General features: G+C 55.1%; 56 protein-coding genes, 1 tRNA gene and 3 pseudogenes (2 of these 60 only partly in view). 32 read left to right on the top strand and 28 right to left on the bottom strand.

All coding sequences use genetic code 11. The features are described 5' to 3' along the window. Positions 1–767: the 5' portion of a polysaccharide deacetylase family protein gene (locus C1J03_RS15385; RefSeq protein ID WP_302661626.1), read on the bottom strand. The gene continues 40 nt to the left of window position 1, outside the view; only the first 767 of its 807 coding nucleotides appear in the window; it begins with the start codon at positions 765–767; the stop codon falls past the left edge of the window. A 352-nt stretch (positions 768–1,119) separates the two neighbouring features. Between C1J03_RS15385 and C1J03_RS15380 the strand changes: the two genes are divergently transcribed. Further along, on the top strand, positions 1,120–2,580 hold the full coding sequence (locus C1J03_RS15380; protein ID WP_162798554.1) for an oligosaccharide flippase family protein: 1,461 nt from the start codon (positions 1,120–1,122) through the stop codon (positions 2,578–2,580). 161 nt (positions 2,581–2,741) lie between these two features. Next, positions 2,742–3,032: pseudogene (locus C1J03_RS15375) on the top strand (transposase); the annotation flags it as partial. Between the two features lie 131 nt (positions 3,033–3,163). Here the strand turns inward: C1J03_RS15375 and C1J03_RS15370 are convergent. Both C1J03_RS15370 and C1J03_RS15365 read right to left on the bottom strand, forming a co-directional pair. Continuing rightward, entirely contained in the window at positions 3,164–6,982 is a 3,819-nt protein-coding gene (locus tag C1J03_RS15370; RefSeq protein ID WP_114887391.1) for an efflux RND transporter permease subunit, read from the bottom strand. Beyond that, positions 6,979–8,235 (bottom strand): efflux RND transporter periplasmic adaptor subunit, encoded by a 1,257-nt coding sequence (locus tag C1J03_RS15365; protein WP_114887390.1) that lies wholly within the window; start codon positions 8,233–8,235, stop codon positions 6,979–6,981. Before C1J03_RS15365 ends, C1J03_RS15370 begins: the two co-directional genes overlap by 4 nt. 229 nt (positions 8,236–8,464) lie before the next feature. Here C1J03_RS15365 and C1J03_RS15360 point away from each other — a divergent pair, with 229 nt between their 5' ends. The 3 genes from C1J03_RS15360 (at position 8,465) to der (ending at position 12,116) form a co-directional block, all read left to right on the top strand. After that, a complete protein-coding gene (locus C1J03_RS15360; protein ID WP_114887389.1) occupies positions 8,465–9,154 on the top strand; it encodes a hypothetical protein in 690 nt (229 codons plus the stop codon). 68 nt (positions 9,155–9,222) lie between these two features. After that, on the top strand, positions 9,223–10,584 hold the full coding sequence (locus C1J03_RS15355; protein WP_114887388.1) for a PQQ-like beta-propeller repeat protein: 1,362 nt from the start codon (positions 9,223–9,225) through the stop codon (positions 10,582–10,584). A gap of 50 nt (positions 10,585–10,634) precedes the next feature. Next, the gene (der, locus tag C1J03_RS15350) at positions 10,635–12,116 is read left to right on the top strand and encodes a ribosome biogenesis GTPase Der (RefSeq protein WP_114887387.1); all 1,482 of its coding nucleotides are present in this window, start codon (positions 10,635–10,637) and stop codon (positions 12,114–12,116) included. On the opposite strand, the gene C1J03_RS15345 is transcribed toward der, so the two are convergent. Then, on the bottom strand, positions 12,113–12,811 hold the full coding sequence (locus C1J03_RS15345) for a tryptophan-rich sensory protein (protein ID WP_114887386.1): 699 nt from the start codon (positions 12,809–12,811) through the stop codon (positions 12,113–12,115). The genes der and C1J03_RS15345 overlap by 4 nt on opposite strands. A 93-nt stretch (positions 12,812–12,904) precedes the next feature. Between C1J03_RS15345 and C1J03_RS15340 the strand changes: the two genes are divergently transcribed. Beyond that, positions 12,905–14,029, top strand: a complete 1,125-nt coding sequence (locus tag C1J03_RS15340) for a DUF2235 domain-containing protein (protein ID WP_114887385.1) — start codon at positions 12,905–12,907, stop codon at positions 14,027–14,029. Here the strand turns inward: C1J03_RS15340 and serS are convergent. Together serS and C1J03_RS15330 are read right to left on the bottom strand one after the other, a co-directional pair. Further along, the gene (gene serS, locus C1J03_RS15335) at positions 14,026–15,318 is read right to left on the bottom strand and encodes a serine--tRNA ligase (protein ID WP_114887384.1); all 1,293 of its coding nucleotides are present in this window, start codon (positions 15,316–15,318) and stop codon (positions 14,026–14,028) included. The two genes, C1J03_RS15340 and serS, sit on opposite strands and share 4 nt — an antisense overlap. Before the next feature lie 84 nt (positions 15,319–15,402). Then, positions 15,403–16,053 carry a trypsin-like serine peptidase gene (locus tag C1J03_RS15330; RefSeq protein WP_162798553.1) on the bottom strand — a complete coding sequence of 217 codons (651 nt, stop codon included), beginning with the start codon at positions 16,051–16,053 and terminating at the stop codon, positions 15,403–15,405. A 274-nt stretch (positions 16,054–16,327) separates the two neighbouring features. Here C1J03_RS15330 and yajC point away from each other — a divergent pair, with 274 nt between their 5' ends. From yajC to C1J03_RS15280, 10 genes are read left to right on the top strand one after another with little or no spacing between them, the layout of a single operon-like run. Further along, positions 16,328–16,606: a preprotein translocase subunit YajC gene (yajC, locus tag C1J03_RS15325; RefSeq protein WP_114887382.1), complete on the top strand. Its 279-nt coding sequence runs from the start codon at positions 16,328–16,330 to the stop codon at positions 16,604–16,606. A gap of 32 nt (positions 16,607–16,638) precedes the next feature. Further along, on the top strand, positions 16,639–18,288 hold the full coding sequence (secD, locus tag C1J03_RS15320; RefSeq protein WP_114887381.1) for a protein translocase subunit SecD: 1,650 nt from the start codon (positions 16,639–16,641) through the stop codon (positions 18,286–18,288). A 1-nt stretch (position 18,289) separates the two neighbouring features. Then, entirely contained in the window at positions 18,290–19,258 is a 969-nt protein-coding gene (gene secF, locus C1J03_RS15315; protein WP_114887380.1) for a protein translocase subunit SecF, read from the top strand. Next, on the top strand, positions 19,251–20,006 hold the full coding sequence (locus C1J03_RS15310; protein WP_114887379.1) for a sulfite exporter TauE/SafE family protein: 756 nt from the start codon (positions 19,251–19,253) through the stop codon (positions 20,004–20,006). The genes secF and C1J03_RS15310 overlap by 8 nt, the downstream gene beginning before the upstream one ends. A 4-nt stretch (positions 20,007–20,010) precedes the next feature. Then, complete coding sequence (locus C1J03_RS15305; protein ID WP_114887378.1) at positions 20,011–20,364, top strand: Mth938-like domain-containing protein; 354 nt, start codon at positions 20,011–20,013, stop codon at positions 20,362–20,364. Positions 20,365–20,375: 11 nt separating this feature from the next. After that, positions 20,376–20,987, top strand: coding sequence for a heme ABC exporter ATP-binding protein CcmA (ccmA, locus tag C1J03_RS15300; protein WP_441351143.1), 612 nt, complete (start codon positions 20,376–20,378; stop codon positions 20,985–20,987). After that, positions 20,984–21,640: a heme exporter protein CcmB gene (gene ccmB / locus C1J03_RS15295; protein WP_114887376.1), complete on the top strand. Its 657-nt coding sequence runs from the start codon at positions 20,984–20,986 to the stop codon at positions 21,638–21,640. The genes ccmA and ccmB overlap by 4 nt, the downstream gene beginning before the upstream one ends. A 42-nt stretch (positions 21,641–21,682) precedes the next feature. After that, positions 21,683–22,417 carry a heme ABC transporter permease gene (locus tag C1J03_RS15290; protein WP_114887375.1) on the top strand — a complete coding sequence of 245 codons (735 nt, stop codon included), beginning with the start codon at positions 21,683–21,685 and terminating at the stop codon, positions 22,415–22,417. Beyond that, positions 22,417–22,578, top strand: coding sequence for a heme exporter protein CcmD (gene ccmD, locus C1J03_RS15285; protein ID WP_114887374.1), 162 nt, complete (start codon positions 22,417–22,419; stop codon positions 22,576–22,578). Before C1J03_RS15290 ends, ccmD begins: the two co-directional genes overlap by 1 nt. Next, the gene (locus tag C1J03_RS15280) at positions 22,565–23,104 is read left to right on the top strand and encodes a DsbE family thiol:disulfide interchange protein (RefSeq protein ID WP_114887373.1); all 540 of its coding nucleotides are present in this window, start codon (positions 22,565–22,567) and stop codon (positions 23,102–23,104) included. Before ccmD ends, C1J03_RS15280 begins: the two co-directional genes overlap by 14 nt. A gap of 122 nt (positions 23,105–23,226) precedes the next feature. On the opposite strand, the gene C1J03_RS25980 is transcribed toward C1J03_RS15280, so the two are convergent. The 3 genes from C1J03_RS25980 to acnA all read right to left on the bottom strand — a co-directional run bounded on the left by C1J03_RS25980 (position 23,227) and on the right by acnA (position 27,066). Next, complete coding sequence (locus tag C1J03_RS25980) at positions 23,227–23,355, bottom strand: hypothetical protein (RefSeq protein ID WP_302661603.1); 129 nt, start codon at positions 23,353–23,355, stop codon at positions 23,227–23,229. Between the two features lie 231 nt (positions 23,356–23,586). Continuing rightward, positions 23,587–24,264, bottom strand: a complete 678-nt coding sequence (locus tag C1J03_RS15275) for an SDR family NAD(P)-dependent oxidoreductase (RefSeq protein ID WP_114887372.1) — start codon at positions 24,262–24,264, stop codon at positions 23,587–23,589. A 99-nt stretch (positions 24,265–24,363) separates the two neighbouring features. Further along, the gene (acnA, locus tag C1J03_RS15270) at positions 24,364–27,066 is read right to left on the bottom strand and encodes an aconitate hydratase AcnA (protein ID WP_114887371.1); all 2,703 of its coding nucleotides are present in this window, start codon (positions 27,064–27,066) and stop codon (positions 24,364–24,366) included. Between the two features lie 227 nt (positions 27,067–27,293). Between acnA and C1J03_RS15265 the strand changes: the two genes are divergently transcribed. Continuing rightward, on the top strand, positions 27,294–27,992 hold the full coding sequence (locus tag C1J03_RS15265) for a DUF1223 domain-containing protein (protein ID WP_114887370.1): 699 nt from the start codon (positions 27,294–27,296) through the stop codon (positions 27,990–27,992). Between the two features lie 546 nt (positions 27,993–28,538). Here the strand turns inward: C1J03_RS15265 and C1J03_RS15260 are convergent. From C1J03_RS15260 to C1J03_RS15240, 5 genes are all read right to left on the bottom strand, one after another. Next, complete coding sequence (locus C1J03_RS15260) at positions 28,539–29,615, bottom strand: flagellar motor switch protein FliG (protein WP_114887369.1); 1,077 nt, start codon at positions 29,613–29,615, stop codon at positions 28,539–28,541. A gap of 138 nt (positions 29,616–29,753) precedes the next feature. Further along, the gene (locus C1J03_RS15255; protein WP_114887368.1) at positions 29,754–30,272 is read right to left on the bottom strand and encodes a tetratricopeptide repeat protein; all 519 of its coding nucleotides are present in this window, start codon (positions 30,270–30,272) and stop codon (positions 29,754–29,756) included. A gap of 106 nt (positions 30,273–30,378) precedes the next feature. After that, positions 30,379–30,540: an adenylosuccinate lyase gene (locus C1J03_RS15250; RefSeq protein WP_254694061.1), complete on the bottom strand. Its 162-nt coding sequence runs from the start codon at positions 30,538–30,540 to the stop codon at positions 30,379–30,381. A 146-nt stretch (positions 30,541–30,686) separates the two neighbouring features. Continuing rightward, positions 30,687–31,991, bottom strand: coding sequence for an adenylosuccinate lyase (gene purB / locus C1J03_RS15245; protein WP_114887366.1), 1,305 nt, complete (start codon positions 31,989–31,991; stop codon positions 30,687–30,689). A 153-nt stretch (positions 31,992–32,144) separates the two neighbouring features. After that, positions 32,145–33,359 carry a bifunctional alpha/beta hydrolase/OsmC family protein gene (locus C1J03_RS15240; RefSeq protein WP_114887365.1) on the bottom strand — a complete coding sequence of 405 codons (1,215 nt, stop codon included), beginning with the start codon at positions 33,357–33,359 and terminating at the stop codon, positions 32,145–32,147. 171 nt (positions 33,360–33,530) lie between these two features. Between C1J03_RS15240 and C1J03_RS15235 the strand changes: the two genes are divergently transcribed. Beyond that, on the top strand, positions 33,531–34,685 hold the full coding sequence (locus C1J03_RS15235) for a trans-sulfuration enzyme family protein (RefSeq protein WP_114887364.1): 1,155 nt from the start codon (positions 33,531–33,533) through the stop codon (positions 34,683–34,685). Between the two features lie 189 nt (positions 34,686–34,874). Here the strand turns inward: C1J03_RS15235 and C1J03_RS25775 are convergent, their stop codons facing one another. The 5 genes from C1J03_RS25775 to dddP all read right to left on the bottom strand — a co-directional run bounded on the left by C1J03_RS25775 (position 34,875) and on the right by dddP (position 39,479). Beyond that, positions 34,875–35,633, bottom strand: a complete 759-nt coding sequence (locus C1J03_RS25775; RefSeq protein ID WP_254694060.1) for an HAD-IC family P-type ATPase — start codon at positions 35,631–35,633, stop codon at positions 34,875–34,877. Further along, complete coding sequence (locus C1J03_RS25770; RefSeq protein WP_254694059.1) at positions 35,630–36,112, bottom strand: P-type ATPase; 483 nt, start codon at positions 36,110–36,112, stop codon at positions 35,630–35,632. Before C1J03_RS25770 ends, C1J03_RS25775 begins: the two co-directional genes overlap by 4 nt. Next, complete coding sequence (locus tag C1J03_RS25765; RefSeq protein ID WP_254694297.1) at positions 36,007–36,612, bottom strand: hypothetical protein; 606 nt, start codon at positions 36,610–36,612, stop codon at positions 36,007–36,009. Before C1J03_RS25765 ends, C1J03_RS25770 begins: the two co-directional genes overlap by 106 nt. 349 nt (positions 36,613–36,961) lie before the next feature. Then, positions 36,962–37,633 (bottom strand): VPLPA-CTERM sorting domain-containing protein, encoded by a 672-nt coding sequence (locus C1J03_RS15225; RefSeq protein ID WP_114887363.1) that lies wholly within the window; start codon positions 37,631–37,633, stop codon positions 36,962–36,964. 505 nt (positions 37,634–38,138) lie between these two features. Further along, positions 38,139–39,479, bottom strand: a complete 1,341-nt coding sequence (gene dddP, locus C1J03_RS15220; protein ID WP_114887362.1) for a dimethylsulfonioproprionate lyase DddP — start codon at positions 39,477–39,479, stop codon at positions 38,139–38,141. Positions 39,480–39,593: 114 nt separating this feature from the next. Between dddP and C1J03_RS15215 the strand changes: the two genes are divergently transcribed. Beyond that, positions 39,594–40,313 carry a heme-dependent oxidative N-demethylase family protein gene (locus C1J03_RS15215; protein WP_114887361.1) on the top strand — a complete coding sequence of 240 codons (720 nt, stop codon included), beginning with the start codon at positions 39,594–39,596 and terminating at the stop codon, positions 40,311–40,313. Position 40,314: 1 nt separating this feature from the next. On the opposite strand, the gene C1J03_RS15210 is transcribed toward C1J03_RS15215, so the two are convergent. The 4 genes from C1J03_RS15210 to C1J03_RS15195 form a co-directional block, all read right to left on the bottom strand. Beyond that, entirely contained in the window at positions 40,315–41,118 is an 804-nt protein-coding gene (locus C1J03_RS15210) for a lytic murein transglycosylase (RefSeq protein ID WP_114887360.1), read from the bottom strand. A gap of 183 nt (positions 41,119–41,301) precedes the next feature. Further along, positions 41,302–42,708, bottom strand: coding sequence for a type I glutamate--ammonia ligase (gene glnA / locus C1J03_RS15205; RefSeq protein ID WP_114887359.1), 1,407 nt, complete (start codon positions 42,706–42,708; stop codon positions 41,302–41,304). A gap of 34 nt (positions 42,709–42,742) precedes the next feature. Next, positions 42,743–43,081: a P-II family nitrogen regulator gene (locus C1J03_RS15200; RefSeq protein ID WP_114887358.1), complete on the bottom strand. Its 339-nt coding sequence runs from the start codon at positions 43,079–43,081 to the stop codon at positions 42,743–42,745. Between the two features lie 456 nt (positions 43,082–43,537). Continuing rightward, a complete protein-coding gene (locus tag C1J03_RS15195; protein WP_114887357.1) occupies positions 43,538–44,059 on the bottom strand; it encodes a Hint domain-containing protein in 522 nt (173 codons plus the stop codon). A 184-nt stretch (positions 44,060–44,243) separates the two neighbouring features. Between C1J03_RS15195 and C1J03_RS15190 the strand changes: the two genes are divergently transcribed. The 5 genes from C1J03_RS15190 to C1J03_RS15170 all read left to right on the top strand — a co-directional run bounded on the left by C1J03_RS15190 (position 44,244) and on the right by C1J03_RS15170 (position 47,923). Further along, positions 44,244–44,327: transfer RNA gene (locus C1J03_RS15190), tRNA-Leu, on the top strand. Next, the gene (locus C1J03_RS26100) at positions 44,293–44,637 is read left to right on the top strand and encodes a DUF6538 domain-containing protein (protein WP_368073901.1); all 345 of its coding nucleotides are present in this window, start codon (positions 44,293–44,295) and stop codon (positions 44,635–44,637) included. Before C1J03_RS15190 ends, C1J03_RS26100 begins: the two co-directional genes overlap by 35 nt. A 90-nt stretch (positions 44,638–44,727) precedes the next feature. Then, a complete protein-coding gene (locus C1J03_RS15180; RefSeq protein WP_114887356.1) occupies positions 44,728–45,975 on the top strand; it encodes an IS256 family transposase in 1,248 nt (415 codons plus the stop codon). Positions 45,976–46,156: 181 nt separating this feature from the next. Next, positions 46,157–47,380: an integrase gene (locus C1J03_RS15175; protein WP_114887355.1), complete on the top strand. Its 1,224-nt coding sequence runs from the start codon at positions 46,157–46,159 to the stop codon at positions 47,378–47,380. Between the two features lie 183 nt (positions 47,381–47,563). Beyond that, on the top strand, positions 47,564–47,923 hold the full coding sequence (locus tag C1J03_RS15170) for a hypothetical protein (protein WP_114887354.1): 360 nt from the start codon (positions 47,564–47,566) through the stop codon (positions 47,921–47,923). A 106-nt stretch (positions 47,924–48,029) separates the two neighbouring features. Here C1J03_RS15170 and C1J03_RS15165 read toward each other — a convergent pair. Both C1J03_RS15165 and C1J03_RS15160 read right to left on the bottom strand, forming a co-directional pair. Then, positions 48,030–48,233: pseudogene (locus C1J03_RS15165) on the bottom strand (hypothetical protein); the annotation flags it as partial. A gap of 275 nt (positions 48,234–48,508) precedes the next feature. Further along, a complete protein-coding gene (locus tag C1J03_RS15160; RefSeq protein ID WP_114887352.1) occupies positions 48,509–49,756 on the bottom strand; it encodes an IS256 family transposase in 1,248 nt (415 codons plus the stop codon). 115 nt (positions 49,757–49,871) lie between these two features. Between C1J03_RS15160 and C1J03_RS15155 the strand changes: the two are divergent. Then, positions 49,872–50,171, top strand: a pseudogene (locus tag C1J03_RS15155) (STAS/SEC14 domain-containing protein); the annotation flags it as partial. A gap of 156 nt (positions 50,172–50,327) precedes the next feature. Here C1J03_RS15155 and C1J03_RS15150 read toward each other — a convergent pair. The 3 genes from C1J03_RS15150 to C1J03_RS15140 all read right to left on the bottom strand — a co-directional run bounded on the left by C1J03_RS15150 (position 50,328) and on the right by C1J03_RS15140 (position 52,197). Next, on the bottom strand, positions 50,328–51,383 hold the full coding sequence (locus C1J03_RS15150; protein ID WP_114887350.1) for a YeeE/YedE family protein: 1,056 nt from the start codon (positions 51,381–51,383) through the stop codon (positions 50,328–50,330). Positions 51,384–51,428: 45 nt separating this feature from the next. Further along, a complete protein-coding gene (locus C1J03_RS15145) occupies positions 51,429–51,764 on the bottom strand; it encodes an ArsR/SmtB family transcription factor (RefSeq protein WP_114887349.1) in 336 nt (111 codons plus the stop codon). A 61-nt stretch (positions 51,765–51,825) separates the two neighbouring features. Then, the gene (locus C1J03_RS15140; RefSeq protein WP_114887348.1) at positions 51,826–52,197 is read right to left on the bottom strand and encodes a hypothetical protein; all 372 of its coding nucleotides are present in this window, start codon (positions 52,195–52,197) and stop codon (positions 51,826–51,828) included. Positions 52,198–52,267: 70 nt separating this feature from the next. On the opposite strand from C1J03_RS15140, the gene C1J03_RS15135 reads away from it, so the two are divergent. The 7 genes from C1J03_RS15135 to soxB form a co-directional block, all read left to right on the top strand. Then, a complete protein-coding gene (locus tag C1J03_RS15135; RefSeq protein ID WP_114887347.1) occupies positions 52,268–53,008 on the top strand; it encodes a cytochrome c biogenesis CcdA family protein in 741 nt (246 codons plus the stop codon). Between the two features lie 16 nt (positions 53,009–53,024). Further along, positions 53,025–53,588: a thioredoxin family protein gene (locus C1J03_RS15130; RefSeq protein WP_114887346.1), complete on the top strand. Its 564-nt coding sequence runs from the start codon at positions 53,025–53,027 to the stop codon at positions 53,586–53,588. A 118-nt stretch (positions 53,589–53,706) separates the two neighbouring features. Further along, entirely contained in the window at positions 53,707–54,180 is a 474-nt protein-coding gene (soxX, locus tag C1J03_RS15125) for a sulfur oxidation c-type cytochrome SoxX (RefSeq protein ID WP_114887345.1), read from the top strand. A gap of 32 nt (positions 54,181–54,212) precedes the next feature. Beyond that, complete coding sequence (gene soxY, locus C1J03_RS15120; protein ID WP_114887344.1) at positions 54,213–54,629, top strand: thiosulfate oxidation carrier protein SoxY; 417 nt, start codon at positions 54,213–54,215, stop codon at positions 54,627–54,629. A gap of 21 nt (positions 54,630–54,650) precedes the next feature. Then, positions 54,651–54,980 carry a thiosulfate oxidation carrier complex protein SoxZ gene (soxZ, locus tag C1J03_RS15115; RefSeq protein ID WP_114887343.1) on the top strand — a complete coding sequence of 110 codons (330 nt, stop codon included), beginning with the start codon at positions 54,651–54,653 and terminating at the stop codon, positions 54,978–54,980. 24 nt (positions 54,981–55,004) lie between these two features. Beyond that, positions 55,005–55,850, top strand: coding sequence for a sulfur oxidation c-type cytochrome SoxA (gene soxA, locus C1J03_RS15110; protein WP_114887342.1), 846 nt, complete (start codon positions 55,005–55,007; stop codon positions 55,848–55,850). Between the two features lie 94 nt (positions 55,851–55,944). After that, on the top strand, positions 55,945–56,259 hold the 5' portion of the coding sequence (gene soxB / locus C1J03_RS15105) for a thiosulfohydrolase SoxB (RefSeq protein ID WP_114887341.1). It continues 1,389 nt past the right edge of the window; only the first 315 of its 1,704 coding nucleotides appear in the window; the start codon lies at positions 55,945–55,947; its stop codon lies beyond the right edge, outside the window.

Here is a 56,259-nt window from a genome sequence, read left to right as displayed (position 1 = left end):
TTTGTAGCAAACCCAGCTATTGAGCTCTCGCCGCCGACATTCCATCTTGAGAGCCTGTATGAATCACTGGCCATCTTGTTTTGCGCCTGAACAGTAGTGACAGCATAATCAACGTTTGTTTCACGGAGAAAACCGACGGCCCTATCATCAAAATCATCGGGCCCTCCATTGGGATAGGCAAACAGCCGGCAGGGAACTCCAGTTAATTCTTCGACGCTTTTGATTGAGTTCTGAATTTCACTTTTCAAGCGTCGGTCAGAAACTTTTGAAAGAATAGGATGTGTCATACTATGAGCACCAAAGTCTATCAGCCCCCCCGCTACAGAGGCGCGAATCGTGCTCGCGTCCATTACCGCGAAGTCATGATCTGCACTGAATTTCGGATTGATGCAGGTTCCACAAGCCCGCTCGATCTCTTCAACGGCGGCCTGTGGATCATCACCAGAATCCGCCTTTACTAAAGTCTGCAGTTTGCGGGAAGCATGAATACGCTCCTTGACGTTACCCATTTTCATTGTATGCCCGCGAAAATCTATGTGTGAGCGTTCGGAGTTCGCAATTGCTGCAAGAATTCGATTTGGCCAAAGCGCTGTCTTAAGTCCCACCAGTTCCGAAACCAAAAAAATAGTGGCTGGAAAACCATAGCGTTCCAAAATCGGCAGCGCATTTGTGATATTGTTCATGTAGCCATCATCGAATGTTATCGCAATGGTTCGGCGTGTAAGTTGGCCCGAAACGAGCCTATCGGCTGCATCGGCTAGAGGCATCACATCACAGCCAATTCGGTGCAGGAACTCCATTTGTCTTTCAAATTTTCGCGCAGTCAGAAAACACCAGTCTTTCAGTAGAGGAGCGCAACTAACCACAGCATGATAAGTCACTATTTCAAGACTTCCTTTAGTACGCTTTGTGCTGTTATTTGTACTCCTACGTCGAGCTTGTGTCTTCAACGGCCTTGTCCTCTCTTGTTTTTGGGTCTTCATTATACGAAAAAATAGGTCAGATCGTTGATACAATGATAAGGAATATGAAAAAATAGGTCAGATCGTTGATACAATGATAAGGATCAACAGGTTCACTATTACTATCTGAAATAAATATCGTGCAAAAGGATCTGAAGTGACGAACGAAGTTAAGTCAATAGAAAAACGCATGATAAAAGGCCTATCTGTTACACTTTCTAGCTATTTGCTTACTCGTATAGTTAACCTTGTGACCACAATAGGTCTGGCCCGTTTTTTGATACCTGACCAAATGGGCTTTATTGCAGTATGCTTTCTGCTCATATATATTATTGATATTGTGAGGGATTTTGGACTTCGTGATGCCGTTATCTACGATCCGAAGGGCCAGCGCGGCGTTCAGTCGACTGCGTCATTGATGCTTATTGGTTTGGGATTAGTACAAGCTGCCGCTGTGTTCCTGATAGCGCCTTTCATTGTAACTGATCCCAATTCTGCAGTTTTGCGGGAAATGGTCATGTGGCTGGCGCTGTACTTCCCTTTGAATTCCTTGGCTGCGATTCACGAAGCTGTGTTGCACCGCGCGCTTCGCTTTGGTCGCGTGGCCGTTGCGGAAATTAGCGGGGTCGTCGTCAGGGCATGCATAACCTTTGCTCTGTTATTCAACGATTATGGGCCGATGAGCATGGTCTACGGATTGTTGGCTGGAGTTTTCTGCCGGACAATAGTCTATTGGTACCAGCCGGAGAGCTGGCGGCCTGAAAAGCCAGTGCTGACACTTGCGACGTTTTCTTTCCTTCTTGGTTATGGCAAGCATATTTTTTTTACTGGAGCGTTGTATGCCGCTCGGACACGCGCTGATCAGGTTCTGATTTCGGCCTTGATTGGAGAGGCTGCATTGGCGGCATATTTCTTGGCGTCCCGAATACCTGAAATTGTAGTCTCGGGCGTGAACACGTCTATCACTCGTGTTGTTTTCCCTGGTTTTGTCAGCTCCAGGGGCTCCAAAAAGGCGCTCCGGTCTCTCTACATCAGAACTTTGAACGGGTGCATGGTTGGTCTTGCTCCATTATCGATCGGGCTTGCATCAATCTCGACGTTCGTTGTTCCGTTGGTTTTCGGGGAGGCCTACAGCGACGCTTCTCCGGTTCTTGCGTTGCTGGCACTATCTGGTATCCCAGTTGCCATAGGGTGGAGCGCCGGCGACCTATTTAAGGCAACTGGGCGACCTCAACTCCTTACGGTTCTGGCTGTTTTGGAGGTCTTTTGTTTCCTCCCTTCTGCCTGGGCTGTCGCCAAGATTACTGGTGACCTCGTTGCCATGGCAGCTACGGTTCTCGTGTGTGAGTGTTTAGTTTCTGCAGTGCGCATTGTAATGGTTTGGAAATACTATGAAATACATCCTTGGGAAATGTTGCGCGCGACACTCCTACCAATCGTTTATGCTGCGGTGATGGGCGCTGGTGTCTTATTGACACAATCCATGCTCTCCAATCACAGCAATTTCAGTATTGTAGCGGTATCAATAATCGTGGGCATTTCAATTTACGTGGCTTTGATCGCACTTTTTGATCGAAAAACCATGCTTTGGGTTCTAGAGGCTGCCCAAAATAAATGACTTCTTCAGAAATAACGGCGTAAATCCGTTTCTCTCAACTCGCTAGAAGCTGTATTTCTCAGCGCATTGGGAAGATACGATCAAGTAGGCTCTTGACCGGCTTTGTTGCACATATCCTCGGATGGGATTCACTGATGAGTCCAGGGTGATAGCTGGAAGGCATGAGCAGTTGGCCCCCAACCAAATTTAAGACCACGAATTGGTCATCGTACAATGACAGCTTGAGGCAGCGTGGATCGTTGTCGACCTAGTTGGTCCTGAGATGGTTTGGATGCCTCTGTCGAGCGGTAAGCTCGGGCGGCAACGGCAATTCAGTGACGCAGCCATTCACACTTGTCTCACGCTGAAGGTCTTGTTTGGCATGCCGCTTGCGCAGACGAACTGTGTTCGTCCAGAGCCTGCTACGGTTTGTCGGGTTGGACTGGGCCACCTCAGCACATTATCGCCGCCAGTGAACACTGAGCGTGAGCCTGCCCTATCGCGGCGACATAGGGCATCCTTTGTTTCAAATGTTATGAAGGAAACGTAGCGTAGCCCGGCTGAAAGGCGAACCCTTGAAAAGCCAGACTGCCGCAAGGGCGCGCTATTCCGCTGGTGTGGCATAGGGCACATCATCATCATCCCAGATGATTTCTTCGGTGCCCATGCGTTTTGCATCGCGTTGAAGGGCCCAGTCGCGCGCGGCGCGGCTGGCACGACCCATCGACATCTTGGCAAGAAGACGTGCGATCCAACGGATATAGGTGGTGGCCCAAACCCGGATGGCCAACATCGAAGGTGTGACCATCAAAGTCAGTACAGTCGCAATGCCTAGGCCAAAAACCACGGCTGTTGCCAATTGCTTCCACCACAGCGCTGTGGGGCTGTCGACGGTATAGCCGCCGTCGGCAAAGTTGATCGACAGGCCGAACATCATTGGAGCCAGCCCCGCCATGGTGGTGATTGTCGTCAGCAGCACAGGGCGGATGCGCGCCTGCGCCGTGCGGATGATCGCTTCAATCCGCGGCATGTATTGGCTGAACTCTTGATAGGTATCGATCAAGATAATGTTGTTGTTCACCACAATCCCCGCAAGCGCCACGATGCCTGTCCCGGTCATAATGATCGAGAACGTCTGATCCATCACGATCATCCCGATCAGCACGCCTGTGGTTGACAACACCACGGCCAGCAGCACCAGCGCCGCGTTATAAAAGCTGTTGAACTGGGCCAGCAGGATGATGAACATCAATCCCAATGCGGCGGTAAAGGCGGAACTCAGGAAGGCCGCACTTTCTGCCTGATCTTCTTGGTCGCCGGTCCACTCATAGGAAATATCGTCGGGCAGGGGGCGCGTTTCGAGCCACTTGGTGATCTCGGCGATCCGCTCATTGGGATTTATGGGCGACATCCGAAATTCACCACTCTCAAAACCTTCGATCAAATCAATGTCGGGAGCTGCAGGCGTACGGTCCGTGATCTTGAAAGGTTCGCCATCAACATCGCGCAGATCGCCATCAGAACCAGCTGGGCGTAGGGTGGCGAGAGTAATTTCAACATCAGCACCGTCTTGCCGCTCCACACGAACCAGCTTCATCATACCCGGTGCCACGTCAGCCTTAACATCAAGATAACGCTGTTGATTAACACGGCTGATCTCGGCCAGTTTGGGAACCGGCGTGCGGCTGATAAAGTTCGACAGCGGTACCAAGCCTTCGCGTGTGCGAACCTTGAGCGTATCAAGCGTGCTGAGGACGCGGTCCTGAGCAGGCAGGCGCACGCGGATATCGATTTCCTCGTCCGAGCTGTCGACGCGCATGGTATCCAAGAGCAACCCGCGTGTGACAAGCTGTACCATGGCTCCAACGATGGCCACATCTGCACCATATTGACCGGCTTTTTCGACATCGACGTCGATTTGCCAGTCAATGCCGGGCAGGGGCCGGGTATCTTCGATCAGCGTAAGGCCGGGGACGTCTTCGAAATGCGCCCGAGCCAGAGCGGCAGAGGTAACCAGATCATCAAAACTGGCCCCCTCAAGGCGCAGATGCACAGGTTTGCCAGACGCAGGGCCACGGGCTTGCGCCAGGATTTCGATTTTGATGCCGGGGATATCCTGGAGCTGTTCAGTCAGTTCCGAAATCACAAGGTCACCGTCCAGATCGGGACGCAAAGCGCGGTCTTCCCACGGGATCGTTTCTAGTTGAATTTGGCCAATCAGGTCCTTTGGCGCTTCTGCACCGCCGGTATTGCTGTCGAGCCCGCCTTCACCCGCAAAGGCAAACGCAGTGGCGACACCGGGGTGTTCCATCACAATCGCTTCGGCTTGTTGCAGCAGATCGTCTTTTTCATTCAAGCTAAGGTTGCCGCGCGCAAGCACATAGACAATTGCCTGCTCGGGTTCTGATTCGACAAAGAACTCAACGCCTTTGGAGTTGTTTCCAAACCAAATGAACACCGTGCCAACAAAGACAAAGACAAAGCCAACCATCGCCAAAGGCATAACCGGATTGCCGGTAATCGCGGCGATCACGTGGCCAAAGAACGACCGGCGATACCCTGCGTTAATGCGGTCAGGTTCGCGGCGAAAGAGCTTGGAGGCGAGCCAGCGGCCAAAACGTCCCGCCCGCGTCAGGAGCGAAAAGACCGCCAGCAAGAACAACATGAAACCGCCCAAGGCCAACGTCAGCGCGGCCGCGCCAATCAAAACAAAGCCAAACACCTTGGCGAATGTGGGGATGACAGAGGTCAGCAACGCAAATCCGTCCATCTGTGCAAACTGCGCGCCCATCCAGCCAAAAAGCTTGCCGGGTTCGGTCGCGGAGGGTGGCGACATCAACGCCATGGCCGGGAAGACCATCGCGAAAGCAGCCGGGAACAGCAACAAATGCAGATACCAACGCAGGGCCGCGATGCGTTCCATATTGTCGGCCATCCAACGTTCCAAACGGCCCGTCACACCACCCATCACGGGCAGATAGATCAACGCCACAACAAGCGATGCCGAGAGCACGAAGATTAACGTTACCGGCAGCATGCCCATGAATTCACCCGGCACGCCTGGCCAAAACAGCATCGGAAGAAACGCGCAAAGCGTCGTCGCGGTTGAACTGATAATGGGCCAGAACATCCGCTTGGCCGCATCCGTATAGGCCTGCATTGGGCCCACGCCTTGTTGTTGGCGCGCATCGGCATATTCGACGACCACAATGGCACCGTCCACCAACATCCCGACGGATAAAATCAGCCCAAACATCACGATGTTAGAGATTGAGATACCCATGAGGGCGAGGAATGCAAAACAGAGCAAGAAAGATGTCGGAATCGCAAAACCGACCAATAGGGCAGCGCGGATACCAAGGGCGGCTAGCGCCACGAGCATCACCAGTGCCACGGCGGTAAAGACCGAACCCAACAATTGCTGCACCATGCTGTCAACTTGGCGGCTTTGGTCATTTGACGTGCCGACCTTAACGGCCGCACGCAGGCCTTCGGGCCAATCAGCGCTTTTCTCTGCGACGACCCGTTTCACAAGGGCCGAGGTGTCGATCAGGTTGAAACCCTTACGTTTGACCACCTGCAGCGCAACCGTATTGTCGCCGTTAAAGCGCGCCGTACCTAGGCGGTCTTCGAACGTGAGATTGATTACAGCCAAGTCACCCAGCGTCACAACCCGGTCACCGTTGGTTTTAACGGGCAGGTTATAAACATCGCGCGGCTCGTCAAAGGACGACGGGATTTTGACCGCAAAGCTGCCGTTATCACTGTCGATTTCGCCCGCAGCAATGAGTTGGTTGTTGTTTTGAACCGTGTCGATCAACTCCCCTGCGGTAACGTCATAGGCCTCAAGTTTTAAGGGATCGATCAGCACTTCGAGCATCTCGTCGCGGTTGCCCGCAATCCCTGCCTCCAGCACAGCATCTAGCCCTTCCAAATCATCCTGCAGGGCACGGGCATAGCGCGCCATCGTCCGCTCCGGCACCGGGCCGGTGAGGTTCACAATGATGATGGGAAATTCAGAAAAGTTGATTTCGTTGATCGAATAGGTTTCGGCCCCTTCAGGGAACTTGGCTTCCGCAGTGCCCATCGCGTCGCGCACATCTGCTAAGATTTTGGTCTTGTTCCAGCCGAATTCGAATTCCAGCGCCACACCAGCATAGTTCTCGGCCGCTGTGCTCGACATTTTCTTGAGCCCGTCCAGATCCGACAGTTCGGTTTCCATCGGCTTGACCAGCAAGGTTTCGCTGTCCGCCGCGGAAATACCGGGGAAGGGGACCGACACAAAGAGTGCAGGGATTTCAATGTCAGGTTCGCCCTCTTTGGGCAGCGTGGTGTAGGCATAAGCGCCCACCACGAGGCTTAGCAGAATAAACGCCAGAACCATCCGTGCACGGCCAGCGGCCCAGTCGACGATCCCGCTCACTGGCTGACCTCCTGCCATGTCGGCGCGACTGTAACGCCCGCCACGACATATTCCTGACCAACCACAATGACATCCGCAGTTTCAGGTAGGCCGGTGACCCAGATGCCTTCGGCGACGTCGCGCATAATGGTGACGGGGGCAAAGCTGACCATGGCCGCGTCATCGACAAGACGCACACCAAGAGTGCCGTTGTCATCAAGCGTGAGGGCGGACTGCGGGATCAGATGCGCCGCGGAACCTGGGGCCGAGATCAGAATTTCCGCCGTCTGGCCGTCCCGAATATGCAGATCTGTGTTCGGTACGTTGATTTCGGTGCGGAATGTGCGGGTGGTCGGATCGGACGACCGGCTCAAAAATGTGACAGTGCCGTAGACAACTTCGCCGCCTGCCGCCAACCGCGCCTCAGCAGCAGCCCCAACAAACACGCGATTTACCTCGGTCTCAGGCACAAACCCAACAAGTTTCACCGGATCAAGTTGAATGATTGTCCCGCAAAGCGCGCCGGGCTGGAGCAAGCTACCTAGCTCGGCTGTGTCACTTTCCAGCAGGCCGCCAAAGGGGGCCTCAATGGTCAGACGGTCAATTTCGGCCTCAGCCACGGCAACTGCGGCCGTTGCGGCTTGGATACCAGAACGCGCAGCGCGCAGGCCAGATTCCGCCGAAACGATGCCAGATCGTGCTCCAGCCACAGCAGCATCTGCACCAGCAAGCCGAGCGGTCGAGCCAAACCCGCCTTCCTTAAGTTTTGCCGAAGCGTTTTGATTGATCAGTGCTTCGTCCAGACGGGCAATCGCTTCTTGGACACGGGCTTCTGCCTCGGGCACGCGCGATTCCGCTTCAGAAAGCCGGGCGCGTGTCTCTTCTAGTGCCGCTCCACGGGTACCAACGTCCAGAACGCACATCTCTTGGCCTTCTTCGACCCGTGAACCTTTGCGCAGTGGCTCTGATATAACCACAGCAGTGGTTTCCGCCTGTACATCAACCTGACGCGCTGCCGCAGTCTGGCCGCGCAGCACCACGGCGCTGCCTATATCCTTTGCAATAACGCGTTTCACGACCACTTTGACCCGAGTCTTGCCCTCGGCGTCCGCCGCGGCTCGGGTGGCTTTAACACTTTCTTGATCTGGATCTGGCGTAAGCGTTGCATCCGCAGGGGCCATACCAAAGGTTTGCTTCAGCCAGGGCCGCTCAGCGATAGCAAGGTAGAGAAGCCCACCGACTAAGAGAGCTGCAAGAATCGGGAAAAAGCGCATGGTCGGCCTCGTCTTTAATAGAACGGAACAGGCCTTTTGGGCGCAGTCACCGAAAGCTATGTGAATTAATATGCTCTATGTAGTATATGATAACTAAACTGACCAGTTCAGAATTCAAGTTTTTTGCTGGGTCTTTTGCGTGTCCTCAAAGCTTCGGCACCGTAGGTCTTGGCTTGGGGGTGGTCCCGCGATATGAGGGCGCAATGAATACCCTTGAGGGCTGGGCAAAATGAGCGACACCGATAGTTTTATTGACGAAGTAACCGACGAGCTGCGGCGTGAAAAGCTGTTTGCGACCATGCGCCGTTACGGTGTTTGGGCAGCGCTTGTGATTGTGCTGATCATTGGTGGCGCAGGTTTTCTTGAATATCAAAAAGCAAGCGCGCGCGCCGAAGCACAAGCCTTTGGTGATCGTGTTTTGGCCGCGGTGACGGACGCTGACGCAGGCACCCGCGCAGAGGTTCTTGGAGCGATTACGCCCAAAGATCCCAGTGCCGCCACTGTGATTGAGCTGTTGACCGCTACTGCCGAGTTGGCCGGTGATGACCGCACAGCTGCGATCGCAAGCCTAGATGCGGCCGCTGTGAACCCTGACACACCAGAAATTTACCGCCTGATTGCGCGCTTTAAGGCGCTGACGTTGCAAACCGACACCTTGCCTGCCGCAGATCGCAAATTGGGCTTTGAAGCACTGGCTCAACCCGGTGCTCCGCTTCGCTTGCTTGCCCAAGAACAGTTGGCGCTGATTGCCATCCAAGAGGGCGACACGCAGGCGGCAATTACGGGCTATCAAGCGCTGCTAAGCGACGCCGAAGTCACAGCAGACTTGCAACAACGCGCGCTTCAAGTGATTGTGGCGCTGGGTGGGGAGCCTGAAATGGGCAATGGGCCTGATCTAACTGGGGCTACTGGCAACTAGGCCTTCAGCTTTTCTCGACCCAAGGGCGCGGACCTCAACCCGTAGAAAAAGACCAGAGTGAGCAGGCAATGACGGATAGCACAACCAAGAATGCAATCGCCGGTCGCGGCTGGATCGTGGGCGTATTGGGCGCAGCTTTGTTGCTGAGCGCCTGCCAGGAAGCCGATACAGTTCTGCCGGGCCAACGCGAAACGGTTCGGTCAGTCCTGCAAAATCCTGGTGAATTGGATTTGGGCACCGTCGCCTTTTCAGGGAACACATCGCGGGCGATTTCATTGCCGGGCCAAGTGAACAACAGCAATTGGACCCATACAACAGGCACGCCAGCGAACCGCATCAGCAACGCCACATTGCGCGGTAATCCGCAGTTGGTCTGGTCCGCCAATATCGGCGAGGGTGACAGCCGCAAGCAGCGCATCACCGCCACGCCGGTCGTATCCGCTGGCCGCATTATTACACTTGATGCTGATGCGCTTGTGACAGCAACCGCGACATCCGGAGCCACGCTATGGACACGGAATTTGCGCCCACAGACCGATCAAGCAGGTGATGCAACGGGCGGCGGGCTGGCTGTTGACGGCGACACCATTTACGTCTCGATCGGGTATGGTGTTTTGGCCGCTCTTGATGCGACCAACGGTGCTGTGCGCTGGACCCAGAAGCTTGATGCGTCTGGTGCAGGCACGCCAACTGTGTCTGGTGACCTTGTTTATTTGACGGCCGGTGATGATACCGGATGGGCCGTGCGCAAATCCGACGGCCGTGTCGAATGGCAGATCGGTGCCACCTCTGACGGCAATAACGTGTTAGGCGCGCCAGCCCCCGCCATCAGCAAAGACCTTGCAATCTTTGCGTTTGGTTCTGGCGAAGTACAGGCGGTGTTCCGCCGCGGCGGGCTGAACCGCTGGGATGCCTCGGTGCTTGGCAAACGCCCGGGCCGTGCAATTTCAAACGTTTCAGATGTGACCGCGGCACCCGTGATTTCAGGTGACAAAGTTTACGTTGGCAACCAATCTGGCCGCATCGTCGCGATGGAGCTGGGCAGTGGTGCCCGTGTCTGGACCGCGCGCGACGGGGCGATTGGCCCGGTTTGGCCGGCAGGGGATTCGGTCTTTGCGGTCACGGACTTAAATGAGCTTGTGCGCCTGGACGCATCTGATGGTGCAAAAATTTGGGGCGTTGAGTTGCCGAACTTCGTCAAGGCAAAGCCAAAACGTCAAAGCCGCATCTTTGCGCATTACGGACCAATTATTGCGGGTAGTCGCTTGATAATAGCGTCTAATGATGGCCTGTTGCGCAGTTATGACCCTGCTAATGGCGCGCTTCTTGGCACCTCCGCGATCCCCGATGGGGCGACCACAGCGCCGGTTGTCGCGGGCGGAACTCTTTATGTTGTATCGAGCGGCGGGCAACTCCACGCTTTCCGTTAAGCCAAAGATGCGTTAAGGCGCGTGTCTGATCTGCACCCCGGAGCGTTTTGATGTCTTTCACCCTCGCCATCGTGGGCCGTCCCAATGTGGGCAAATCCACGCTGTTCAACCGTCTTGTCGGAAAACGACTGGCGCTGGTCGATGACCAGCCCGGCGTCACACGTGATTTGCGTGAAGGGGCCGCCCGTCTGGCCGACTTGCGCTTTACTGTAATTGATACTGCTGGGCTTGAGGACGTCACCGACGACAGCCTGCAGGGTCGGATGCGCCGGCTAACAGAACGCGCCGTGGATATGGCCGACATTTGTCTGTTCATGATCGATGCGCGCGTTGGCGTGACGCAAACTGATCTGATCTTTGCTGACATCTTGCGCAAACGTTCGGCCAACGTGATTCTGGCGGCCAATAAGGCTGAAGGTAATGCGGCTGAAGCAGGGGTGGTCGAAGCCTATTCCCTGGGATTGGGCGATCCTGTGCGCCTATCGGCTGAACATGGTGAGGGGATGGCGGATCTGTACACAGTGCTGATGCCGCTCGCTGACCGCTTTGCCGAGCGCGAAGATACTGACACACCCGAAACGGATATTGATGTCTCTGACGCCGACGGCGACGAACTGGATGTCGTGCCCGTGCCGACAGATGCCAAGCCGCTGCAAGTGGCTGTTGTGGGCCGTCCGAACGCTGGCAAATCCACGCTGATCAATCAGATCTTGGGTGAAGACCGGTTGCTGACTGGACCTGAGGCCGGGATCACCCGCGACGCGATTTCCCTGCGTACCCTATGGGCAGGCGCGGACGGCGTCGGCGTGCCAATGCGTATCTTTGATACCGCAGGCATGCGCAAAAAGGCCAAAGTTCAGGAAAAACTGGAAAAGCTCAGCGTCAGTGACGGGCTGCGGGCCGTGAAATTTGCCGAAGTGGTTGTTGTGCTGCTGGATGCAGAGATCCCATTCGAACAGCAAGATTTGCGAATCGCGGACCTCGCCGAGCGCGAAGGCCGCGCCGTGGTTGTCGCCGTCAATAAATGGGACGTCGAAGAAGACCGTCAGGGCAAGCTAAAAGACCTGCGCGAGAGCTTTGAGCGTCTCTTACCTCAATTGCGCGGTGCACCGTTGGTCACTGTGTCGGCCAAAACGGGCCGGGGCATGGACCGTTTGCAGGCCGCAATCATGCAAGCCTACGATGTCTGGAACCGCCGGATCACCACGGCACAGCTTAACCGCTGGCTGGCTGGCATGATGGAGGCGCATCCGCCCCCCGCGCCACAGGGCAAACGCATCAAGCTACGCTACATGACCCAAGCCAAGACACGGCCGCCTGGTTTTGTGGTGATGTGTAGCCACCCAGACAAGGTACCTGCGAGCTACAGCCGTTATCTTGTTAACGGTTTGCGCGTCGACTTTGATATGCCGGGCACGCCCATCCGCTTGTGGATGCGCGGTCAATCTGCGGATAACCCCTACAAGGGCCGCAAAAAGGCTCCGCCGTCAAAGCTGCGCAAACATACCAACAGCAGCAGACGTCAACCTTAACGCGCTTTCCACGTCGGGATCAGCAACGCCAATGCGCCCCCGGCGGCAAGGGCAGCGACGGTCATGTTGCCGCCGATATTTTGCACGACCACCGCCACCAAGGCCCAGATCACCGCGATGCCGTAGCTCGGCGCGCGGCGCAGCGTGGATTGCACACCAGAGGCGAGGATCAGCGCGAGTAAAACTGCGCCCACCGCCGCCGTGTCTTGATCCACCCAGCCGTAGCCAGCGGCCAAAAGCCCAAGAGATACGCAAGAGGCAGCTGACAGCCACCCCGCATAAAGACCAAGGGGCAGGGCGGCGAACCAGCGGTCGTCGGTGGGGCTGCGAAACAACGCCCAAAGTGCGGTGAACAGCATCAGCCAGATCAGCACGCTGGCCCAAATGGGGCTAAGGAGCGCCACGGCAAGCCACGTCGTACCCATGGCGAGAGACACGCACAGCGGCGGGCGCATGTCATGCCAACCGCCATCTTCGCGCCGTTTCCAAAGCCCGAACCCCATGCCGAGAATAAGCCAAAGATAGATCACACCCCAGATCGCAAACGCATAGCCCTCAGGCTGCACTGGCGGGTTGTTCTGGGGCACTGGGAATTGTTCGGGGTCAAACCCACCGAAGTCCGGCACCAGCAGGGGAGAAGCGGCGAAACAGATCGTCAACACAAGGGTGACAACAGCAATCGTGGAACGGGACATCGTGAATACCTCTGAGAAATTTACTTTTCGCGCAATACGGGTATGCTGACAGCATTGAAGGATCTTCATTTAGCACAATAAGGAGGCCCGCCAATGGCCCGAATCGCGATTTTCTGCGATGGGACGTGGAACAGCCCAAATACTGACCCGCCAACCCATGTTCACGCTTTGCACGCGCTTGCGGCGAACAATGATGAGCAGGCCGCACGCTATATTCTAGGGGTGGGCGCAAAAGAGCGTGACGGCAGTTGGACTGCGCATCTGCGGCATAAATTCGGCGGCGGTATTTTTGGCCACGGCCTGAATGACAATATCAAATCGGCCTACAAAGCACTGGCGGAGCGCTACAAGCCCGGCGACAAAATCTATATTTTCGGATTTTCACGCGGGGCCTACACAGCGCGGTCGTTGGTCGGCATGCTGCGAAAATGCGGGATCGTTGAAAACCCAACGCCTGAGCGACTAGAGCAAGCCTATGCGCTTTACCGTTTGCCGGGGGAGGGCAACCACCCCGATGCGCTCAGAATCCTTGGGCACCGGCGTGCCTTGTCTCCGCACATGGCGACGTCGCAAGATGATCTTAACTGGCGCATGTCACATCCCGTTGAAGGCCAACCAGATCAGATGCAGATCCTCAAAATCGCGTATCTGGGCGTTTGGGATACGGTTGGGTCGCTGGGGATCCCCGCGCCGATCTTTGGTCCTGCCGCCAAGCTGTGGAACCGCAAATATAGTTTTCATGACACCCAGCTGACCAGCATGGTTAAATCCGCGCGCCACGCGCTCGCGCTGGATGAACGGCGGGTGTTTTACAAGCCCAGCATTTGGGACAACATTGATCAAACCGTTGAAAACGAGGGTCTTAACAAAGGCGACCGGACTCCATTGCGCCCGTATCAGGAGGTCTGGTTCACGGGGAGCCACTCAATCGTTGGGGGCTCTTCCAACAGCCGCGCGCTGTCTGAGGTCACCCGCGAGTGGGTAGCTGATGGGGCGCGTTTGGCTGGCCTTGATGTTGCGGCGGGTCCGGTAGACCCGGGCGCGCGCGACATACTTGAGCGGCCAACGTTCATCTACCGCGTCGCGGGCAATTGGCTCAAATGGCGCCCCGGTCCAGGCCACCCGATTGAACTGCATGAAACAGTAAGCAAACGCGTCAAGGATCAGCCGGGATACCGCCCGAAATCCTTGCGCAAACTGTTGCCAGAGCTGTTTTAGCGCAAAGCGCCATCCGCACCGATGGTCGTCTTGCCCTTCAGATAGGGCTCTAGTACTTTTGGCAGGTGTACAGACCCATCCGCTTGCTGGCCATTTTCCAGCACCGCAATCAGGCAGCGCCCAACGGCAAGGCCCGAGCCATTCAGCGTGTGAACGAACTGCGGCTTGCCACCGTCTGCTGGCTTAAAGCGGGCATTCATTCGCCGCGCCTGAAAGTCACCCGTGGTTGAGACTGACGAAATCTCGCGGTAGGCGTTTTGCCCAGGCACCCATGCTTCAATGTCAAAAGTCCGCCGCGCGCCAAACCCCATGTCCCCGGTACACAGGTTTACGGTGCGGTACGGAATTTCGAGCCGCTCCAGTAGGTTTTCGGCGCAGCGCAGCATCCGCTTTTGCTCGGCATCACTCTCAGCTGGGAGGGTCACGCTGACCATTTCGACTTTCTCAAATTGGTGCTGGCGCAACATGCCGGACGTATCGCGACCAGCACTGCCTGCCTCAGAGCGAAAACAAAGCGTGTGCGATGTATAACGGCGCGGCAGCTCGCTTTCTTCAATGACAGCATCCGCAGCAATATAAGTCAGCGGCACTTCAGAGGTTGGCACCAACCACATGCCTTCTTCGGTGCGGTAGCTGTCTTCTCCGAATTTCGGCAGTTTATCAGTGCCGTACATCGCCTCATCTCGCACCAAAACCGGAGGATTGACCTCTGTCAGGCCGTTTTCATCAACGTGGGTATCGATCATGAACTGAGCCAATGCCCGGTGAACACGTGCAACGGCCCCCGACAGCAAAACAAACCGGCTGCCAGAGATTTTGGCTGCAGTCTCAAAATCCATAGAGGAGGTAACTCCCTCGATTTCGAAATGCTCTTTTGGCTTGAAATCGAACTCGGGCAATGTGCCCCAGCGGCTCACCTCGACATTATCGTCTTCATCGGCTCCGTCTGGCGCATCGTTTGCGGGCAAGTTTGGAATGCGCGCCAGCATATCGGTCAGTTGTGCATCAAGCTCTTTGGCTTCGGCCTGCATCTGCGCAACTTCAGTCTTTTTCTCCGAAACCAACGCGCGCAGGCGTTCAAATTCGGCGTCATCCCCTTTGGCCTTGGCGGCACCTACCTGCTTTGAGGCAGTATTCTGATCGGCTTGCGCACCTTCGGCAGCTTGAATCTTCGCACGGCGTGCGCTGTCCAGCGCCAACACGTCCGCAGACAAGGGCGCGTCCCCACGCCGCGCGAGGGCCGCGTCAAAATCTTGTGGGGTGTCACGAATGGCGCGAATGTCATGCATGGAGCTGTCTCCTGAGGGGTAGGTTTCTGGCGCTGCTTATGTCCGATCTTGCGCGCGGTGTGTAGTCGAGAATTTGAGCAAACCTCACTGCGTGGCCAACTGATCGCGAACCCATTGATTGATCGGGGCAATCAGCGCGGTCTCATGTCCGATGCGGGCAGTGGTCACGCCGATGATTTGCCACTCAGTCCCAACCCGAGCCATCACAGGCGAGCCCGAATTGCCAGCAACCACCGGGCAATCCAACAAAAACTCCGATTGCGCGGTATCGCGCTTGGCGCAATCAAACCGTCCATTCAGCGTGCCGGGCTGCATTCGGTGGTAGCCAAGAAGCGCGAAAGGTCCACTAGGATCGTCTGCAGAGCTCAGCGCAATTGGTGTGGCGACGTCCTTAGGCACACTCTGGTCTAAAAAAATCAGCGCCATGTCGATGCTGTAGCGAAAGATGCCGCTTGCGAATGAATAGGGTGGGTAAACCTCGATTTGGCGCGACCGGTAAATCTTGTGAGTGGGCTGGCCCGGCCAGCCGATCACAAAAGCGCGCGCCGAATTGGACCCTGATACACCGCCCACACAATGCGCTGCGGTCAGCACAACATCCGCTGCAATCAGTGCACCAGTGCAATTGGCAACGCTTTCAGTTCCGTCCGCATTGACCGCGCCGATCGCCACCCAATCCGCGCGCAGTGCCTCAGGCAAGGCCGGCAACGGCTCTGCCGACAGCGGAGCAGACACGCCGGCGCACAGCAAACTCCATAAGAAAAGGCGGGTGAGATGGACGAGAATGTGATGTCTCCGATACAATAAAACAAGCGGCCTGAGGCATGCCACACCGCAATAGTGACTGGTCTTGTGCGGCGCGCCAAGAGGGCCGCAAAATCCATTTGAGCTAGACACCAAAATCCCCGCATTCGTGACCTTGCAAACCCCGGACTTGCCGCATAGGTTCTGCCGCAATTCGCGGGGCGTAAAAACGCGTTCGCAGTCCAACACCAAAAGGATATTCCGCATGCAAGGCATCCAACAATTCGTGCCTCTGATCCTGATTTTCGGGATCATGTACTTTCTGCTCATCCGTCCACAGCAGAAGAAGCTCAAGAGCCACCAAGCGATGGTCAAGGCACTGCGCCGTGGTGATCAAGTCGTGACCCAAGGCGGTGTCATCGGCAAAGTCGTTAAGGTCAAAGACGATGGCGAACTTGAAGTTGAGATTGCCGATGGCGTTAAAATTCGCGTGATCCAATCGACGATCGCAACTGTGATGTCAAAGACCGAACCGGCCAAGTAATCCGGCCCTTAGCCCACTGAAAAGGCGGCGACATGCTTCAGATTGATCTGTGGAAACGGGTGCTGATTTTACTCACCTGTGCGGTAGGTATTTTCCTTGCCTTACCGAACGCATTCTACGGCCCCGTAGAGCAGCACAACGATGCACTCAAAACGATTGAGGTGGCGGGCTCTACGCCGGAATTGGAAGCGCAAAAGGCGCTGTGGCCTGAGTTTTTGCCGTCCGGGTTGGTTAATCTGGGCCTAGATTTGCGCGGCGGAGCGCATCTGTTGGCTGAGGTTGAGCTGGCGGATGTTTACGCGACCCGTATGGAAGCGATGTGGCCAGAGGTACGCGACTCCTTGCGTGGTTTGACCCCTGTGCGCCGCCAGCAAAGCCCTGATGGTGAATTGCGTGTGCGCTTGACTGACGCCGACAAGATGGCAGACGCCTTGCAAATTGTGCGCGGGCTGGCAACGCCAGTTGTATCCCTGACAGGCGTCGGGTCGAACGACATCGACGTATCGGGCGATAGCGGCATCATTACTGTGAATTTCTCGGACGCAGAGAAATCCGCGACTGATGAGCGTACAATGCAGCAGTCGCTGGAGATTATTCGCCGCCGCATCGATGAAGTCGGCACCCGCGAGCCTACGATCCAGCGCCAGGGAACAGACCGCATCTTGATCCAAGTACCCGGCATCGGGTCGGCGTCTGAGCTTAAGCAAATTATCGGAACAACCGCACAGCTGACATTCAGCCCGGTCGTTCGGCGCACAACCGATGCCAGCGAAGCCCCCGGTATCGGCAACGCGCTGGTGCCCTCGCTCAACGAAGAGGGCCTTTATTACGTCATCGAAAGCGCGGCTGTTGTTTCAGGCGAAGAACTCGTTGATGCGCAACCTGCCTTTGACCAAAATGGCGCACCAGCAGTGAATTTCCGGTTTAACACATCCGGGGCGCGTAAATTTGGCGACTACACAGCTGAAAATATCGGCGCGCCGTTTGCCATCGTGCTTGATGATGAAGTTGTGAGCGCTCCGACCATTCAAAGTCACATCCCAGGCGGTTCGGGCATTATCACCGGTAACTTCACGGTTGAGGAATCCACAACGCTCGCCGTTTTGCTGCGGGCAGGGGCCCTTCCTGCGGAGTTGGTCTTTGTCGAGGAACGCACAATTGGTCCAGAGCTGGGTCAAGACAGCATTGATGCTGGTAAAATCGCCACGCTGGTCGCTTTTGCGGCGGTGCTGTTTTTTATGTTCGCGACCTACGGGTTGTTTGGGTTTTTCGCCGACATTGCATTGATCGTGAACATTGCGTTGATCTTTGGTCTGCTGAGTTTGATCGGGGCTACGCTGACGCTACCGGGCATCGCAGGCATTGTTTTGACTGTTGGTATGGCCGTTGATGCCAACGTGCTGATTTTTGAGCGTATCCGCGAGGAACTCAAAAGCGCCAAAGGACCGGCCCGTGCGATTTCGCTGGGCTATGAAAAGGCGCTTAGCGCAATTTTGGACGCCAACGTCACTACGTTCATCATTGCTGTGATCCTCTTCATGCTGGGTTCCGGCCCGGTGCGTGGTTTTGCAATCACATTGGGGCTTGGCATCCTGACATCGGTATTCACCGCCTATTTCGTAACCCGGTTGATGGTCGTTATCTGGTTCGAACGCCGCCGCCCGAAAACAATCGAGGTCTGATATGCGCTTAAGATTGGTTCCCAACGAGACGAATATCGATTTCTTTCGCCACTCAAAGCTGACCTTTGGGATATCGTGCATTGCCATGGTGTTATCTTTGGTGGCCTGGGCAACGTTTGGTCTGAATTTCGGCATCGACTTTCGCGGCGGCACAACGCTGCGCACCGAAAGCACACAGGCGGTCGATGTGGCCAGCTACCGTGGCGCGCTTGAGCCGCTGGGCTTAGGTGATATTACGATATCAGAGGTTTTTGACCTCACTTCCTCCTCAGAAGAGCACGTCGCGATGATCCGTATTCAGGCGCAGGACGGGGAAGAAGCCGCGTCGCCAGAAACCATCGAGAAGCTGGAAACCGCGCTACGCTCCGTCGCACCTGAGATCAAGTTCACATCTGTCGAATCCGTCGGCCCAAAAGTATCCGGCGAGTTGATCCAAACCGCTGTCATCGCCGTGGCCGCGTCTTTGGGCGCGATTTTGATCTATATTTGGCTACGGTTTGAATGGCAGTTCTCTGTTGGGGCTGTCGCTGCTCTTTTTCATGACGTCATTCTGACGATCGGGGTTTTTGCGGTTCTACAGATCCGTTTTGACCTGACAGTGATTGCGGCGATCCTGACCATCATTGGCTATTCGATCAACGATACTGTGGTGATCTTTGACCGCCTTCGAGAAAACCTGCGGAAATACAAACAACGGCCTTTGGTCGAAGTGATGAACATCAGTGTGAACGAAACGCTTAGCCGGACGTTGATGACATCTGGTACGACACTTTTGGCGCTGATCGCCCTTCTGGTATTGGGTGGTGACGTGATCCGGGGCTTTGTCTTTGCGATCACCTGGGGTGTTGTCGTTGGTACTTATTCCTCGGTCTATGTGGCGAAAACCGTAGTTCTGTGGCTCGGCGTAAAGCGCGATTGGTCCAAGCCGGACGCCAACGCTGGAAACCAATACGCAAACATCGATGCCTGACCTGCTGGCCCAGGCCTTCGCGACCGAAGGGCTGAGTTGGCTGGTACTTGCTGTAGTGGTTGCAGGGCTTGTGCGCGGGTTCGTGGGTTTTGGTTCAGCCATGATCATCATGCCTGTCGCCAGCTCGGTCCTTTCCCCGGTTGAGGCCGTGATTTTCCTGATTGCAGCCGAAACTCTCGGCCCATTGCCGAACTTGCCAGCTGCATGGCGTGAAGGGGAACCCCGCGATGTTGGCCGGTTGATGATCGGTGCTGCGATTGCTCTCCCTGTTGGCCTGTGGTGCCTCAATATGGTTTCGCCCATTGTATTTGGATGGCTGATTTCAAGCATGGTTTTGGTTCTACTGTCACTGCTCCTGACCGGGTGGCGGTTCCGCGGTACTTTGACCCACGCGATGACCATAGCTACCGGCGCAGTCGGTGGTTTCATGACGGGGTTCGCAGGTATTCCCGGCCCCCCGGTCATTATGCTCTACATGGCCAGTACGTTGCCTATCGCTACGATCCGCGCCAATTTCTTACTTTATCTGCTGGCAATTGACATGCTGCTGTTTCCCTTGATGTGGGCAACAGGGCTGATGATTTGGAAAATGGCATTCCTTGGTTTGCTGGTCGGCATTCCCAATGTTATGGCGAACATGATTGGTGCGCGGCTATTTGACCCCAAGGCTGAACGGCTCTTTCGAACAGTGGCCTATGTCGTGATTGGCACATCGGCTATTCTGGGCCTACCGCTGTGGAAAGGATGATGCGATGCGCCTGAACGAGATTGTGTTTACCGATGCAAAACCTGTCGATGGCTATGGCCCCGGGTTTTTCCGGATTGGCGGGCAAGTCTTGCAGGGTGCTGTGATCGCCGGGCCGCAAGGCACCCAAACGTGGGCGGGATTAGAGGATGCTGAGACCTTGTTGGGGCTGGCTGGAAAAGTTGATGTGATCTTTTTGGGCACCGGCGCCGAGGTTGCGCATTTGCCTGATGATTTGCGCACAGCAATTGATGAAGCGGGCCTTGGTGTTGAGACGATGTCTTCGCCCGCGGCATGCCGAACGTACAACGTATTGCTGAGCGAAGGCCGCCGCATTGCGCTGGCCGTGCTGCCGGTTTGAACGCCGCACCTTTGATCCTTGATGATGTCGCCGTTGCGCGGGGCGGCCTGCCGGTTTTGAGCAGGCTTGATTACACCCTTTTACCCGGTCAGGCGCTTGTTTTGCGCGGCGCAAACGGTGCGGGCAAAACGACGTTGCTGCGCACCATCGCGGGGTTACAGCCGGCGTTGTCGGGTCAAATCACAGGAACAGAAGACAGCGTCGCCTATGCAGGGCACGCCGATGGTCTCAAAGCGATGCTGACTGTGGCGGAGAACCTTGCGTTTTGGGCGCAGGTTTACGGACAGCGCGATATTGCGCCTGCGCTCAAGGTCTACGGGCTGGAGGCGCTAAAGGACCGCCTAGCCGGAACGCTTTCAGCAGGTCAAAAACGCCGTGCAGGATTGGCGCGGATGGTGGTAGCTGCGCGCCCCTTGTGGTTGTTGGATGAGCCGACCGTTTCATTGGACACAGATGCTGTAGGGATGTTTGCAAGCGCGGTTCAAACCCATTTGGGGCAGGGGGGTATGGCGGTGATCGCCACGCATATCGAACTTGGGATCGATGCGCAGACGCTGGACCTCACGCCATTTCGCGCGACCCCCGGAACACGTGCCGGTGCCAGCGACGAGGCGTTCTTGTGATTGCGTTGTTGATCCGCGATCTGCGCCTTGGACTGAGAGCCGGAGGTGGTTTTGGCCTTGGCCTCGCGTTTTTCTTGATTGTGACGGTGCTGGTTCCTTTCGGTGTTGGCCCGGAATCGCAACTGTTGTCGCGTATTGCGCCGGGTATCTTGTGGCTGGGCGCGCTGCTTGCTTGTCTGCTCTCTCTTGACCGCTTGCTGGCGTTGGATTTTGAGGATGGCAGCCTTGATGTCTTGGCGACGTCTCCATTGCCGCTTGAAGGCGCGATTGCGATCAAAGCGCTGGCGCATTGGATCACTACAGGTTTGCCGCTTGTTGTTGTTGCACCGCTTCTTGGCGTGCTCCTTAATATGCCGACGCCGGGATACATGGGCCTCGTGATCTCCTTGGCTCTGGGAACGCCTGCGCTGTCGATGATCGGCGCTTTTGGTGCAGCCCTTACCGTGGGTATCAAACGTGGGGGGCTGTTGTTGTCTCTTCTGGTGCTGCCGCTCTACGTGCCAACGCTGATTTTTGGAGCAGAAGCCGCGCGCCGGGCGGCCTTATCTCTGGATCCAACAACCCCGCTTTTGCTGCTTGCGGGGGTCAGTCTTGGTTGTGCCGCGCTGCTGCCTTTTGCCGCTGCCGCCGCACTTCGCATGAACTTACGGTGATTTCCCATTGAGCCCCCGCAAGCAGAGGATTAGATAACTTTCATGTCACTGTGGCGCTACGCAAACCCGGTCAAGTTCCTGAGCCTGAGCGCTCGCATTCAGCCGGCCCTCTGGGCACTGGCGGCCCTTTGCGTGGGCGGTGGGCTGATCTGGGGTTTCTTCGGCACGCCTGAGGATGCGCGGCAAGGCTCGACCGTCAAGATCATCTACTTGCACGTCCCTGCAGCCCTTATGGCTATCAACGCGTGGTTCATGATGTTGGTCGCCTCGCTGATCTGGCTTATTCGTCGGCACCACGTCAGCGCCCTGGCCGCCAAGGCCGCAGCACCTGTGGGCATTGTCATGACAGTGATAGCGCTCATAACGGGCGCAATCTGGGGGCAGCCAATGTGGGGGACATGGTGGGAATGGGATCCACGCCTGACCTCGTTCTTGATCTTATTCCTGTTCTACCTTGGCTACATTGCCCTGTGGGAGGCAGTCGAAGACCCTGACACTGCGGCAGATTTGACATCCGTTCTTTGCCTTGTCGGCTCGGTGTTTGCAGTATTGTCACGCTATGCGGTGAAATTCTGGAACCAAGGGCTGCACCAAGGCACCTCGGTGCCGATCGCGACGGGCGGGCGCACCGTGGCGGATGTGTTCTTCTATCCTCTGGCACTCAGCATGGTTGGGTTCGGGTTGTTGTTTGTGGCCCTCGTGCTGTACCGCACGGGAACCGAAATTCGCCTGCGCCGCGCGCGCGCGTTGCTGGCCCGTCAGGAGTATGGTGTGTGATGCCGGAGTTGGGAAAATACGCGACCGAAGTGGTGTCTGCCTATGCAGTGTCGCTGCTCTTGTTGGCAGGTTTTCTGGCCATCACGCTCATCCGGGGCCGCCGTGCACGTGCGGCTCTTGCGCAAATTGAGACGGAGGCAAAACGTCATGCCAAAGCTTAACCCCCTAATGATTGCTCCACCGTTGATTTTTGCAGGGTTTGTGGCCTTGGCCGCCGTGGGCATGTATCGCGACGATCCCGATGCGCTGCCGTCAACTTTGATCGGTCAGCAAAGCCCAGGCGTGCCGGAGAAGTCCTTACCGGGGTTTGATCCAGCCACACCAGAGATGCTTGCCTCAGGTCAGGTCACAATTGTTAACTTCTGGGCCAGCTGGTGCCCGCCTTGCCGCGCAGAACACCCCAAGCTGCTTGAAATGCAGGCGCGCGGGATACCGGTGGTTGGGATCAATTTCAAAGATGCTGAAGGCACGGCGACCAAATATCTGACGGATGATGGCAACCCCTTTATCGGCGTTGGTTTTGATCCGCGAGGCCGCACTGCAATCGATTGGGGCGTTACTGCCCCGCCCGAGACTTTCATCCTTAGTGGGGATGGGACGGTTTTGTTTCGCTATGCGGGGCCGTTAATTGGCAGTGATTATGAACAGCGATTTGTACCTGCTCTGCGGGCCGCACGGGGCCAGTAAGCACGGGGCCAAAAGCGTGTTGAAACGTTTCAAGTCCGCAGGAAAGCACGTGTGTGAGACAGGCTCACCACCAAACTGAGGGAATGGTGATGAACCTTGCTTTCCTGCAAACATGGAACGTTTCAGTTCGCGCAGGTGTCCGACACGGTGCAGTCCACAACTTGGGCTTTGGCTGGGTTCGCGATGTCACTGGCACCGATCACAGCAAGCAAGATCAGGGCAATGGCTTGGATGGCAGTCAGAAGTTTCATGGCGTGCCCTCTGGGAAAAAGAATACTCGTTACAAGTACGTTCATGCCCTCAAAATGGATCAAATTTTAGGGGAAAGACCGGGCCGCCACGTCACGATTGCGAAACAAAGAATTAGTTCAAGGTCGGACTAGCGTGAGGATGATCGAACGATGAACAATCGGAGAGCGCCTGCCGCAGTTTAATTTTCTGGCAGGCAAGAACAGATAGACGTAATCGGCCGCCGCTGGCAGTCAAAGCCTATAGCCGCCAGATACGGTGATCGTTTCACCGGTGATCCAAGCGGCCCCGTCTGATGCGAGAAAACGCACAACCTTTGCGATGTCCTCAGGTTGCCCACTTCGGCCAAGCGCTGTCATCTCGACAAATGCCTCAACCAGCGCTGCAGGGCGCGGGGATTCGCGGCGTTCAATTGCGCCTGGGGCAACACCGTTCACTCGAATACCGCGCGGTCCAAGTTCTTTGGCCATCGCGCGGGTCCATGTATCAAGAGCGGCCTTGCTGGCAGAATAAAGCGCCGCTCCTTTTGCCGGGAAGGTCGCGTTCACAGATGAGATGTTGATCACGCTGGCACCTGCCGTCAGATGCGGCAAAGCAGCATCCAGCAGGGCTTTTGGCGCGCCGAGATTGACGGCGTAGATCAACGATGCATCACCGTCGTCCATTTCGATTACGCCTGCGTTGTTGACGATCACATCAAGCCGCCCGAATTTTTTGATGACGGCATCGATGATCCGCTCAGCATTGGCAGGATCAGACAGGTCCGCTTGAACCGAGAGAGCAGCAGGGGTGTCACTTGGCGGGGGTGTGCTGTGATAGGTGATGGCGACCGTGTGATCGGCGGCCAGATCCGCAGCAATCGCACGGCCAATGCCGCGTGCAGCACCGGTGATCAGGGCAATGAGGGGCATGAACGTGCGCTCCGGCAAAAGGAAAACTCCGGTCAGCCTAACGAAAAAGCCCCCCGCCGCAATGCGCAACGAGGGGCTTTGAAGTCATGCAGATAGCGTTTATTCCGCGGCGATGGCGCTGTCTTTGGCCAGATCGCGCAGCACGTAATGCAGCACACCGCCGTGTTCGATGTACTCGATCTCGATTGCGGTATCGATGCGGCACTTCAAGGTGATCTCCTTGACCGCGCCATCCGCCATCGTGATCGTGCAAGGCACTTCTTCCAAGGGCTTGATCGTGTCGAGCCCAGAGATAGAGACAGTTTCTTCGCCTGTCAGGCCCAGCGACTTGCGGGTGTCGCCGTTGGTGAACTCAAACGGGATCACGCCCATGCCGACGAGGTTGGAACGGTGAATGCGCTCAAAGCTTTCGGCGATCACTGCCTTGACGCCCAAAAGTGCTGTGCCTTTGGCCGCCCAGTCGCGCGAAGACCCGGCACCGTACTGTTCGCCACCAAAGATCACCAGCGGTGTGCCGGCTTCTTGGTACGCCATGGCCGCGTCAAAGATCGACGTTTGCCCGCCATTCGGACCGTTAGTATAGCCGCCCTCAACCCCATCCAACATCTCGTTTTTGATGCGGATGTTGGCGAATGTACCGCGCATCATGACCTCGTGGTTGCCACGACGCGAGCCGTAAGAGTTGAACTCCCGCACGGGCACTTGACGCTCAACAAGGTACTGCCCCGCAGGGGTACTTTCCTTGAAAGATCCCGCAGGCGAGATGTGGTCAGTCGTGATCATGTCACCCAAAAGAGCGAGCACCTTTGCATCTTCGATATTCGAAATCACACCCGGCTCAGGCGACATGCCTTGGAAATAGGGTGGGTTTTGAACATAGGTAGACGTCGGTGGCCAGTCGTAGGTTTGGCTGTCAGTGATTTCGACGCCTTGCCATTTTTCGTCGCCCTTAAAGACGTCAGCATATTTGGTCTGGAACGCCTCACGGGTGACGGTCAGCTCAACCAACTCAGCGACTTCTTGTGTCGTGGGCCAGATATCCTTGAGATACACATCTTCACCGTCTGGTGTTTGGGCAATCGGGTCTGTGGCCAGATTGATATCCATCGTACCAGCCAAGGCATACGCGACCACCAGCGGGGGTGACGCCAGATAGTTGGCACGCACGTCAGGCGATATCCGCCCCTCAAAGTTGCGGTTGCCCGACAGAACTGAAGTTGCAACCAGATCGCCTTCGGCAATCGCGCTGCTGATTTCAGGCTGAAGCGGTCCGGAGTTGCCGATACATGTCGTGCAACCATAACCGACAAGGTTAAACCCAAGCTTGTCGAAATCTTCCTGCAGACCCGCAGCCTCAAGATACGCACTCACAACCTGCGAGCCGGGTGCCAGTGATGTCTTGACCCAAGGTTTTCGGTCAAGGCCCAACGCGGCCGCTTTGCGCGCGACAAGCCCTGCGCCGATCATGACGTAAGGGTTTGAAGTATTGGTGCACGAAGTGATCGATGCAATGACAACCTTGCCGGATTCGAGCGTATAATCCTCTCCTTCAACCACAACTTCCTTGCCCATCGGGCGCTTGAAGGTGTTGGCCATCTCGGAGGCAAACGCCTCTTTGGCTCCGGTCAGTGCCACGTAGTCTTGTGGGCGCTTTGGACCAGAGATCGCTGGCACGATGGTGCCCATATCAAGGCTCAATGTGTCGGTATAGATCGGTGCATAATCCGCATCACGCCACATGCCATTTTCTTTGGCATAGGCTTCAACCAGTGCAATCCGGTCCTCATCGCGGCCCGTTGTGCGCAAGTAACGAAGCGTCTCGCCATCGATTGGGAAGAACCCGCAAGTCGCGCCATATTCCGGTGCCATGTTTGCGATTGTCGCACGGTCCGCCAAAGGCAGATGGTCCAATCCTTCGCCGTAGAATTCAACGAATTTGCTTACTACGCCTTTGGTGCGCAGCATTTCAACAACCTTCAGAACCAGATCGGTCCCGGTGGTGCCTTCCATCATACGGCCCGTCAGCTCAAAACCGACAACTTCGGGGATCAGCATCGAAATTGGCTGGCCCAGCATCGCGGCTTCGGCCTCAATCCCGCCAACACCCCAGCCCAACACGGCCATGCCGTTGACCATAGTAGTGTGGCTGTCGGTGCCGACAAGCGTATCAGGATAAGCAACCTCATGCCCGTGCTGGTCCTTGTCGGTCCAAACGGTTTGCGAGAGGTATTCAAGGTTCACCTGATGGCAAATACCGGTGCCGGGGGGCACAACGCGGAAGTTGTTAAACGCCTTCTGACCCCATTTAAGGAAAGTATACCGCTCCATGTTGCGTTCATATTCGCGGTCAACGTTCATCTGGAACGCCCGCGGGTTGCCGAATTCGTCAATCATCACCGAGTGGTCGATAACCAAATCAACGGGGTTCAGCGGGTTAATCTTCTCGGCGTCGCCACCCAAGGCGACCAGCCCGTCGCGCATTGCAGCCAGATCAACAACAGCCGGTACGCCGGTAAAATCCTGCATCAGCACGCGGGCAGGGCGGTATGCGATCTCGCGAGGGTTCTTGCCACCTTTGGCACCCCATTCAGCAAACGCCTTGATGTCGTCAACGGTGACGGTCTTACCGTCCTCAAAACGCAGCATGTTTTCCAGCACCACTTTCAATGCGGCGGGGAGTTTCGAGAAATCCCCAAGACCGGCTTCTTGAGCGGCGGGGATGGAGTAATAAGCGATGGACTGTGTGCCCGCGCTCAGTGTTTTGCGCGTTTTGGCCGTGTCTTGACCGACGATGATTGTCATGAAGATGTTCCCTTGCATGTAAGTGTTGAGGCAGAGATTGGAGCCTAAATGCCCCATGAACGCTGAGTTTTCAACCGCATTCGGGGCCTCTTTGTTAGTTTTGTATACCATTGTGTACCGAAAATGCCAAAAACCCTTAGAAGTTGGGTCTCAAGAAACCTTGATTGGCTATTACAGACCACTGCGGCTAGATCATTGGTAAGCTGAATTGCTACAACTGGAATCACATGTCCCGCCATTTTATCGCCGCTGCCGCCTTCGTTTCATTCCTCACGACGCCGCTTTTTGCAGAGCAGCGCCCAGTCGTGGTCGAACTTTATACCTCTCAAGGGTGCAGCAGTTGCCCACCGGCGGATGAAATCCTGAGCGCGCTCAAGGATCGAGACGACGTCATCGCCATCGCGTTGCATGTGGATTATTGGGACTACATCGGTTGGAAAGACCCTTTCGGTCATCCTGCCCACGCCGAACGCCAGCGCGCTTTTGCGACGACAGCAGGGCGGCGTACGATCTATACACCTGAAATGGTAGTGAACGGCCAAACGGATATCGTTGGGGCAAAGCCCATGGCGCTTTCAAAGGCTATTGCGGAGCACGCAGCAAAGCCTCAGACGATCGCATTAGATGTAGTGCGCGATGGTGAAACCCTGCGCATCAATGCCCTGTCAAAGGTTGATGGCGGCGGCCCGGTCGAAGTGCATCTGCTGCGTATTACACCCGAACAAACAACTGAGATCACGCGCGGCGAAAACCGCGGGAAGTCCATCGCATACACCCATATCGCCCATGATTGGCAGATCATCGGTAGTTGGGACGGCAAATCCGAATTTGAGATGTCAGTGCCGGTTTCGGGAGATGATCCTGCCGTAGTGATCCTGCAAAGTCCGAATGCAGGACCGATCATGGCTGCAGCGCAGGTCGACTGACGGCTAGTTTGAATTGCAGGCCCTATCAAGGCTTTGTGCGGTCCTGCTAACCAGAGCTCTCTGTCAGGAATCTGTTTTTGAAGCCGTCCGAGATTCCGTTTTGCCGTAGAGCGTTCAACGCCGCACTCTACGGATGGGCTGCGGCATCCAGATGCCGTTCGAGGCCATATCCGCCATTCATTGCGAGGGTCGTGTCGCGCACGGGCTAATCCGTTATGCATAATCCAAGGCTTTGGACCGCCAATGACGGCGGATCGAAACCACTGTCCAAGTCCGAGTTGCCCCGCGCGCTGAGGCTGTCGTTAAGTGTTTGCGTCGAGGGTGGGCGGCTACTTGGGCACTGGTGCTTCGAAAACGCACTCAAACGATGGATAGCCAGCCTGTCGAAGAACTTTGAGCGGGATCAGCACTCGGTCAGGCTGCTCGCCAACCGGGGGTGGCACTCAAAGCAGCTTTGCAAGAAGGATGGGTGGGTAGCGCCAACCTTTATACAAGCGGGGAGCAGAAAAAATAGGCCAATGTACACGGCCAAAGTCTGCCGCCAGATCATTCATCCGTTTCCTCTTCCTCCTCTTCGATCACCAGCAGCAAATCACCACTTTGTTCCATTCTGCGAATAGCAGCGATGATGGCTCCCATTGCCTCTTCGACGTCTGCTGGCTTGACCTTACCGGCTTCTTCGACGTCTTCACGCAGCTGATCGGCCATACGGCCTGACATATTTTCGAGGATGTAATCGCGCGCAGTGGCAAAACCAGCAGCCTCCGCCCCGGCGATCGCGAGAAGAAGTTGAGCGGGGTCGACCTCGCGCAGGATCCGCGGGATGTCTCTGGGTGCAATGCGCTGCGGGATGTTGGCAAAGGTAAAGATCGCTTTGCGCACGGCATTGGCAAAAATCTGATCGGTGTCATCAAGCCCTGTCAGCACATCATCGCGCGTCAATGTGTTGGAGGAATTGAGGATCGCGCCAACCCGCTCGACCGGGTTGGTATCAAAGGCGCGTAGGGGTTCTGAATCCAACTGTGTTGCCAATGATAACCCAATCCTGTCCACAGCGTCTGGCGTTACGGCGTTGGTAAGCGACACTGCATAGGTTACCTGACGGGCTTTCGGTCCGGGCAGGCGGCTAAGCAGTTCAGCGGCTAGCGACACATCCAGTTTTGAGAGCATCACAGCGCCAATTTCGACACTCTCGTTTTCTAGTACCGGCAGCAGCTTTTCTGGACTAAGTCCGCGCAACCTTGTCCATGGATCACCAGTGGATTTGACGCCTGCTTCCTTGCGCAAACGCGCTGCCGTATGGCGGCTGATTTTGCCGTCTAGCGCGTCCAAGGCTCCCGCAATCCCACCTGGGAAAGACAGGCCAATACGTTCAAGTTCGTCCGTGAATTCGTCGATAACTGCAGCAAGTGTGTCCCGGTCAACGGTGCGCATCGATCCCATCTGAGTGGTCAAGCGCGCTTGGAATTCGTCCGGTAGTTCCTCAAGCGGAATATCAGCCCCTTCGTTGATGAGCAGACGCACGACAATTGCAGCTTTTGCCTTGCGGCTAAGGCCCATTAGCGCGTTTGAAGCGGTGCCGGGTATTGCCGGTAAGCCTCGAACCGGGGTCATATCATTCATTAATCACCATCCCATCAACCATGGCTAAAACTTGGCATGGAAAAGTGAAAAATTACTGAAACTGCGATCATTATTAGAGATAATGCAAAACGGGCCCCGCATTCATTGCGAGACCCGTTCCATTAGATCGAATTAAGATCAGTAGTTGTATGTACGCCCGGAAGAGATGGCCGTGCGCAGGGACGCTTCAGCCCAGCTGCCGCTGCCACCGTGATCACGGATGGCGCGCAATTGTGCGAACGCAGCCGTGATATCGCCGTCATCGACAAATCCTTGGCCCATGTAAGAACGCGCCAAAATGTTACCGGGGTTTACCGCCAACGCACGTCCGTAGAAATCCATTGCCGCATCGCGGTTGCCCATCTTGCGGTTGGTAAAACCAAGGTAGGTCAAGGTGCGGTCGTCATTTTGTGGCATCGTGGCCAGAACAATCTGCGCGTTTTCGTATTGGCCATCATAGGCCAGCGATCGCACTGTCTGGTAGCGGCTGTCCGTATCGAGCCGGTGATTATTCGCGTCCACGCAAGTTTTGGTCTTTTTGTCGTAAACCTGTCCATTTTCGCATTTTGGTTTGGAGGGTGAGGAAGATTCTTCTCCGGCAGCAAATAGGCCGGTGGGCAAGGCGAGGGTTAGGGCAGCTGCAATAACAAGGCGCATAAAGGGTCTCCGGTAAATTAATTACGATGTATGTCTCAAATTAGCAGCCGCTCCCCCCGAGTAAAGGGGAAGGCCTACAAGCTTCGATCACATTTTTGAGGGTGCTTTAGGTCGTTCCATCCACAACGCAGCTGCCGGTAGCGGCGTCATAGATGGTTCCAATGGCACAAGAGACGGCTTGTTTGTCATGGCTGCATCCAGCCGCAAGGGCGATGCTTGGCAACAACGCGAGGGTTGCCGTGGCAAGTGCAATTCCAAGTTTCATCATCTTACTCCTTTGGTCCGCAGATCAAACAAGAGTAGCGCGAATTGCCAAAATCACAAAGCGCGAGGTGCTAGATCACGATAAGCCGCGTAAAATCGCCGGTTTTGGGTGAGCTTCCCGGCAAAGCAGCGCTCCGCCGGGAAAGTTCATCAATCGCCGAACACGCGGGCGAAAATCGTATCAACATGTTTTGTATGGTAGCCGAGGTCGAATTTCTCTTCGATCTGTTCGGCACTCAGGGCGGCCAGCACTTCGTCATCCGCCAAAAGTTCGGTTTTGAAATCCTTACCTTCTTCCCAGACCTTCATCGCGTTGCGCTGAACCAGCTTATAGCTGTCTTCACGGCTGACACCGGCCTGTGTGAGTGCCAGCAAGACCCGCTGCGACATCACGAGGCCGCTGAACTTGTTCATATTGGCCAGCATGTTGTCAGGATAGATCAGCATTTTGTCGATCACGCCGGTCAAACGGTGCAGCGCAAAATCAAGGGTAATCGTAGTGTCAGGACCAATCGCGCGCTCAACCGAGGAATGCGAAATATCGCGTTCATGCCACATCGTGACATTTTCCATCGCTGGGATCACAGCCATTCGGATCGTACGAGCCAGACCGGTGAGGTTCTCGGTCAAAACCGGGTTTTTCTTATGCGGCATCGCAGAGGAGCCTTTTTGACCGGCCGAGAAGAACTCTGCGCCTTCCAATACTTCGGTGCGCTGCATGTGGCGTACTTCGGTGGCAACATTTTCGATGGAGCTGGCAATCACCCCAAGGGTCGCAAAGAAGGCTGCGTGGCGGTCGCGCGGGATCACTTGGGTGCTGATTGGTTCGGGCGACAGACCCAGCTTGGCACAAACGTGTTCTTCGACAGCAGGATCAATATTTGCAAATGTGCCTACTGCCCCTGAGATCGCACCGGTGGCAATTTCTTCACGCGCTGTCTTGAGGCGGCGCAGGTTGCGGTCCATTTCCGCGTAAAAACGCGCGAAAGTCAGACCCATTGTTGTAGGTTCCGCGTGGATGCCGTGGCTGCGGCCCACACGAAGGGTATCTTTATGCTCCATCGCGCGGCGCTTGAGGGCCGCCAGCAGCAGATCCAAATCAGCAATCAACAAATCAGCGGCGCGGGTCAGTTGGACGTTAAAGCAGGTGTCCAGCACGTCTGATGATGTCATGCCCTGATGCACAAAGCGTGCCTCGTCGCTGCCGACATGTTCGGCCAGATGTGTCAGAAACGCAATGACGTCATGTTTGGTCACTGCTTCGATCTCGTCGATGCGGGCCACATCGAATTCGACGTCTTTGGCTTTCCACACCGCATCAGCGTTTTCGCGTGGGATTACACCCAGATCGGCCATGGCGTCGCAGGCGTGTGCCTCGATCTCGTACCAGATGCGAAACTTTGTCTGGGGGGACCAAATCGCAACCATATCAGGACGGGAATAGCGAGGGATCATGGGCATGCACCTTTTTGTGACTGTTATCGGAGGTCACGGGCGCAATAGACCGCTGGGTGGTGAAGGACAAGTCGCGAGCCTGCTTGATGGGGCATTTTACGCCGTTCCCAGCGTGGCGTGCGGCCAGAGCGCGCCTAGACGCTCTGCCGAAAATCAGGGGGCGAGTTCTGTGACAACCTCAGAAGCGCGCTCTAATGTGCGGTGAACTGGACAGCGGTCTGCGATTTCCAACAGCCGAGCGCGTTGCTCGTCCGTGAGGGCACCCGACAGGCTGATCCGACGTTTCCACGTGTCGATTTTATCGCCGGAGCCGGTTTCCGCATCCTGTGCATGGACCTTGTTGTGGCTGACATCCACGCTGACATGTTCCAACGGCCAACCTTTGCGGCGGGCGTACATACGGATGGTCATCGACGTACACGCCCCAAGCCCCGCAGAGAGAAACCCATAAGGCGACATGCCACGATTGGTCCCACCATAGGCCAGCGGTTCATCGGCCAACCCGTGGTGCAGCGGCCCTGAGGTGACATCCTGGAGGAAACCCGCACTATCCGCTTCAGATACCCGCACAATGCCCTCAGGGGCACCGGGGGGCGGTGCAGGCGGCTTAAGCGGTACATAGCGCCCCGCCCAGGTGGCAATCACGTCAGCGGCGTATTCAGCATCCTCAGCGCGCGAAATCAGATGATCGGCATTGTCGAGGGTAACAAAGCTCTTGGGGTGCTTGGCCGCGAGAAAAATCTCGCTGGCGTTTTCAACGCCGACGATGCTGTCGTTGGGGGCATGCAAGACCAGAAGCGCCGCGTCGAGTGATGCAATAGCAGGGGCCAACGCCCCGGTCGAAACATCTTCGATGAACGCTTTGCCGATCTTGAAAGGCCGCCCACCAAGCGATACCTCGGCGACGCCTTTTTCCTTAATCTCCGGCAATGCGTCCGCAAAGTTATGGGTCACATGCCCAGGATCAAACGGCGCGCCCAATGTGGCCACCGCACGAATGCCAGGCAATTGTCCCGACGCCTTAAGCACCGCAGCCCCACCAAGGCTGTGGCCAATAAGCAAACTAGGCGCAAAACCACGCCCGCTTAGATAGGTGCAGGCCGCAATCAGATCACTGACGTTCGAGGTGAATGAGGTATTTGCAAATTCACCTTCGGAATGCCCAAGCCCGGTAAAGTCAAACCGCAGCACCGCAATGCCCATACCCGCAAGACGGGCTGCAATACGGCGTGCAGCTGGGATGTCCTTGCCACAGGTAAAGCAATGCGCAAACAGCGCTGTAGCCAGATGGGGTCCATCAGGCAGATCAAGCCGTGCTGACAGCTGGCTGCCATCATGGCCGGGAAAGGTGACGCGCTCGGTTGGCATTGGGGAATCTCCGCTTGTTAACACCAAAGTGGGAGATCAACGCAGTCAGGGCAAGGGGATGACATGTGTCTCACGACGGTGTGACGCTGGGGGCCCGCATCATCTCGTGTTTGCACGTCACTGCTGCGCGGCGTACCAAAGCACAAAGAACCTCGGAACGGAGTGCCTCAGATGCATGACAAACCCCAACCCAAGCTTAGACCCGCCACTTTGACTGCCCAAGCTGCAGGTGCCGTAGACGCCACAACCGACGGCGTTGTGCCTGCCGTGCATCCCGCGACGACATTTATACGTGATGAAGACTACGAGACGGGCGCGCAAAACAATACGTACCTGCGGTCGAATGCACCTAACGGGCGGATGGTGGAAAACCTGCTGGCCAAATTGGAAGGTGCCGCAGATGCGATGGTTTTTCCGTCGGGGATGGCCGCTGTTGCTGCCGTATTTCGGACGGTGCCAAGTGGGGCTGCGGTGTTGGTGCAAAGCCAGATTTACTGGGGCACCACCGCTTGGATTCGCGCCTTTTGTGAACGGCGTGACATTACACTGATTGAGGTCGAAGCCTCTGATACGGCGGCCTTTGGCGCGGCATGTGACGCCCACCGCCCGGCACTGGCGTGGATCGAAACACCGTCAAACCCGTGGCTGCGCAGCGTCGACATCACCGCCTGCGCCGAGGCCGCACATGGGGTAGGGGCCACATTGGTCGCTGACATGACGGCCGCTACCCCGGTGTTGACACAGGCCTTATCTTTTGGGGCCGATGTGGTCATGCATTCAGCGACCAAAGGGATCAACGGGCACTCAGACGTACTGGCCGGCGCATTGGCCGTTGCCGACGCAGAAAGCGCCTTGTGGCAAGCCGTGCGGGCCGATCGTGATATGGCAGGTGCTGTCTTGGGCCCGTTTGAGGCTTGGCTGTTGTTGCGCGGCATGCGCACGCTGCCTTTGCGGGTAGAACGGATGTCGACCAACGCGCTGGCCCTTGCGCAGTTCTTGGAAGATCACCCCAAGGTCGAGCAAGTTATGTACCCCGGATTGCCTAGCCACGAGGGCCACGTGGTTGCCTTGCGGCAGATGACGGGCGGCTTTGGCCCACTCCTGTCCTTTGTGGTGCGGGGCGGGGCAACTGCGGCGCTGGGCGCGGTGGGACGCTTGCAGCTCTTTCACCGGGCGACGTCACTTGGTGGAGTCGAAAGCCTAGTGGAGCACCGCCATACGATCGAGCCGCACACTGGGATCCCCGAAGGATTGCTGCGTCTGTCCGTCGGGATCGAAGATGTACGCGACTTGCAAGATGATTTGGCACAGGCGCTGGGCCAGTAGGATTACGGGGTTGGCCTTAGAGAGTTAAGGTTGGCTGAGCCGCCGGGTTCTTTGCAGGTCCCAGTGCCGTACCCGCCCACCGTAAGCGTAGCGCGTTGGATACGACAAACACACTCGACAACGCCATAGCCCGAGCCGCTAGCATGGGTGATAAAAGCGTGCCGCTCCAAGGGTAAAGGATACCTGCTGCTACCGATAAAGCGTGACATCATAAGCAAACGCCCAGAACAGGTTCTGGCGGATGTTGCGCATGGTGGTCCTGCTGATTGCAAAGGCCTTGACAACACCGGTGGTGTCGCCCGACGTCAACACGACATCTGTAGTTTCAATCGCTACGTCAGTGCCAGTTCCGATCGCAATGCCAACATCGGCCTGGGCCAACGCTGGGGCGTCGTTGGTGCCGTCACCAACAAAGCCAACCTTGCCGTTTCGCTGCAGCTCGATGATCGCCGCGCGTTTGCCGTCTGGCATGACGTCGGCCACAACGTCGTCGATCCCAAGCGCGTGCGCTACCGCATCTGCCGTCGCTTGTCCGTCCCCCGTAATCATAACGACCCGCAGGCCATACGATTTCAACGCATCAACAGTTTGCCGCGCGCTGGGCTTGACCGGATCAGACACACCTACGATGGCAGCGATCTTACCATTTTGCGCAACATAAATTGCCGTTTGCCCGGCCGATGCCAATGCCTCAACCCGTTTCTCAAACTCTCCAGTCTTTATCCCCTCTAAGGTCATCAAACGCGCGGCATCAATCAGCAAATCCTGACCTGCGGCGTGCGCTTTGATGCCCATGCCAGCAAGCGCCTCAAAGCTGTCAGGCGCTGTGATCGGAGGGCCTTCCGCCATGGCCGCATCCACAATTGCTCGGGCGATGGGGTGCTCAGATTGTGCTTCCACGCCGACAACCGCGCCCAACAACGCGTTGTGGTCGACGCCGTCGCTCACCTCGTTGTCAGCGTAGGGTGACCGATCGTTTGGGCACCGGTCCTATCCAAAGCGATCACAGCGATGTCCTGCAGGCCTTGTAGCGCACCACCCTTGCGAAACAGCGCACCCATCTCAGCCGCGCGCCCAGTCCCCACCATGATCGATGTCGAAACCGCCAATCCCATGGCGCAGGGGCAGGCGATGATCAGCACTGCAACACCGGCAACCAACGCTTGGCTCAGGGCAGGGTCACGGCCTACGCGGGTTGCGCGAAAGACCAGGGCATCCATGCCATTGACTGTACCGCCTGTGGCCTCCGTGCCAATTATTTTTTCGACCGGAAGAGGCTCTCCGGTGATCATCGCCTCGTCGACCCAGCGTGTCCCCAACGTCACGGCGCCATCCACCGCAACGCGGTCGCCGGGGCGCAGATGGATAAGATCATCAACCGAAATCTCTGCGATGGGCAGGGCGGTAATCTCGCCGTTTCGTTCCACCCGCGCCGTTTTGGGGCGGAATCTGGCAAGATTGCGGATCGCCTCGCCAGTGCGACCTTGGCGCGCGCCTCAAGGAAACGACCGAGCAGGATGAGCGCGACAATGACCGCTGCGGCTTCGAAATAGAACGCGCGCGAGGGGGCAGGCAAAAACCCTGGCAAGAACGTGGCGACGGTGGGAAATGCATAGGCCGCTCCCGTACCCAACGCGACAAGCGCATTCATATCAGCGGCCCCACGTCGCAGTGCGGGAACCCCCTTGGCAAAGAACATGCGGCCTGGACCAATTAACACAAGCGTAGTCAGCAAGAGTTGCACAATCCAAGAGCTTTGCATGCCGATGCCATGAGCAATCCAATGGTGGAATGCAGGAATCACATGCCCGCCCATTTCCAAGATAACGACAGGCAACGCCAGTGCTGCCGCCACACTAAGGTCATGCCGTAGTACTTTGATTTCGAGATATTTTCGAGCGCCCCCGTCCTGTCCATTTTTCTGCAACTGGGCCGAATATCCACGCAGCCGTGGCCGCCTGTGCGATCTGCGAGGGTGTGATCACCCCATCGATATAGGACACCTTCGCCTGACCAGGCGCGAGGTTCACACATCGCGCAAACCCAGTAACTCTGCCAATGATCGTTCGACCCGGCCCACATGGGACGCGCAGGACGTGTCATCAATACTAAGTGTCCTGCGGCTTGTTTTGGGTCAAAATCTGCTCCTGCGATAATGTGTGTGGTCTACTCAGATACGGGGGGGCGTTGCTAGAAGGTCATGACCTTCGGTGCAGAATGAAAAGGCCCCGGCATTGGATGCCGGGGCGCTAGGGTCGTTGAATCGAAGAGATTGATCAGGCTGCGCGTCGTTTGCGGCGGGCTACAGCGAGGCTGCCCAGGCCGGCCAACAGCAGCGGAAGTGCAGCAGGCAATGGCACGGGTGAGGGGTCAACAGGTACGTTCAATACAGAAGGGTCGCCCGTTACATGCAAGACCGATGGATTGCCGTTGGCCGCGGCGTAGATCAGGTTGAAACGGCCACCGGAAAAGTCAAATGCATGGTTGACAGCAACCGTCGGCGACGGGTGATTGACCTCAAGCACGCGATTATCATAGAGGCGAATGCCATCATCATGACGAATGTTGCCGGCAAAAGCGCCAAGACCCATTGCTGCAAAATTAAAGAGCGTAGTATTTTGGAACGTCGGCGTGCTGAGGATCAAACCGCCGATTGCATCGGTAAGGCCGGTTACGGCTCCACTGCCTGACGCGAAAAAATTTGCGATCGTCGTGGTGCTGCTGTTGCCGCTGCTAAGGCCAAAATCTAGTGCGCCTGTATAGGTTACTGTGGCATCTATATTATCTAGCAAGTGATGGAGCGTTGCACCTGCTGCGCTGCGACTGCCGCCAGCGTTATAATTTGCGATATCAACGGTGAACGTGCCGCTGAGTGTCGCAGATTGCGCTGCTCCGGCGAAAATACCGATGGCCAATGTGGTGGAAGCGAGAATTGCTTTAAAAAACATAGCTTTAGTCTCCGTGCCGAAAGGGCAATACTGATTAACTTAAAATTGTGCAGGATCCGGGGGGGTGGATCCTGCACATAATGTGATGAAACGGTGTGAAACGTTGGGATCATCAATTACGGTTATAATGTGTCACGAGCTTCAAATAAAATCATTTAAGTTCAGATAGTTGATGAATTTCGGACAAAAGGGGCTAGCAAAGCAACATTGTCCGTTGAAACAGAACAATCTCGCCGTTTTGGGGGTTTTATTTTTGAATGTCCCGTTTGGAGGGAATTTTTTAGATTGAATTAAGGCAAATTGATCTGTGGAACGATGATCAGTTCACTCGATCCGTGCTCGACTGTCGTAAATCCAGAAACAGACCTGTCCCCCAGCGGGGCCCTCTCGGCGACTGAAAGGCGAAAACTAGGCCAAATTATGGCAACATCAAGGCTCAGACGGCATTGCGATTCTCACGCAGCGCGGGAATTTAGGTCCTAGTCCGATCAACTAAGAGGTTGATTCAGCCGCCCATCAGGGCAGAATCAAACGGATATTTGGTTAAATTCTCAAACCCGTCTTCGGTCACCAATACCTGATCCTCAAGCTTAATTGAGAAATCCGCGCCCTCTTCGGAAACCAATGCCTCAACACACAGAACCATGCCAGGCTCGAGAGGATAGTCATACGATCCCTCAATCGCTTTGTCAGGATAACGCACCAACGGCCACTCATCACACAGGCCCACGCCGTGCATTAAGCAACCGTATTTCTGCTTTTGAAACTTGGCATCCAGCACATGGGTGCCTGCAGTCAGTTCCGGGATCATCACACCAGGGCGCAGCATCTCTGCGTTGCGTTGGATATGCTCGACACCGTGTTGCATGGCATAGACCATGTCGGGGCGGGGCTTATCGGGTCCGATCCACCAACTGCGCGAGATGTCGACGCAGATACCATATGACCCCACCAGATCAGTATCAAAGCTGATGATCTCATTGGGTTGGGTGATGCGCGGGCCGCATTCTTGAAACCATGGATTGGTGCGCGGCCCCGAAGACAACAAGCGCGTCTCAATCCATTCACCGCCCCGTTTGATGTTCTCGGCATGTAGCACGGCCCAAATGTCATCCTCTGACGTTTGACCATCGCCTACTTGAGCGCGGGCGAATTCCTCCATCTTACGTATTGATGTCTCGCAGGCGTGGCTGGCACAGCGCATCGCATGGATTTCATCAGGTCCTTTAACCGCGCGCGATTTCTCGGTGACTTCTTCACCATCCATGACCTCGAACCCTAACCGTTCAAGCGAGCGCAGGCCGTGCAACATGATTTTGTCAACGCCTAGGCGCGAGTTGCCGCCGCCATGCTCGTCAATCAGGTCGCGTACTTCTGCGGCAAAAACATCGGCAGCCTCGCCAATCTTGTCGCCGCGATCAAAGTAGAAGAAGTCAGCGCCTGTGCGTTGTTCACGGACCAATGGATTAAATGTGCTCAGAAACGGCGAACTTTTGTAATCCCAGATCACCATATACCCGTCGGCGCACAGCAAAACGGCACGGAATGGGTTATGCGTGTTCCACAGCTGCATGTTGGTGCTGTCAGTGGCGTAGCGGATGTTGAGCGGATCAAACATCAGCACGCCGCCATAATCGCGGTCCACCACGTGTTGTGTCAGCCGCTCCCAACGGAAGCGCCGCATTGCTTCGAGGTTGGGCAGGGTCAGCCCGGCTGCTTCCCACTCGGCGAAGGCAAGGCGCGTCGGCCCGATTTCAACACGGTTCATGTCATTGGGCGACCCGTCGGGCAAAAAAGCCCCCTTGTCCGGATCAATCTTGCGGGTGTCGCTGTAATGTTGGTTCATCGTGTTTGCCCTTCCTCGGCTTACCCAATCGTGGCGCGGAATGACGCAGCAAAATATCCAGTTAGCGACGTGTTTTGGGGTCGTTTTCGTCAAAATCCGCAGATACGACAGGGAATGGATGCAATTTTTCAAAATGCGCTGCCGGCCGAAATGGATGGCACCCCCGGATTGCCCGGTGTTGCCCCTTGCGGTCCAGAGGACTGGCTGCGCTTAGATGACGCCTATGCCGGGCAGATGGCTTACCGTGCTGCGTTGTTGTCTCAAGATAGGTCTTCAGTGCTGTGGTTGGATCCAGACGCTCTAGCGGCCGCTGTTGAGGTTCTCGAAGAGGCGTTAACCCTGCTGCCCGCGCTTGGGTTTGTCTGCGATGCTCAGGGGGTGACCTGTCCTGATGGACGCCGAGTGATGATCGACATGACCGATCCGTTGGGCACTCTGGGCTTGCTGGTCCAAGAAGACATCTGCCTGATGCAAAAACGCGGCGATGAACACGTGCTGACAGGGGCGGTGCTGTGCTTTCCGGCAAGTTGGCTCTTGTCGGAAAAAGTGGGCCGGCCGCTCACGGGGATCCACGATACTGTCGATGAATACGGACGCGACCTTGCCCGCCGTGTGCAGCGATTGTTTGATGGCGTACGGGTTGGCAAGCCAATGTGGCGCTTCAACTACTTGACCTATGCGGACGCAGATTTGCACCAGCCGTTATCAGTGCTGGCCCATCGCGAGATTGAGGACGATCACCCGTTCATCCGCGCCGAACGCCAGTGCATCTTGCGTCTGCCACGCACTCAGGCGGTTATTTTCTCAATTCATACCTATGTGGTGCCGCGCTAACTTAGCCGTCGATCTTGGCTCCCATGATCGCAATGGCTTGCTGGTACACGGTCGCCGCGTTCCACTTTTTGATCACTTGAAAGTTTGGCTGCCCTTCTTGATAGCCTTGGCCTGGCTTCCACCCTTTCTTGCGCAGGAAATTGGCGGTCGACGCCAATGCGTCTGTCTGGTTGTACAGATCCACACGCCCGTCGCCGGATGCATCCACCCCGTAGCGCAACGCATTGCCAGGTAAGAACTGTGTGTGACCCAGCTCGCCATGCTTGGCACCCTTGGTGTTACTATTGATGCTGCCGCGATCAACCAGCATGAGCGCGCCAACCGCATGGGGCACAAAGAACGCTGAGCGGCGGCAGTCATAGGCCAGTGTGGTGATCGCAGAGACAACCGCCGAGTTCCCCATAAACCCCCCAAAGGCGGTTTCCATTCCGTGGATGGCCAGCAAGACGCCAGCGGGCACACCGTATTGGCGCTCAAGCGCGGCATAGAAATTCGCATTCGCCGCTTTGCGCGAGCGGCCTTTGTTGATGATCGTATTGGCACCGCGCACCTGCATGAATTTGTCCAAGGTGTATTTGAACGACTTTTGGTTGCGGTCTGCTTTGATCGTGCCCGTAGCATAACGCGCCTGCGCCAAGGCATTGAGGCCGGGCTGTTTTACGCCAGCCGCTTTTGCTTCGGCAGCAAAAGACGCTTTCCACGCGTCAAAGCCGCCCGCGTTGTTCCCACATTGCGCCGCAAGGGCAGGGGTCGAAAAGATAATTGTCGCAGTTGTGGCAAGAACGGCAGAGCGAAGAAAACCCATGAAATAGACCTCAGATTGGTAATGCTATGTGGCTGCCGGTTAGTTTAGCCAGCGTTGCCAGACATGCAAACATCAATGCGCAACAACCGTTAGAGAGCCCCCGCAGAGGTTTCGAGGGGGCGACATGTAAAAAGAGCGCCCCAATGTGGGACGCCCTTCGAGGTATTGGATTTTAGGTGCGGCTTAGCAGCTGTAGTACATGCCAAATTCAACAGGGTGCGGCGTGTGCTCGTACTGGTGAACCTCTTCCATCTTCAGGTCGATATAGCCGTCTACCTGGTCTTTGGTGAACACGTCACCGGCCAGCAAGAAGTCCATATCTTTTGTCAGCTCGTCGAGTGCTTCGCGCAAAGACCCACAGACAGTTGGGATGCCGGCCAGTTCTTCGGCAGGTAGATCATAGAGGTTTTTATCCATGGCTTCGCCGGGATCGATTTTGTTTTTGATGCCGTCAAGGCCGGCCATCAGCAACGCAGCGAAACACAAGTAAGGGTTGGCTGCCGGATCGGGGAAGCGCGCCTCAACACGTTTTGCCTTGGGCGATTCAGTCCATGGGATCCGGACACAACCCGAGCGGTTGCGAGCAGAATAGGCACGCAGTACGGGCGCTTCAAAGCCAGGGATCAAACGCTTGTAGCTGTTTGTCGCCGGGTTGGTGAAGGCGTTCAGCGCTTTTGCATGGGTCAGGATGCCACCAATGAACCACAGGGCTTCTTGGCTTAGATCGGCGTATTTGTCGCCTGCAAAAATCGGCTTGCCGTCTTTCCAGATAGACATGTTCACGTGCATGCCAGACCCGTTGTCGCCGTAGATCGGCTTGGGCATGAATGTCGCGGACTTGCCGTAAGCGTGCGCCACGTTGTGGATCACGTATTTGTACTTCTGCAGCTCATCAGCTTGTTTGGTAAGGCTGTCAAAGATCAAGCCAAGTTCGTGCTGACAGGACGCCACCTCGTGGTGGTGCTTGTCAACCTTCATGCCAAGACGCTTCATCGTCGAGAGCATCTCTGAGCGAAGGTCTTGTGCTTCATCGATTGGGTTAACCGGGAAGTACCCACCTTTAAGACCAGGGCGGTGGCCCATGTTGCCCATCTCGAAATCAGCATCCGTATTCCACGATGCGTCAGACGCATCAACTTCGTAGGATACTTTATTGATTGTGTTGGAGAATTTCACGTTATCAAACAAGAAGAACTCGGCCTCTGGACCCATGTAGGCCACATCACCAATACCGGATGACTTGAGGTACGCTTCAGCCTTTTGAGCCGTGCCGCGAGGGTCACGCTCATAGCTTTCGCCTGTGTCAGGCTCCACGATTGAGCAGTGCACGCAGATCGTCTTTTCCGCATAGAAAGGATCGATATAGGCACTCGACGCATCGGGCATCAGTTTCATGTCTGAAGATTCAATCGACTTCCAACCAGCGATGGAAGAGCCGTCAAACATGAAGCCTTCTTCGAGGAAATCCTCGTCCACAAGATCACAATCAACCGTGACGTGCTGCAGCTTGCCGCGCGTATCGGTAAAGCGGATATCGACGTAAGCGATGTCCTCATCTTTGATCTGTTTCAGCAGGTCCTTGTTGCTCATGGCGATGTCCTTTTAGATTTAGCTTTGAATTTGTTTACAGCGCGTCCGACCCGGTTTCCCCGGTCCGAATGCGAATTGTTTGTTCGACAGGCGAAACGAAAATCTTGCCGTCGCCGATTTTTTCGGTTTTGGCGGCGTTCACGATAGCCTCAATGGCGGCGTCAACTTGATCATCGTCCAACACAACTTCGACTTTCACCTTTGGCAGAAAGTCGACGACGTATTCGGCTCCTCGGTATAGTTCGGTATGGCCTTTTTGACGGCCGAAACCTTTGACTTCAATTACGCTAAGGCCTTGAACGCCGACTTCTTGTAGCGCCTCTTTAACCTCATCGAGCTTGAATGGCTTAATGATTGCCTCGATCTTTTTCATAGTGCCTCCAGTTGCGCTGCGCGCGTCACATTTTGGTCATTTCATTTTGGGTGTTCGGGGTCCATCAGCCACCGGTAAGCTGGCCAGTAGGGACGGCTCATACCACCCTTATTTGCACACCCTTTGAGCTATAAGCTTAAATTATGTGCGATACTGAATCAATTTGAAGGGCAAATTAGGTTCTGGTGGGCGGCAGGGCCCCCCATCGAAGCTTGCAGCTGCTGATTCTGGCCGTTTCGTACATTTGCGATCTGGCAAAACTCGCCTAGCAAGGCACGTTGTATTTTTTCGCCCAGTAGTGGGGCAGGGCAGTATCTCTTGGATGCTGCATTCGACGCTACAGACTATGGAAATTAATCAGGGCAGGCTCTTAGAGGTTAAAGGTAACCTGACCAGCTTGTTATTCCAGGTCAAAACCGCATTTGCATCTTGGATCGTAGGCAATATCCGCGCAGCCTACGCCGCGTTCAGCACATCGCCTCGTGCGTGCATGGCGTCCGCAGTTCCAAGCTCAAGCCCGTCCGCATAGATGATATGTGGCCCGTCGCAGAAAAGTTGAAAGACCGTTTGTTCGATGTAGCCCAAATCTGTGATGAATTCGCCGTCCACCAGTGTGCGTGCGGCAACTAAAGCGCGATCGACATGAAAAATACCTTGGGCACGCCAGTCGCGGATCAGACACATCTGATCGCCGGCAAGCAAAGCATCGTGTTCTGGGCGGGTATCGCCCAACGATCCCGCGGCAAAAGATATGGTGCGCACGGCGCGCGTGCTGCGCTGAATATGCTCGACCTTTGCAATGCCGCTGTCGCGTGTGATGATTTTATCGCCAACACTCAGGAATTCGACCGGGATTTCCCCGTCGAGGGTCAGCAATATAGCGCCGCGCAGCAACCCCGTATCAAGGGACGCGTAAGATTGATATCGGCCCGCCTGCGGATTCTGCCCGCCAACGCGCCCGACCGTTTTCGGTTTCATGGGCGTCTCTTTCTTGTCTACCTGCCTCAGGTAACCACGATATACGACAATACCCCCTTAATGTCGCGTGTTTTTTGCACCTAGGACAGGATGTGGTAGGGCCACAAGGGTGCAAAAAATGACAGGCTAAAGCCACAAGATCGGCTTGCATCCCGCGCTGTCACCACCTAAGGACGGCGTCAGTGCGGGTGTGGCGGAATTGGTAGACGCACTTGGTTTAGGTCCAAGCGCCTATGGCGTGGGGGTTCGAGTCCCTTCACCCGTACCACTCTATCCCTTTGAAAACAAACAAGCCCCTTGCTAACAGGGCTCAAAGTCCGTTCAACGGTTACAACCTTGGTTACAATCGAGTTTGGAAAATGGTCGGAAAAGTCAGGCACCTAGTAAATCGGTCAGGCCGGTATCATGCGCGACTAGTTGTCCCAAAAGGACTGCGAAAAATTATAGGTAAAACGGAACTGCGGACCCCATTGGGCGCAGATTACCGCCAGGCGATAAAGCTTTTGCCGGGTTCGGTGACACAGCTTCAGCACATAATTGCTTTGGCCGAGCGTAAATCAGGGCAGAGCTATGACTGAATCTGGTGTTTGGGGGATTTGAAGGTTGGCGGCGTATCTGGTTGATTTGTTGTTGCGAGACAGCAGCCCAACCGAAGGAGATACACCACCATGGAAACGACTAACATTGTTGATTTTTCGCGTCGAGACGGGATCACGGACGCGCTGACGGATTTATTGAGAACAGGAGCGCAGCAATTGATCGCAACAGCCGTTGAAGCTGAGCTTGAAAGCTATCTGTCTCAGTTTACCACCGCGCGCACTGAGGCCGGTCATGCGACTGTTGTGCGCAATGGGCATCATCCCGAGCGCCCGTTCCAAACGGGCATCGGCCCCGTGAACGTGCGCATTCCCAAGGTTCGCTCAAAAAACGGCCAGCCCGTGACATTCCATTCGGCCCTGGTGCCACCGTACGTGCGCAGAACCAAAACGTTGGAAGCGGCCTTGCCATGGCTGTATCTGAAGGGCATCTCCAGCGGTGAAATGGGCTCGGCTCTCAAGGTTCTTCTGGGCCCTGATGCGGCGGGATTGTCGGCAAATACGGTCTCACGGCTCAAGCGCGATTGGGCCAACGAATACGGCGAGTGGAGAAAGGCAGCGTTGGACGATGAGCCCTTGGTCTACATCTGGGCTGACGGTGTCCACAGCGGCCTTCGGGGCGAGGATGACAAGCTCTGCGCCCTTGTGATTGTGGGGGTAACAGCCCGTGGCAAGAAGCGGTTCTTGGCTATTGAGGACGGGGTGCGCGAGTCCACGCAGAGCTGGCGCGAGGCTCTCCTCAGCCTCAAAAGCCGGGGAATGAACGCCCCGAAACTTGCTATTGGAGATGGTGCCATGGGGTTCTGGGCCGCCATAGATGAAGTCTATCCTGAGACCCGTCATCAACGCTGTTGGCAACACAAAACTATGAATGTGCTCAACTGTTTGCCCAAGCTGTCTCAGCCAAAGGCCAAAGCTGCGATCCACAACATCCGGCAGGCTGAGACCAAAGATGATGCGGGCAAGGCCTTAGATTTGTTCATCAAAACCTACGAACCCAAATACCCCAAGGCGACGCTGTGCCTGCAAAAGGACCGCGAGGAACTCATGGCATTCTTCGACTTTCCAGCACAACACTGGCAAAGCATCCGCACCAGTAATCCAATTGAATCCGCCTTTGCCACGATCCGTCATCGCACCAAACGATCAAAGGGCTGCCTCTCACGCGACGGCATGCTGCACATGATGTTCAAGCTGGGGCAATGCGCCGAGCAAAACTGGAGGAAACTACGCGGCTTTGACTACCTCGCCAAAGTCATCACCGGCGTCGCATTCAAAGACGGAATTGAAGCCACTGAAAACAGCCAGATCGCCGCATGACCAGAAACCCTTAAACACCAGATTTGACAATAACTCATCAGGGCAGGGGAGAGCGCAGACCGAAACGGCGCGATACTCTCTTGCACCGGATCAATTGGCCCTTCGTCATTATCAGCAGCGCCTAGCGTTTGACGAAGAACTTCGAAACGATCCACGTTACGCGCAGGTGAGTATAGACGACATGCTTGTGAAGCGCTTGCGCGAAGCGATTGCAGGGCGTGCCAGTAACGGAGAACTGCAAGATCTGATCGGCAATGAAATTGAGCGTTTCCGTGCCGTTGGGAACCTAGATGCACTACAAGGTAGTGACGAATGGCGGGTGATCGCCCGCGCGATGTGCCTAGCTGAGTATGAGGCGCTTGAGCGTGTCGTGGAGCGTGACGAAGGTGACTATACGGGGGTGATCAAGGCGCAGATTCTTAAGGATGCTGAGCTACAGGTCGAGCTGACTTTGCCAGTGAGCCTTACCGACCTTTGGGATGACTACCTGAAGAGCCGCATGCAGGCAGGTTTCATGCGTGACAAAGGGCAAAGGCAACGTCCGGTCATCGACAGTCTGCGCAAATTTCTGAAACAAAACGATGCAGCCCGAGTGACAAAGAAAGATCTTCTTTCCTGGCGAGACATGTTGATGCAAACACTCACGGCTAAGACGGTCAACGACATTTACCTGTCTGCGATGAAATCGGTTTTTGCTTGGGCTGTTGAGAATGACAGGCTGACCGAAAATATTGCGGCAACTGTAAGGCAGCCCAAACCGCGCAAGGTCTATGGCCGCGAAAGGGGATACACCGCTGCGGAGGCCGAAACGGTTCTGCAAGCATCGCGTTCATATGAAGCAACGCCCGATGAGCAGGGGCGGGTGCGCGAATCCGAGAAGATGGTGAACGTAAAGCGGTGGGTGCCGATCATTTGTGCATTTACCGGCGCACGAGTGTCCGAGATTATCCAACTGCGCAAAGAGGACGTGACGCAAGTTGGGGGCCTCTGGATGTTTCGGATCACGCCTGATGCGGGGACCGTGAAGTCAGGTGGCTATCGCGATGTGCCACTACATCGTCAAATCGTTGAAGAGGGCTTTGGAGAATTTGTTGCATCAGCGCAACCTGGCCCGCTCTTTCACAACGCGACGGAGCAGGAAAAGTTCAGAAGCGCTGCCGTTATCGTTTCGAATAAACTGTCCGACTGGCTACGTGTGAGCGGTCTGCGACCCGAGGGGTTACAACCAAACCACGCATGGCGACATCGTTTCAAGACGTCGTGCCGGGAGCTGGGAATCTCTGACCGCGTTGCGGATGCAATCCAAGGCCATGTAGGCAGAACCGCCGCAGACCATTATGGGGATGTGACAATCAAGACGAAAGCGGACGCGATTGAGAAGTTATCGGAATACCGGCTGAGATGAGGCGCGACAATGGAAGAGCAGAAAGAGCCACTCTATCTGTCTCGTGAAGCACACGTCAGAAGTCACAAAACATCGTTAACTTAGAAATAAAAATATGTCGAATTTTTGCAGAGCGCGCTCAGATTAGGGATGAAACAACTTACAACTCAACGGTATGTCCACTTTTGGAATCAAGGAAACGATATGAAAATCACAGCATTAGTCGCAGCACTGATCATCGGGGCAGGTAGCGTGTCAGCAGAGACTCGTAACGAAAGGATGCTCGAAGGTATCAAGGTGATGTGTGAGGCTCATGCCAATATATCCCGTGGTGTCATTGATGATCATTATCAAGGCTTCCCGATGACAACTCGTGCTCCGGAATTAGACTTCTCCAAGATGGGTGAGTATACGTTCGAGAGGAATTTATTTATGCAGATGATTGTAAACGCCTATGAGCTACCTCTAGTTGATGACTACGGGGCCAGAGTAGAGCAGAAATCTAAATTCTGGGACAAGGCTTTACTAGATTGCTACGAAGCAGCATATCCGTATTTAGACTGATCGCCGGAGCATTCAGCATTTCAGCATAGAAAAAGCCCCAACCAACTAGGGTAGGGGCTTCTTTCGCTTTTTAGCTAAATGGCTTTTTAGCTTTTAGAAGATGAAGTCATCGGCTGTGATGATCACTCATGTCGATGTTTTCAAGGCGAATGGTGTTACCGTTGCCGTCACCAATCATCGTGTCGCCTGTGCCGGTTTCCCACATGTAGGCGGCATCGAACGCATCCTTGCCAGATAGCTGACCCAACCCGTCCAACGCCAGCGGTGTGCTATTCATTTTGGCAGCGGTTGGCTCAAGCGCAATTTCGGTTGTGCGCCAACTTCAACAGATCTTGACCTAGGCGGAAAAGGGCAGCTTCATTGTCCTTGCAGAGACTGGTTCGCATTCGTCTGACAGCACCTGAAAAATGAGTTGGAGAAAAAAGGCTTAACGGTTGAATGCCCAATGATGCATTCTGCAATTGATCTGGAGTAAGATGAGGTAACTAGATGATAGAGATTGAACACAGCAAAAGTGGAGCATGTATCACGCTGCGCGCCTCAGGAACGGAGTTATTGTCAAATCTGGTGTTTAAGGGTTTCTGGTCATGCGGCGATCTGGCTGTTTTCAGTGGCTTCAATTCCGTCTTTGAATGCGACGCCGGTGATGACTTTGGCGAGGTAGTCAAAGCCGCGTAGTTTCCTCCAGTTTTGCTCGGCGCATTGCCCCAGCTTGAACATCATGTGCAGCATGCCGGCGCGTGAGAGGCAGCCCTTTGATCGTTTGGTGCGATGACGGATCGTGGCAAAGGCGGATTCAATTGGATTACTGGTGCGGATGCTTTGCCAGTGTTGTGCTGGAAAGTCGAAGAATGCCATGAGTTCCTCGCGGTCCTTTTGCAGGCACAGCGTCGCCTTGGGGTATTTGGGTTCGTAGGTTTTGATGAACAAATCTAAGGCCTTGCCCGCATCATCTTTGGTCTCAGCCTGCCAGATGTTGTGGATCGCAGCTTTGGCCTTTGGCTGAGACAGCTTGGGCAAACAGTTGAGCACATTCATAGTTTTGTGTTGCCAACAGCGTTGATGACGGGTCTCAGGATAGACTTCATCTATGGCGGCCCAGAACCCCATGGCACCATCTCCAATAGCAAGTTTCGGGGCGTTCATTCCCCGGCTTTTGAGGCTGAGGAGAGCCTCGCGCCAGCTCTGCGTGGACTCGCGCACCCCGTCCTCAATAGCCAAGAACCGCTTCTTGCCACGGGCTGTTACCCCCACAATCACAAGGGCGCAGAGCTTGTCATCCTCGCCCCGAAGGCCGCTGTGGACACCGTCAGCCCAGATGTAGACCAAGGGCTCATCGTCCAACGCTGCCTTTCTCCACTCGCCGTATTCGTTGGCCCAATCGCGCTTGAGCCGTGAGACCGTATTTGCCGACAATCCCGCCGCATCAGGGCCCAGAAGAACCTTGAGAGCCGAGCCCATTTCACCGCTGGAGATGCCCTTCAGATACAGCCATGGCAAGGCCGCTTCCAACGTTTTGGTTCTGCGCACGTACGGTGGCACCAGGGCCGAATGGAATGTCACGGGCTGGCCGTTTTTTGAGCGAACCTTGGGAATGCGCACGTTCACGGGGCCGATGCCCGTTTGGAACGGGCGCTCGGGATGATGCCCATTGCGCACAACAGTCGCATGACCGGCCTCAGTGCGCGCGGTGGTAAACTGAGACAGATAGCTTTCAAGCTCAGCTTCAACGGCTGTTGCGATCAATTGCTGCGCTCCTGTTCTCAATAAATCCGTCAGCGCGTCCGTGATCCCGTCTCGACGCGAAAAATCAACAATGTTAGTCGTTTCCATGGTGGTGTATCTCCTTCGGTTGGGCTGCTGTCTCGCAACAACAAATCAACCAGATACGCCGCCAACCTTCAAATCCCCCAAACACCAGATTCAGTCATAGCTCTCAGGAACGCTTGTCCGCGCTGACTTTGATAGGGCGCTACCTGAGATCGAGAACGCGATGGTGTTGGCAAAGCACCCTCTGAAGCTGTTGGTTCGCCTAGAAGATTTCCACGGTTTGGAAATCGGGGCATTGTGGGAGGAACTGAAATTTGGCATCGAACACATTGGTAAAATTGGGGCCATCGCAGTAGTGGGCAATACGAAGTCGGAAGAATTTGGGGCATGGTTGGCGTCATTGTTCACAAAGTCTGAGATGCGGTATTTCAGTTTTGACAGTGAAAACGAAGCCCAAAACTGGTTGAAGCTGAGCTAGCAGAGCAAAGTCAAGTTACGCAGCAAAAACGCTAGACGGCGCATTTCCCCCATAAATTGTCTTAATGTGTCAAGTAGCCAAGAGTTCGGATAGTGGCATGTTAGTAAGTCGGATTGGGAATAAATGAGCCTATCTTCACACTTAAAAATACAATTGCTAGACAGATGGCGCGAAGCCAAGAATTAGTTGTCTTAGCCCAATAGCAGCACCGCCCATGATGCTAAGCAAGGTTATCGGGGCGCTAAATGACAACACTGAAAACGCCGATAGCCCTTGACCGATGCTACATCCAACGGCCACGACCGCACCTATGCCCATAAGTACAGCACCAAGAATCTGGCGGCGTAACTCTCGAGGATCATCACAGGATTCCCAGCGAAAGTGACCTTTGATCAGGCTTCCAATGAATGCACCCAAAAGAACGCCACTGACTGAGCCTGTTCCAAAACTGATGGAATTTCCTGAAGAGGTCATTGCATATAGAATTGTTTCGCCAATCGGTGCAGAGAACGTATGGCTGACGACTGAGGTCGCGTCAAAACCGTTGCTCGCTACCCACTGTGTGCCGGCCCAACCTGTCACTATTGCAAGGCCGGCTACAGCACCCCAAAAGATATGGCTCACGGAATTACGAAGACGGCGGCTGAGTAAGGTTGCGATCAGAATGACACATCCAAGCACTATCCCAGTCGTTTCGATAGAGGCTCCACTCGCCTGGGCCAGTGTATGTGCAAACGTCGGTGTATTGGTGGCCTCCTGGGAGCCCCCAAAAATCCATACCCGCAGTCCTGACAAAGGCCCGCCCAATGTCATGTAGGCAGATATTCCCATAATCAAAACGATGAGGAGCGAGCGTAAATCTCCGCCACCCGCTCGGGCCAGAGCGCCATAGCCACAGTTGCCAGCAAGTGCCATGCCGTAGCCAAAAACCAAGCCCCCTATAATGCTCTCAAATGGGTTCCAGCTTCGTGACAGATAAAGGGTTTGCTGTAGGTCAAGGAAACCAAAAGAAGAGAGCGCAAAAGTACCGATGACTGATACGCCAATGGCAATCCCCCACATGCGCAATCGCAAGGGATTTTCACCATAGTAGAGGTCTTCTATTGCCCCAAGTGTACAAAATCTGCCGAGGCGCGCAGCGAGCCCTAACAGTATACCTCCAAACAACCCGAAAAGCGCTACTGCAACTGGCTCTGAAACAAAATCAAGCATGAGATCGGTCTTTCATACGGTGCGCAATTGATTGCAGCGTCCCAATCACTTTTCGCGACAGAACAGATCGTACACGACCTCCATAATTTGTTTAGGACGGTCATCTTTCAAACTATAATAAATGGTTTTTCCATCACGCCGCGGCGTGACAAGACCTTCCAGGCGCAGACGCGAAAGCTGTTGTGATACAGACGCCTGTCGTGCGGACAATAACTCTTCAAGTTCCGTTACAGATTTTTCACCCGAAGCAAGGTGACACAGGATCATCAAACGCCCTTCATGGCTGATTGCTTTTAAGAAGTTGGACGCCTGCAAGGCATTGGCTGCCATTTTGTCCATATCTTCTGCGCACATGTTAACGTCAAAAATTGGTAAGCCCATTTTTTCCTCAGTGTTTGGAAGAGCATTGGCAACTATAGCCGTGTTATGAGGGTTCATATACTTAGCTTCCCGTTATATCAATCTTGGCTCTGATAAGCATTTTCTCAAGCAATCCCCAAAAGAAATCTTCCCCGGGATACCCTTCGATACGAGACACCTCTGTTTCGTCAACCACCAGAACGAATGTTGGCGTAAAACTGAGCCGGCGGGCAAAGGTAATGCCTTCGGGTCGTTTGGCGTGAATATCTATTCGCTGAAGAGGCGCGGCTTTGCCTTCGTCGGTCTTCGGGTAGATATGTGAAATTTCGTCGTTCCACCGTTCGCACCAGATGCAGCCATGTTCCTCAACCATAATCAAGATGGCATCAGCCGTGGCTGTGACCGTTGAGGATAAGCTCAAAAAGAGGCTGATGACTAGAGGGCGGATTAACATACTAAATTGACCTTTGCCTAACATACAACGTAATGTGAATATGTAAGTTGTACAAGGACAAGTGGCAGTTATGATGGAGATTTCCTATTTAGGCGCTGCTTTTGCAGGTCTGTTGTCGTTTCTGTCGCCCTGCATTCTGCCAATCGTGCCCTTTTACTTAAGCTATCTAGCTGGCGTAGGAATGAACCAAATATCTGCTGATGCTGATATTGATCCAAAAACACGCAAACGCGCCGTTGTTGCTGCCTGCTTTTTCGCAGCCGGTGTCATCACAATCTTTATGGGATTGGGGGCCGCGGCTACTGCCTTTGGTCAGTTGGTGCGCGAGTATTTTGACGTCCTTAGATGGCTTGCGGCCGCGATCATTATCGCGATGGGACTGCACTTTTTAGGGCTGATCAGGATTGGGTTTCTGTATCGTCAATTGCGGGCAGATACCGGCGATACATCAAATGTCAGTCTTCTTGGGGCCTATGCTATCGGCCTTGCCTTTGCGTTTGGTTGGACACCGTGCGTTGGTCCGGTGCTGGCTGCGATCCTGTTCACAGCGGCAGGTGCCGAAACTGCGACAACAGGGGCAGGGCTATTGTTCGTTTACGGTTTGGGGATGACAGCGCCTTTCATTCTCGCGGCTCTATTCATCGGTCCTTTCATGCGGTGGATGGTTCGTTTCCGCCGCCACCTTGGCTTGGTCGAGAAGATTATGGGCGCGATGCTGGTCCTGTTTGGGGTTTTGATTGCAACCAACTCGGTGAACTATATTGCGCAATGGATGCTCGGAATTGCGCCCGACTTGTGGCTTTTGCTCTAACCTTTGAGGATACTCAATGAAGACTCTACTGACTGCTTTTGCCGTCTTCCTGGCGATGACACTTCATTCATTTGCTACCGAAGTCGGAGACGATGGCCTGCACAAAGCGCCGTGGATGCGCGACACCTTTAAGGATCTGGCTGAGGATCTGGAGGAGGCGAATGCAGAAGGCAAACGTCTCATTGTTATGATTGAGCAGCGGGGATGCATCTACTGCAAAAAGATGCATGAAGAAGTATTCCCGATTGACGAAATAGCTTCATTCATTGGCGATAACTACTTTGTCGTCCAGGTCAACATGTTCGGCGATGTTGAGGTCACTGATTTTGACGGCACGACGCTTCCCGAGAAAGACATGGTGAAGAAGTGGGGCGCATTGTTCACGCCCATGGTTCTGTTTTTTCCCGAAGAAGTTGGGCCTGATATCTCTGCGATGCAGGCTGCCGTTGCGAAAATGCCAGGGGCGTTCGGGCAACACACAACCTACAACATGCTTAACTGGGTCGTGGAGAAAGGCTATGATGGAGACGAAAGTTTCCAGAAATATCATGCGCGTAAGTTTGCAGATCGGAACGACTAGAACCCTTTTTTTGGGGCCTTTGCCAGTCATATATTTGAATTCAAACAGTTGAATTTGTTGTTGCGTCATCACAGCTTCGTGCGCTACGGTATACAAAACGTAGTGTTTGGGAGGACGCATGAGGATTCTTTTTACAGCCGCTTTTCTAGCAGGGACCATCTCATCATATGCCTATGCAGAAGAAGTTTCGCCAACAGCTGTTAGCTTCAATGAAGGCTCTGTTGAGCAGTCCTTGTCCGGTGCTGCCGGTGATGCAGCAAACGGGCGCATCATTGTAGGTGACAAAAAACAAGGCAATTGTGTCGCGTGCCATCAAGTGAGCGATCTTGCGGATGTACCATTCCAAGGTGAAATCGGGCCGATGCTTGATGGCGCTGGCGAACGTTGGTCAGAAGCAGAACTGCGCGGAATCGTTGCAAACGCCAAGGTGATGTTTGAGGACAGCCTGATGCCGTCGTTCTACAAGACCGAAGGCTTCATTCGTCCAGGCAACGCCTATACCGGAGAGGCGGCTGACGATACATTTGGCCCCCTCCTGAGCGCGCAACAAATCGAAGATGTCGTGGCCTATCTGTCCACACTCAAGGAATAATCAATCCCCTTGGGAATGAAGGAGCATTAAATATGGAACTGACAAGACGTAACGCAATCCTAATGGGGGCAGGGGCTTTCCTCGTCGCTGGACTGCCCTTTCGTGCGTCGGCTGCTACAGAGGACGCAATCGCTGCGTTCACGGGCGGAGCCGAAGTTGGCACGGGTGATATCAAGCTGACGGCACCTGAGATCGCAGAGAATGGCAACACGGTGCCAATCGAAGTGTCATCCGATACAGCTGTCGAAATCATGGTCTTGGCGACGGGCAACCCAACACCAAGCGTCGCGACGTTTAAGTTCGGTAAGCTTGCGGCATCGCGGTCAGCCTCGACGCGCATCCGTCTTGCCGGGACGCAAGATGTCTTGGCGATTGCCAAGCTTGAGGATGGTTCATTCGTTCAAGCGTCAAGCACCGTCAAAGTCACAATCGGCGGCTGCGGCGGTTAAAAGAACTCAAGGAGATTTATTATGGCATCTGGTGTAAAGCCTCGCGTCAAAGTTCCAAAAAAAGCAGCGGCTGGTGAAGGGATCACCATCAAAACGCTGATCAGTCACAAGATGGAATCCGGTCAACGTAAAGATAAAGAGGGCAATGTTGTTCCGCGCTCGATTATCAATCGGTTCACGTGCGACTTTAACGGCGAAAAAGTTATTGACGTAACCCTGGAACCCGCAATTTCGACCAATCCGTATCTGGAGTTCGAAGCACTTGTACCCGAAGCAGGCGAGTTCAAGTTTACTTGGTATGACGATGATGGTTCGGTCTACGAAGAATCTAAAAAAATCACCATCGGCTGAACCAATAGTCTTGGGAGGGACATCATGAGAAAATTGACAGGCGCCATTTTGGCTACTTTGTTGGCAACAACGGTCAGCCATGCGGACCCAGTTGACGACAAACTGATCCTGAATGAAGAAACAGAATTGGTTACTCGGACGGCAGCCCCAGCACATGTCTCAGAAGCTCTTGATGAGGTGATGTCAGGCTGGCTGTTCCGCGGTAAAGAAACCCGCGCAATGCAAATGGACGATTTTGATAATCCGGGCATGATCTTTGTTGAAAAGGCGCAAGATGCTTGGGTGACTGCCGAAGGTACCGAAGGCAAGTCCTGCTCGTCCTGTCATGATGACATGGACAGCATGGCAGGCGTCAAAGCGACCTATCCGAAATGGAACGAAGAAGCTGGCGAAGTCCGCACCCTGCAAATGCAGGTGAACGCCTGTCGCACCGACCGTATGGGTGCCGAAGCCTGGAAGTATGATAAAGGCGATGCGATCAACATGGAGGCTGCGTTGTCTTCCGTGTCGCGTGGGCTGCCTGTCAACGTTGCGATCGACGGGCCTGCGCAATCGACTTGGGAGCTTGGCAAAGAGCTGTATTACACACGCACGGGTCAGCTTGAGCTATCATGCGCTAATTGCCATGAAGACAGCTACGGCATGATGATCCGTGCGGACCATTTGAGCCAAGGCCAGATCAACGGTTTCCCGGTCTATCGGTTGAAAAATACAAAGCTGAACGGTGCCCACTCGCGTTTCAAAGGTTGTGTTCGCGACACGAGGGCAGAAACCTACAAGCCGGGAAGCGCCGAGTTCATCGCACTTGAACTATATGTGGCTTCTCGCGGCAACGGCCTGAGCGTCGAAGGGCCCTCCATCCGAAACTAAACTTTCGAACGGCCCCATCCAGGTACTGGGTGGGGCCGTTTTTTTGTTTTAACATTCTCAAATGCGCATACGTGCGCATGATTTGGAGCCTCCAATGATTTCTCGCCGTGACTTTCTGCAAACGACCATGGCTGCGGCTGCCCTCTATGGTGGCTCTGGGTTTGGCAATTGGAGCAGAGTCGCTGCCCAACAGTTGTTGACACAGGACAAGTTGTTGGAGTTTGACACGTATGGAAACGTCTCATTGATCCATATCACGGACATTCATGCTCAGCTGGTGCCTCACTTCTTTCGAGAGCCATCGGTCAATATCGGCGTTGGTAGCAACAAGGGGGCAGTGCCGCATGTTACTGGCGCTGATTTCAGAAAGCTCTATGGCATCGATGATGGTAGCCCTTCCGCCTACGCC

This window comes from Sulfitobacter sp. SK012 (assembly GCF_003352085.1).
GTDB lineage: Bacteria > Pseudomonadota > Alphaproteobacteria > Rhodobacterales > Rhodobacteraceae > Sulfitobacter.
The sequence above is the reverse complement of the archived record's forward strand: the minus strand, read 5'-3'. Positions and strand labels throughout refer to the sequence as shown.

Excerpts from the sequence above, each read along its gene's own strand:
- C1J03_RS15365 (WP_114887390.1), bottom strand. The coding sequence starts at position 8,235 with ATGCGCTTTTTCCCGATTCTTGCAGCTCTCTTAGTCGGTGGGCTTCTC.
- C1J03_RS15360 (WP_114887389.1), top strand. The coding sequence starts at position 8,465 with ATGAGCGACACCGATAGTTTTATTGACGAAGTAACCGACGAGCTGCGG.
- C1J03_RS15355 (WP_114887388.1), top strand. The coding sequence starts at position 9,223 with ATGACGGATAGCACAACCAAGAATGCAATCGCCGGTCGCGGCTGGATC.
- der (WP_114887387.1), top strand. The coding sequence starts at position 10,635 with ATGTCTTTCACCCTCGCCATCGTGGGCCGTCCCAATGTGGGCAAATCC.
- C1J03_RS15345 (WP_114887386.1), bottom strand. The coding sequence starts at position 12,811 with ATGTCCCGTTCCACGATTGCTGTTGTCACCCTTGTGTTGACGATCTGT.
- C1J03_RS15340 (WP_114887385.1), top strand. The coding sequence starts at position 12,905 with ATGGCCCGAATCGCGATTTTCTGCGATGGGACGTGGAACAGCCCAAAT.
- serS (WP_114887384.1), bottom strand. The coding sequence starts at position 15,318 with ATGCATGACATTCGCGCCATTCGTGACACCCCACAAGATTTTGACGCG.
- yajC (WP_114887382.1), top strand. The coding sequence starts at position 16,328 with ATGCAAGGCATCCAACAATTCGTGCCTCTGATCCTGATTTTCGGGATC.
- secD (WP_114887381.1), top strand. The coding sequence starts at position 16,639 with ATGCTTCAGATTGATCTGTGGAAACGGGTGCTGATTTTACTCACCTGT.
- secF (WP_114887380.1), top strand. The coding sequence starts at position 18,290 with ATGCGCTTAAGATTGGTTCCCAACGAGACGAATATCGATTTCTTTCGC.
- C1J03_RS15310 (WP_114887379.1), top strand. The coding sequence starts at position 19,251 with ATGCCTGACCTGCTGGCCCAGGCCTTCGCGACCGAAGGGCTGAGTTGG.
- C1J03_RS15305 (WP_114887378.1), top strand. The coding sequence starts at position 20,011 with ATGCGCCTGAACGAGATTGTGTTTACCGATGCAAAACCTGTCGATGGC.
- C1J03_RS15290 (WP_114887375.1), top strand. The coding sequence starts at position 21,683 with ATGTCACTGTGGCGCTACGCAAACCCGGTCAAGTTCCTGAGCCTGAGC.
- ccmD (WP_114887374.1), top strand. The coding sequence starts at position 22,417 with ATGCCGGAGTTGGGAAAATACGCGACCGAAGTGGTGTCTGCCTATGCA.
- C1J03_RS15280 (WP_114887373.1), top strand. The coding sequence starts at position 22,565 with ATGCCAAAGCTTAACCCCCTAATGATTGCTCCACCGTTGATTTTTGCA.
- C1J03_RS25980 (WP_302661603.1), bottom strand. The coding sequence starts at position 23,355 with ATGAAACTTCTGACTGCCATCCAAGCCATTGCCCTGATCTTGCTTGCT.
- C1J03_RS15275 (WP_114887372.1), bottom strand. The coding sequence starts at position 24,264 with ATGCCCCTCATTGCCCTGATCACCGGTGCTGCACGCGGCATTGGCCGT.
- acnA (WP_114887371.1), bottom strand. The coding sequence starts at position 27,066 with ATGACAATCATCGTCGGTCAAGACACGGCCAAAACGCGCAAAACACTG.
- C1J03_RS15265 (WP_114887370.1), top strand. The coding sequence starts at position 27,294 with ATGTCCCGCCATTTTATCGCCGCTGCCGCCTTCGTTTCATTCCTCACG.
- C1J03_RS15260 (WP_114887369.1), bottom strand. The coding sequence starts at position 29,615 with ATGAATGATATGACCCCGGTTCGAGGCTTACCGGCAATACCCGGCACC.
- C1J03_RS15255 (WP_114887368.1), bottom strand. The coding sequence starts at position 30,272 with ATGCGCCTTGTTATTGCAGCTGCCCTAACCCTCGCCTTGCCCACCGGC.
- C1J03_RS15250 (WP_254694061.1), bottom strand. The coding sequence starts at position 30,540 with ATGATGAAACTTGGAATTGCACTTGCCACGGCAACCCTCGCGTTGTTG.
- purB (WP_114887366.1), bottom strand. The coding sequence starts at position 31,991 with ATGATCCCTCGCTATTCCCGTCCTGATATGGTTGCGATTTGGTCCCCC.
- C1J03_RS15240 (WP_114887365.1), bottom strand. The coding sequence starts at position 33,359 with ATGCCAACCGAGCGCGTCACCTTTCCCGGCCATGATGGCAGCCAGCTG.
- C1J03_RS15235 (WP_114887364.1), top strand. The coding sequence starts at position 33,531 with ATGCATGACAAACCCCAACCCAAGCTTAGACCCGCCACTTTGACTGCC.
- C1J03_RS15225 (WP_114887363.1), bottom strand. The coding sequence starts at position 37,633 with ATGTTTTTTAAAGCAATTCTCGCTTCCACCACATTGGCCATCGGTATT.
- dddP (WP_114887362.1), bottom strand. The coding sequence starts at position 39,479 with ATGAACCAACATTACAGCGACACCCGCAAGATTGATCCGGACAAGGGG.
- C1J03_RS15215 (WP_114887361.1), top strand. The coding sequence starts at position 39,594 with ATGGATGCAATTTTTCAAAATGCGCTGCCGGCCGAAATGGATGGCACC.
- C1J03_RS15210 (WP_114887360.1), bottom strand. The coding sequence starts at position 41,118 with ATGGGTTTTCTTCGCTCTGCCGTTCTTGCCACAACTGCGACAATTATC.
- glnA (WP_114887359.1), bottom strand. The coding sequence starts at position 42,708 with ATGAGCAACAAGGACCTGCTGAAACAGATCAAAGATGAGGACATCGCT.
- C1J03_RS15200 (WP_114887358.1), bottom strand. The coding sequence starts at position 43,081 with ATGAAAAAGATCGAGGCAATCATTAAGCCATTCAAGCTCGATGAGGTT.
- C1J03_RS15195 (WP_114887357.1), bottom strand. The coding sequence starts at position 44,059 with ATGAAACCGAAAACGGTCGGGCGCGTTGGCGGGCAGAATCCGCAGGCG.
- C1J03_RS26100 (WP_368073901.1), top strand. The coding sequence starts at position 44,293 with ATGGCGTGGGGGTTCGAGTCCCTTCACCCGTACCACTCTATCCCTTTG.
- C1J03_RS15180 (WP_114887356.1), top strand. The coding sequence starts at position 44,728 with ATGGAAACGACTAACATTGTTGATTTTTCGCGTCGAGACGGGATCACG.
- C1J03_RS15175 (WP_114887355.1), top strand. The coding sequence starts at position 46,157 with ATGCTTGTGAAGCGCTTGCGCGAAGCGATTGCAGGGCGTGCCAGTAAC.
- C1J03_RS15170 (WP_114887354.1), top strand. The coding sequence starts at position 47,564 with ATGAAAATCACAGCATTAGTCGCAGCACTGATCATCGGGGCAGGTAGC.
- C1J03_RS15160 (WP_114887352.1), bottom strand. The coding sequence starts at position 49,756 with ATGGAAACGACTAACATTGTTGATTTTTCGCGTCGAGACGGGATCACG.
- C1J03_RS15150 (WP_114887350.1), bottom strand. The coding sequence starts at position 51,383 with ATGCTTGATTTTGTTTCAGAGCCAGTTGCAGTAGCGCTTTTCGGGTTG.
- C1J03_RS15145 (WP_114887349.1), bottom strand. The coding sequence starts at position 51,764 with ATGGGCTTACCAATTTTTGACGTTAACATGTGCGCAGAAGATATGGAC.
- C1J03_RS15140 (WP_114887348.1), bottom strand. The coding sequence starts at position 52,197 with ATGTTAATCCGCCCTCTAGTCATCAGCCTCTTTTTGAGCTTATCCTCA.
- C1J03_RS15135 (WP_114887347.1), top strand. The coding sequence starts at position 52,268 with ATGATGGAGATTTCCTATTTAGGCGCTGCTTTTGCAGGTCTGTTGTCG.
- C1J03_RS15130 (WP_114887346.1), top strand. The coding sequence starts at position 53,025 with ATGAAGACTCTACTGACTGCTTTTGCCGTCTTCCTGGCGATGACACTT.
- soxX (WP_114887345.1), top strand. The coding sequence starts at position 53,707 with ATGAGGATTCTTTTTACAGCCGCTTTTCTAGCAGGGACCATCTCATCA.
- soxY (WP_114887344.1), top strand. The coding sequence starts at position 54,213 with ATGGAACTGACAAGACGTAACGCAATCCTAATGGGGGCAGGGGCTTTC.
- soxZ (WP_114887343.1), top strand. The coding sequence starts at position 54,651 with ATGGCATCTGGTGTAAAGCCTCGCGTCAAAGTTCCAAAAAAAGCAGCG.
- soxA (WP_114887342.1), top strand. The coding sequence starts at position 55,005 with ATGAGAAAATTGACAGGCGCCATTTTGGCTACTTTGTTGGCAACAACG.